The organism is Streptomyces sp. NPDC046712, from assembly GCF_040645695.1.
GTDB lineage: Bacteria > Actinomycetota > Actinomycetes > Streptomycetales > Streptomycetaceae > Streptomyces.
The window spans coordinates 1-49,412 of sequence record NZ_JBEYYW010000045.1 but is presented as its reverse complement, the minus strand read 5'-3'; the positions used below and the strand labels follow the sequence as shown (position 1 = coordinate 49,412).

The following is a 49,412-nucleotide window of genomic DNA, read 5'->3' as shown; positions in this document are numbered from 1 at the left end:
CCGCCCTCATCGGCTTCAGCCTCCTCCTGGTCTTCGTCCTCGACCGCCCCTTCGCCGGTGAGCTGAGCGTCAGCCCGGCCCCGTACCGGGAGGGACCGGCCGCCCCGCCGTCCGTGGTTACACTCCACCAGCCATCAGCACCATGACATCGCAAGGACGAAAGAAATGCCCGGACAGGGACTGGCCCACGACATTCAGGTCTACTCCGAGTGGATCGCCACGGCGCTCAGCAGCTCCGGCTACCAGGTGGACTTCACTCCGGCCAGTGCCCGTGAGATCGAGCGGTTCCTGACGGAGTCGGCGGTGTCCGGCACCCCCGTCCCGGGCGGTCTGCTCGCCGAGGACACCGGCGCCCGGTTGTTCGCCACCGGCGCGTACGTGGGCGAGCTGATCCGCCGCACCGCGGGCGGTGCGTGGGTCGTCGACGACGCCGACCCGCAGGGCGAGATCAACGTGGAGCTCCACCTGCCCGACGGTTCGGTCGTCTGGCCCGTGCAGCGGGTGCTCAAGCGGTTCCACGGCGACGCCTCGGAGAGCATCGCCGTGTACGTCGCCGCTCTGACCGCCTAGAGCGGGTAGTCCTCGCCGTCGTCGCCCTGCACCTTCGCACCGAGCAGGGCGGCGACGGCTTTCATCTTGGCCAGCAGCGCGTCGTCCGGGTTCTTGGCGGTGACCACGCCGTCCCGCAGGTCCAGCCAGGCGCCCTCGGAGCCGGCGTCGGGATGCGTCGCCATCCGCGCCAGCAGCGGATTCTCGTACCGCAGCCCCGCGCCGTCCCCGGTCGTGGCCTCGGCCGCCCCGGCCATCTCCAGATCGGGATCGGCCTCGACCAGCGCGGTCCACTCGTCCGCCCCGATCGCCTCGCCCTCCTCGTCCCAGAAGAACTCGCGCCGCGTGATGTGTACGTCGTAACCCATGGTCGTATCGTACGAGCGACTCAGCGGACCCGGTCACGCGGCTTGACCGGGCCCGGCGGAGTGTGGTCGAGCCGCGTGATGGGGGTCGGCGAGGCGGCCCGTCCCGCTCCCCGCAGTGGGGCGGCCCGCGTGCGAAGTTCTGGGGCGCCGACCTCTAAGGTCGCTTTGTTGTGATGGGCTGAAGCGCGGGCCAGCGGGCGAGCATACGTTGGCGCATGGCGGCGCTGAGGCTGCTCACGCCGCTGAGAGAGGTGTGGTCGGCCGTCATACGGCTGACGACCCCGAGCCGGTGGACGAGCCGTTGTCGGGCGGTCGCTGTGCCCCATGTCCAGTCCCGGTGCGGAATCCGGGCAAGGTGATCAGTACTTTCACGGCGAGCCCGCTCGACCAGCGCGTCGCCGCGGAGCAGCCAGCCGGTGCACGCGTCAGCGAGCCCGTCCTGGGCTTCGGAGCCGGTCAGTGTGCGCCACTCGTTGCGGTATGCGCTCTCCGCCCGTTCCAGCAGTTGCTCCGACGCTGCGGTGACACACCAGCAGGTGGGAAATCCGATGCGCAGGTAGGCGAGCTCCATCAAGCCGCTGCCCAGCGACGCTTGCTCGAAGTCGATGAATCTGATCCCCGCGGCGGTGTGGAGGTCGTTACCGGGACAGGGATCCCCGTGGAGAAGGGCATGCCCGGATGCCTGGCCGAGCCGATTCACCAGGTCCTCGAGTTCGCCGGACACACCCGAGGCGACAGGCGCCTCCAGGGCCTCGGCCAGTCGCAGGAACGACTCGACATCGGCCCGGTTCGGGCCCTGCCACCGGGGCAGTACCCCAACGTCCTCCGGGCGGGCGGTGGCATGCAGCCGTGCCAACGCGATTGCGTAGTCGACGATCCAGTCGCCGGCCGGGCGTCGGTGATCCAGATGCTCAAGGACCAGGACCCGTTTGCCGGGATCGGTGGCCAGCAACGCGGGCACCACGGGATTTTCAGCTCGGGCGGCGAGCCGCAGGGCGGCCACCTCACGGGCGTATCGCTCGTCGGCATCAGGACCGTCGACGATCTCTTTCACCACCGCCGTCGCCTCTGGCAACTCGACGCGCCACACGCGCGATCGAGGACTGCTGCCCAGTCTGCGAGAGCGCCTTGGTGATCCCAGCTCGGCCCTCAACCCGTCCCCGAACGGCAGTCGTAACCACATGCGCTCATCCTTCCACGCGGCCGACGCAACTGACCTGAGACGTAGACCTCTCGCTCCTGATTGGCATCCGCGTTGGGTGTACCCCCCCTTGGTAACAGCTGTTACCATGCGTCCATGGCGAAGACACAGCTTGGCGCACGAGTGGATCAGGACGTCGCGGAACTCGCGAAGAAGCGCGCTGCCGACCTGGGCCTGAGCATCGGGGACTACCTCGCTCGCCTGGTGCAGGACGACGCGAGCGGTCTGCGCGCCCGCGCAGTGGATGCGGCTGCCCGTTTCCTCGCCGAGCACCAGGACGTCTTCGACGAGGCCGAGACCGCGCAGCAGGCGCCCTCTGGGTCGCGCGCCGCCTGATGGAACTGCACATCGACGTTCCCTGGATCCTGCAAGTCGCCGAGGTGGCAGGAGCGGACGATCCCGCGCCCGACGACTACGGCGTCCCCGTCGCCGCAGTCGCGCGCCACCGGGCCGAGCTCTTCGAGCAGTCTGTCTACGACGGCCCCTATGCCAAGGCCGCAGCACTCGTCCACACCCTGGGCCGGTGCCGCTGGCTGGAGCGCTCCAACATGGCCGTTGCCGCCGCCACCGGCGTCATGTACCTGGAAGCCTCAGGCATCGCGGTCAAGCCCTCCCGCAACGACGCCATAGCCCTCAAAGACCTGCTCCTCGACCCCAACTGCACCGCCGACAAGATCACCGCGCTGCTGCGCTCCTGGCCGCACGCCAGCTGACAACCCGGACGGCAACCCGAAGGCATCGCCACACGGACGAAAACCCTTCGCGCGGGGGCGCGTCGGCGTTCTACGGTGGAGGTCGCCGGGTGGAGCAGGTCGGTAGCTCGCTGGGCTCATAACCCAGAGGTCGCGGGTTCGAATCCCGCCTCGGCCACGAAGGAGTCGGGCCCGTCGCGTGCATCGCGGCGGGCCCGACCGCGCACCGAGGGCAGGCGCGGCAACTCGAGCTGAAGTGTCTCTCACTCGGTGCCGGTGGCATCGTTCCGCGCGGCGGTCAGCTGTGCCTCCGCCCTGTTCAGGAGAGTGTCCAGCACGACCGGATAGGCGCTGTGATTCATCCGGTCCGCCAGCAAGTGCGACGTGGCGGCGATGTGCGGATGGGTCTCGGAGGGCAGCCGGGCATAGGTGGAGGTCCACATGTCCTCGTCCGCCTCCCTGACCTCGTCCTTGATGGCCAGCGCGCCCGCGTCCAGGGAGGCGAAGGCCAGAGCCAGGTCGATGAAGGCGTGGTACACGCCGACAGACTCCGCGTCGCCGAAGCCCGCGCCGCGCAGGATGCCGAGGATCGTCTCGTCCACCTCGATCTCCCGGGGGCGGCCGGTGACGCGGCTGGCGGTCAGCAGGGCGGCCTGGGGGTGGGCGAGGTAGGAGGCATGGATGGCCAGGCCCAGGGAACGCAGGTCGGCGCGCCAATGCCCAGTGGCTGTCCAGCTGTCCAGGGCCCGCCCCATCAGCTCCTCGCCGATGGCCCGGGTCAGGCCGTCCAGGCCGGCGAAGTACCGGTACAGGGTGCTCGGGTCGGCGCCGAGAGCGGCGCCAAGCCGGCGTGCGGTCAGTCCGGCACTCCCGTGCTCGCGCAGCATCCGCAACGCCGTCTGCACGATCAGCTTCTCCGACAGCACGGTGCCCTGCCGGGTCGGCCGTCGCCTGCGCCGTTCCGCCTCCGCAACCACCTTCTTCGGCATCGCTCCACCACCTCGTCGCCTCGTCGCCCCTTATGCCAACGGCGTAGACCTTAACTGTCGGGATCGTGTTGCATCCAGGTGTTCCCGGGTGTTCGCCGGGACCGTCTCGACGAAATGGTGTGTGACATGCGTGTACTTCTCGTGGGTGCGGGCGGCGTCGGAACCGCCGTCACCCGTATCGCGGCCCGCCGTGACTTTCTGACCCACATGGTCGTCGCCGACTACGACCCGGCCCGTGCGGAGGCTGCCGTGGCCGCGCTGGACGACCAAGGGGGCCGGTTCAGCGCGCACCGCCTGGACGCCTCCGACGAGGCGGCGGTCCGTCGTCTCCTCGTCGAGGAAAGCTGCGACGTGCTGCTGAACGCCACCGACCCCAGGTTCGTGATGCCGCTGTTCAACGCGGCGCTGGCCGCGGGCGCGCACTACGTCGACATGGCGATGTCGCTGTCCGTGCCGCACCCGACCGCCCCCTACGAGCAGTGCGGGGTCAAGCTCGGCGACGAGCAGTTCGCCCTGGCCGAGGCCTGGGAGAACGTCGACCGCCTTGCCCTGGTCGGCATGGGTGTGGAGCCGGGCCTGTCGGACGTGTTCGCCCGGTACGCGGCCGATGAACTCTTCGACGAGATCGAGGAGATCGGCGTCCGCGACGGCGCGAACCTCACCGTGGAGGGCTACGACTTCGCGCCCTCCTTCAACATCTGGACCACCATCGAGGAGTGCCTCAACCCGCCCGTCGTCTACGAGAAGGGCCGCGGCTGGTTCACCACGGCTCCCTTCAGTGAGCCGGAGGTCTTCGACTTCCCCGAGGGCATCGGCCCGGTGGAGTGCGTGAACGTCGAGCACGAAGAGGTCCTGCTCATGCCCCGCTGGCTGGACGCGCATCGGGTGACGTTCAAGTACGGCCTCGGCGACGACTTCATCGCCAAACTGAAGACCCTCCGCGACCTGGGGCTCGACTCCACGGCCAAGGTCAGCGTCCCCGGCGCGGACGGGCCGGTCCAGGTCTCCCCGCGCGACGTGGTCGCCGCCTGTCTGCCTGACCCGGCAACGCTGGGCGACCGCATGAAGGGCAAGACCTGCGCGGGTACCTGGGTCAAGGGAACCAAGGACGGCACGGCGCGGGAGGTCTACCTGTACCACGTCGTCGACAACGAGTGGACGATGCGCGAGTACGGTTCCCAGGCAGTGGTCTGGCAGACCGCCATCAACCCGGTGATCGCCTTGGAGCTGATCGCGGACCGTACGTGGAAGGCAAGCGGCGTCCTCGGCCCCGAGGCGCTGCCGCCCCAGCCGTTCCTTGACCTGCTCGGCGCGTACGGGGCTCCGTGGGGGCTGCGCGACGGGCTCAGATGAGGACGACGGCCCGGTTGTACGCCAGGAGGCTGATCCCCGTGAACAGGCAGGCCAGCACGATCAGCCAGAACAGGTACGACACGGCCACCTCGGCGAGCAGTGGGGCGAGTACCACCGCGGGTACCACGCTCAGGATGATGTTGAACGGCCAGCCGGAGGAGCGTTCGAACCAGCCGATTCCCTGGTAATAGGGTTCGAACGGTGCGTTCAGCAGGATGCTCCAGTGGCTGTGCCGGGAGTAAAGACGCTCCGCAGCGCCCTCGGCGAAGTACACCAGGGTCCAGATCAGCGCGATGCAGCCGAGGACGAAGGTGGGGAAGCCCGGCAACGACACCTCCAGGTCGGTGGTGGCTTCGACGGGGATCCGGGCCCCGAAGGCGAGGAGACCGACGCCGGCCGCGCTGAGCACGGCGTAACCGGCGAGTGCCGACAGGGCCCGGCGCCAGGACGGGGTCTGGGGGCCGTAGGGCTGGCCGAGGGCCCGCCCGGCTTCCAGCCGCACTTTCCAGTGGTCTCCGTGTTTCCTCAGGTCCTCCAGCAGGTTGCGCGCGTCGCTGGACATGGCCTCCTGCTTCAGGACCGTCGACTGGAGCAGAACCTCGCCCAGTTCTCGGACGACGTCGCGACGTCCCTCCACGTCGGCCGTGTCCCATCGCTCGCTCGCGGTGGCCAGCGACGCCCTGGCGGTCTGGACCGGTGCGGCCAGCCGTGCGAGGTCCCGCTCCGCCTGGGACCGCCGCCGCTCCCGCCACTTGCGCAGGATCGGACCGAGCAGGTCGTGGAAGAGTTCGTACCGGGGCACCGTGCCGTACGCGACGCGTCGCAGGATGAGCACGCTGCTCCGGCAGAGCCCTTCGAGCACGTCGGACAACAGACCGTGCAGCCGCTCCCCCTCGAACGGCCACTGCTGCTCGTCGTCCGCCAGTCCGAAGTTCCTGCGCGCCTGCGGGGTGAAGTCCTGGGCGGTCACCATTCCCGTGAGGTCGTCGACGCCGAGCGGGATCTTCGATCCGGTGGGGGTGACCAGGTAGCGGGCGATCGCGTAGAGCACCTCCAGGTGGTCGGCCGGCAGTGAGTCATCAAGTTTGCCCCGTACGTACGACCGCAGGACCTCGGGAGCCCGGCCCTCGCGTTCGTACGTGGCGAAGCTGAGCGTACGGTCGGGGCGGTCCCGGTCGAGCTGCCACAGGTGCTGGCAGACCACCTGGAAATAGCCGGGTTCGACATGGCCTTTCGTCCCGCCCTGCGGCTCCGGATCCAGGTCGGACACCAGCTGGGGGAACAGCTCGGGATCGGCTTGGAAGGGAGGATCCAGGACGTTCAACGGGCCGTGGAACGCACGTTGCATGCTCTTCCCGCTCAGCGGTCCCAGCCTCATGCCATGCTCGATCAGCAGGGGGACCCGCCGCAGGAGTTCGTCGAGTTCTGCCAAGTGGTCCTCCCGGATCCCGAGCACCACTCGTGCACCGCTGCGCGGGTGGGTGCCGATGACGGCGAGCTCTTCCCACACCGCGTCGAGCCCTGAGCGCAGACGCAGCGCTTCCTCGAACTGATCGAGGATCAGCACCGGGCAACGGCCGGTCTCGACGGCATGGGCTCTCAGGCCCTCGCACCACGACGTTCCGTGCTCCGGTGCCGGGAAGTGCTCGGCGATCACCTCGGCCAGTTGCTCGGCGACCGGAGGCCGCCAGGTGTCGACATAGGCGATGTCGAAGTCGTCCGCCTGGTCGAGCAGGGGGATCAGACCGGCCTGCAGCAACGAGGACTTGCCTACGCCGCTCGGCGCGAACACCAGGGTGAGGGGCGTCGAGTAGACGAGGTTGAACAGCATCTCGGCCTCGCGTTCGCGGCCGAAGAACAGGTGCTGGTCCTGTCCGGTGAAGGGCCGCAGACCCACGTAGGGATTGCTGTCGAAGGCCGCGTGGTCGGTGACCATGGTGGTGGTGGTCATACCGCCGCTCCGATCGCCTCGTGCAGGTGGGCCACGAATTCGGCGAGGTCCATGTCGTACAGTTCGACGTCGCGCTTGTCCCAGAACCTCCGCTCGATGACGGAGACGTTCCGGCGCACACCCCAGGACCGCGGCACGCCCTTCTGGTTGGGGCGGCGCTGGGCGAGCTGGTAGAGGATCACCCGCATGTTCCAGTCGGCCATGGAGTAGCCGAGGAAGAGCATCCGCCGGTCGTTGAGGATGTGCGTGGCGATGGCGCTCGGCGGCACGCTCAGGGAGGCGAGCGAGGCGACGAACCGGATGTAGTCGCCCTCGGTCACCACCAGGGTGTCGACGTCGTCGTCCAGTCCTTCGCCGAAGCCGCCGTGCAGCTTGTAGATCAGCGTGGTCCCGGCGTAGTCCTCGAGCATCAGATCCTGGCTCTGCACTCCCTCGAAGCGCTCGCTGCCGCTCTCGCGGACCCTGAGGTTGTGAGGACTCCAGGGCATCGAGTCCTGGATGACCACCGCGTACGCACGATCGGCCTGGTCGAGTGCCTTCTCCACCTGGCAGTCGTAATTGGTGGTGATGACCACGAAGGGTCGGTCGGTGGGCGGCCGGATGGCGGCCAGCAGCCTGGCGGTCGGCGGCGGGGGTTGTTCGCGCTGCTCCTCGTAGAACACCTGACGGAAGCAGCGGCACAGGTCGGTGTGGCTCGCCACGCATTCCTCGTAGTACTGGGTGACCTGGGTGAGCGGGTCGCTGGGGGTGCCGGGGTAACCCTTCCAGAGGTCGATCAGGCGCGCCGCGAGTCCCTGGCCGCCGGGCAGCCGACAGGGTTCGTCGTCGGGCACCCCGGCGTAGGACGCGGCTGCGCCGAGGAAGGGCACGGCGCGACCCTCGACGAGTTCATTGGCAATGAACCCGTACGGGGGCGGTTCGCTGCCGTTGGAGTTCATCGTGTCGCCTCCCGCTGTCCTTGCCGGCCCGGGGCCTCAGCCGCCGTCGGCGCCGTCCGGTTCGGCGACCACGAACACCTCGGACAGGGACGCGGTGTCCGGGGTCGCGCCGACGAGCAGGTCGTACGTGCCGGCGGGCAGCGGATCCAAACTGAACCTCCGGCGCTGCCGAGCCACGGTGACGGCACGGTCGCAGACCTGCTGCCCGGTGAGCCGGTCGGTCACGGCCAGCCGCGCCCGCACCTCCGGCAGTTGGCCCTCGCCGAGGGCGCTGTGGGCGCCTATCTCACAGACCACGGGTTCGCCGGTCAGGTAGAGGTCGTCGCCGAGGTAGCTGAACCAGGAGGTCACCCCACGCCGCAGGTCGTCGATGCGCACATCGTGGAGCGACTGGAGGACGCCCTTGAGATGGTCGAGCATCGCGTCCCGGTTCTGCAGGCTCGCATGCAGCTGCGGGACGAAGGTACGGGCGTCCTCGGTGCCCGAGAGTGCGGCGGACAGCTTGGGCACGGTGCCGTCACCGCTCTCGTCGCGGTCCTCGCGCGTCAGCAGGGTCTCCACCTTCCCGTTCACCAACCGCGCCGACTGCCGGGTGGGCTGGTCCATGCCGACGATCGGGTGGTAGACCACCTGGTGGGACTCCCAGGCCGGGTCCTGCCGATTGGCGGCGGCCGCCGTCTCCATCTCGCCGAAGAAGTCGGTCAGATGGGAGGTCCACTGCGGCTGCCAGCCGGGCAGCCCGGCCTTGACCGGGGTGAGGGGCGCCGCACCGTCCGGCCCGTACACGCACTTGTACACGGGTACGAGCTGGTGCATGGCGGTGAGGGAGCGGAGCATCCGGGTGAGGTCGTGCTCGAAGGGGCCGATCCGTTTGGTGAAGCCGTTGGCCAGGAACTCGACGGCGTTGAGCGATCCGTAGTAGGGCGTGCCGAAGGTGACGACGGCCCTGGTGTCCTTCCAGCCGCCCAGTGCCTCGACGAAGTAGCGGGCGACGAGACCGCCCATGGAATGGCCGATCAGGACGAGCTGGGCGTCGTCGTTGCCGCTGGATCGGCGCCAGTCCTCCAGCCAGCGCCGGCTGAGGTCCCTCAGCCGGCGAGCGGAAGCCCGGTTGTCGCGCCGCCAGTCGTAGGGGAACGGGAAGTAGTTCTCGCCCTCCGTGATGTCGAACCGGTCCGTAAGAAAGCGTTCGATCTGGGTGTAGCCGTCGATCTTCCACAGGCCGGGCAGCGTGTGCAGGTCGGGCACCAGCCGTTCGGCGACGACGCCGTCACCGAGGTCGTCCGCATGCCAGTCGTCGTCCTCCAGCTCGATCGCGTCCAGGGAGCGGCCCAGCGTTCTGAGCGCTCCGAGTACGGCGGTCATCGAGGGGGCCCACACGTCCTTGCCGTCCTTGGTGAGCACGCTTCCGGTGATGCCAGGGAGGAGGACGACGATGTCGGTCATCGGGAGCCTGGTCATGAGCGGGCCTTCCTAGTCGCCCCCCGGCCTGGTGAACGGGTCGGTCGGGTCGCCGTAGTGCTGATACGCGGCCCAGGTGCTCTTCCGCTGATCCGGCACGGACTCCGTCGACTCACCCTCGAGCCCGCCGTACAGCGCTCTGCGCGCCTTGTGGACCGCGGCGCCGACGGTGTGCTCGGGCTCTCCCGGTCCGGTCCCGAGCAGGTGCGTGTAGAACGTCTCGGAGAACGAGGTCCCCTGGCCGTCGGGGATGCGCCAGCCCGCTCCGACGTAGTGCGCGACGCCCACGCGCAGGAATTCGTCGGCGAGACTCGGCACGAGCGCGGCCTGGGGACCGCCGCCTCCGAGGCGGGAGGTGTAGCAGGCGTTGGCGACGACGATCCGCGGGGGGCGTTCGAGCTGGACCAGCTCCTGGGCGGTGAGCAGGCCGTCCGCGAAGACCCACCCGGACCGCACTCCGGAGTCGGAGGCGTCGAGGGAGCTGTGGCCGCAGTAGTGGACGATGTGGTGGCCGCCCGCCAGCAGGACGCGCAGGACGTCCAGGCGGGTCGCGGGCGCGACGCCCGGCTGCCGGGTGGAGTTCGCCGCGCCGACGAACAGCGTGACGTCGACTCCCAGGCTGCTGAGCCGGGTGGCGACGGCCAGGGCCTCGCTGCGGGCCCCAGGCAGCTGGAAGCCCTTCTCCGGATCGCCCGGGTCCCCGATCACCAGGGCCTTCAGCGGACCCACCGCCGCCTCCTCGGTGATCACCCGGGAGTAGGGGGTGCGCAGCTGCCGGGAGAGCGGAGTGCGCACGGCCAGCGGGGCGCTCTCCTCGCCGCTGCGCTGTTTGACGTCGGCCAGGAACTCCCAGGGAACGAGGGCCGTTTCCTGGTCCAACTCCATCAGGACGGTCACCTCGTCCGTGAGGAGCCGCTGGAAGTCCGGCGGCACCACGAACCGGGACAACAGGTCCGGCAGGTCCCTCGCGTCCTCGGCGTTCGGTTCGGTCAACCGGTCCACGAGCTGCCGCAGCAGGTCGACGTCCACCGGGACCAGCCGTTCCGGTACGGTGGCCCGCTCGGTCAGCGCCGCCCAGCGCAGTCCGCCGACGCCCGACAGAACCGACACCCTCACGGGCACGGCGGCGTCCAGGGAGTCCATGGTCCGGCGCACCCTCAAGGACAGGTCGGTACGGTCGACATCGGCGAACCGGGTCAGCTGTTCCAGGACCAGGCTTCGGACGGCGGGTTCGAGGCCGGACAGTACCTCGCGGAGAAGGCCACCCGCCGCCTGTGGTGCCGGTCCTTCCGGGGGCCCGGCCCCCTCGGCAGCCGTGCGCGACCGGCCTGCGAGCTCGGTCAGCGCCGTGAGCGCGTACACCCCCGCGGACTGCGGCGACAGGCCGCCGCTGCTCTCCTCACGCAGCTGCGGACCGATCCGCAGCGACGTCTGTTTCCCGGCCACCTCGTTCAGCGCCCGTACGAGCTGCTCGGCCCGCAGGCGGTCGACCTCCACGACGAGAACCTCGGTGAGCCGGGACGCCGCCGCCGACGGCCCCGGCGAGCGCAGCGCGCTGCCGAAGCCGTGTACGAGGGCCCGCGCCGCCTGGGTGATGGGCAGATTGCCCGTACCCGAGCCGATGAGCACCGTCGCGAAGGTCTGCACGTGGCCGAGCCCGATGACCTCGCCGAGCAGGGAGGTGTACATCTGGACGGCGCGGCGTTCCGTCAGGGTGCCCATCGGGCCCATGCCGACGACGGCGGCGGAGCGGACCGTGCCGCCCTTGCAGGGGAAATACGTGACCTCTCCCAACTGGCCGTCGATCCAGCCGAGTCTGGTGTGCTCGGTGATCAGCCGGCGCTGCCCGCCCGAGATGGCGCGGTCCAGGGCGAGTTCCGCGGCCGAGGGCGCCACCGCCTGGTAGTGCCCGGTGACATGCAGATCGGCGGGAACGTCCGCGAGGCCGCCCCAGACCACGGTCACGGTGAGCGCGGGACGGTCGGCCGGCGGTGCGGCGTCGGAGGCCGGTGAGGGGAGCGGCGGGGGAGTACCGGAGGCCGTGGGCGCATCCTCCAGCAGGTCGGCGATGCGAACGACGGTGGTGCTCACCGTGGTCCTCCTTGTCGCAGCTCACTCCATGTGGATGTCGACGGCCATCTCGTCGTCGCCGGGGTTGCCCTCGACTTCGATGGTGACGCCGGACCATGTCCCGTCGGGCAGGTTGAGCGCCGGGTTCGTCGCCTCGCCGAGGATCCTGTTCCCCAGGGAGGGGTACAGGTCGGTGGAGTCTCCCCGGTTGCCGAGGCCGAAGATCGCGCCCAGATCGCGTCTGCCGTCGGCCTGCAGCAGCTCGATCGCAAGACGGTCCTCGTCGTTCACATCGGGGATCGCCTCGTCGACCGTGTAGACCGCGATGCCCTCGTCCGGCAGGAAGGCGTCCTGCCCCCGGCGCCGCCGGTACTCGACGAGGATGTACTGCATCTCCGTCATCCTGTCCTCGTTCTGGATGAAGAGCAGTTCGCCGCCGTTCGCGGCCGGCGTCAGCACCACGTCCTTCGTGGTCCTCCTGATGCGCTTCGGAGCGGCCCAGCCGTGGAACATCCGCAGCATGCCGTTGGGGAACACCGGTGTGAGCCCGGAGTTGCCCCAGGAACCCGACGCCATCAGGCAGTAGTTGCCGAGGCCGTTGGACCTGGTCGCGTCCAGTTCGCCCGTGTCGTAGTAGTCGGCGTAACGCGCCGCCAGGTGTCCCCACTCGTGTGCGCAGACGCCCATGGCGCAGTCCTCCGGCACGGTGAGGAACGTCTCCACCTTCAGGCCCGGGCCGACCGGGATGCCTCCCGGCACGCCCCACTTGAGGCTCCAGATGTCGTCGGCGCTCTTCGTCTTCTCGGCTCCGGGCCCCGCGTGGACGATGAACAGGGCCGTGACCATGTTCTCCTCCAGCACGTCGAAGGGCGTGAAGTCCACGCCTTCCTCCTTGGCCAGCTTCACCGCGTCCCGGGCCATGCCCTGCGCGTTGCGAGGGAAAAAGCCCATACCGGAGTTGCCGTCGGCGTAGAACGAGAGCGGTCGCGGAAGCCGGAACCAGCCGTGGACCTGGCCCTGGACGTCGATGCCGCCTTCGCCCAGCGACTGGAAGCCGCTCACCGTGCGGTAGTACTCGCGCATGCTGCCGGTCGGCAGGGAGTTCGTACTGAACAACAGCTGCTCGTAGTGACCCGGGCGGTGGCTCGGATCATGCGGCTTGTCGGGGAAGTCGACCAGAAGCACGAGGGTGCGGATGACCCCCTTGAGCTTCTTGTCGGGCCGGGTGATCAGGCGCCGTCCGGCGACCGACTCGGCTCGTGCGGCGCCGTCGTCGAGGCCGACGAGCCTTTCTCCTCGCCGGGAGGCGCGCCAGCTGAAGTAGTACTGCTCGAACGTGGTGCCGGCCGGCAGTCGATGCGCGGCCGTCAGGTCCAGGTACTCGGCATAGATCTGGGCCAGCGCTTCGGGCGCCAGCGGGACCGGGCAGGGGCCGGTCGGAGGCAGAACGTGTGTCCGGGGGTGTGTACTCGTGTGTCGCATCGCGACCACTCACTTACTCGGATGATCACGGGGCATGGCGCCGAGACGGCGCCATGGGGAGGGCGTCCACGTACGGCGTCCGTTTATGCTGTATATGTACAGGCTCCACCTGTCCTATGCCGCCGTCAAGCGCGGGTCGGCCCGGGCCGGAACCCAGGGAGGTGCGGCCATGGCAGCGCGTAGTCGGCTCAGCCGGGAGCGCGTGCTCGAAGCGGCGCTCCACGTGGTGGATCACGAGGGGCTGCCCGCCCTGAACATGCGCCGGGTGGCCGACGAGCTCGGCGTGGAGACCATGGCCATCTACCGGTACACGCCCAGCAAGGACGATCTTCTCGACGGCCTGGTCGAGAGCCTGTTCATCGAGGTGGAGCAGGCGCTGGAGGGCGCCCCGTCCGTCGGCCCGTCCTCGTCACCGGACGTCCGGCCGGGCGCGACCGCGCTTCCTTGGCGCGAGGCGCTCCTCTGCATAGCGCGGGCGATGTACAAGGTGGCCCTCGCCCACCCCCACGTCATTCCGCTGGTGGCCACGCGTCCGTTCATCGTGCCCCTGACCCGCAGGCCTCCGGCATTGCTGCGCGCCCACGAACGTCTGCTCGACCTCCTGGGCGCGGCGGGGCTGGACGAGGAGACGACGCTGAAGGTGTACCGAGCATTCATCTCCTGGGTTCTCGGCTACATCGTCATCGAACTGCGCGAGGTCGTGGACAACCCCGACGAATCCGATCCGGCCTTCCGGTTCGGCCTGCACCGGCTTCCGGTCAAGGACTTCCCCCGGCTGCGCTCGCTCGGCCCTGCCCTGACGGTCCGCGGCGGCGAGGAACAATTGACCCTGGGCCTCGACGCGCTCCTCAGCCGCTACATGCCGACACCCTGACCGCCCGTCCCGACGCGCCACGGATGGCGCAAGGCCCGGGCGCGCGCGGGCTCCGGGGCGTACGGGTGGTGGTCCGACACCCCGAACGAGTCGGTAATGGAGCAGTCACATGATCAGATGGACAGCAACAACCTTGCCGGCCTCCACCACTGGGGCCCGCGTGGTCATCGGTCTGAACGTCTGGCAGCACTCGGTGCGCGGCCCGCGAGCCAGACGGCGATCCGCTCCTGCAACGCGCGGTCGGTGTAGGGCCTGTCCCTCGACGACGCGAACCATTCCAGCTCCCGCAGGATGTTCTCCGAGCGGTCCGGGTGGCGCACCGCGATCACGTCGACGCCCCTCTCACCCGTCGAGCAACCGATGAACACACTGCTGTCGAGCGCCATCATGCCGAAGCCCGGGTGGCCCGCGTGGATGCCGAGGAACGCCGAAGCCGCGCCCCGCCCCATGATGTCCCAGCGGTCCAGGAGCCGGACCCGGGTCCAGGCCGCCGGTGCGGCACGACGGCTGCTGTGCATGAAGGCCCGGTGCGTGCGGATGCCCTGCGGAAGCAGGACGAGGAACTCGCGCCGGTTGTCGAGAAGACCCGATGAGACCGCGAGGTCGTACCAGTCCTCGTTGAGACGCTCGACGAGCCGTGGGGTCTCGTACGGATGGGAGAAGCCGCCGACGATGTCCTCGGCACGGTATCCGTAGACGAACGGCATCGTGCTGTCCGGCACGGCGTCCGGGATCACCTCGAGTCCGGCCCGCCGCAGCGGCCGGTACACCTTACGTTCGCGCTCCTGGGTACCCACCAGTCACTGTCTACCAGGGCCGGCGCGCCAAGAATCCCCCGGCCCGGCACTTCGCAGCTTCCCGACCTCCTCGATCGGACCTTGGTTGATGTGTGTCGTTGACTGACGCCCAGTGGGCGAGGATCTCGGCACTCCGTGACGCTTCGCCGGCGGCTGGTACACCGGGACACGCTGGTACACCGGACACATGGACTCGGCACACAGGCCGCGACTCCGCCGCTGCCGGCGCGTGCCGGTCCCGCTCTGCCATGCCGTTACCCGGCTGCCTGATGGAACCTGAAGGAGTCCCTTGCGCCGGCGCGGACGGGCCCCCAGGCGGCCCTATCGATCCCTCGCCGACGTGTTCCGAGATCCGCCTGAACCTCAACAGGTCAGCCTCGCTGGGAGCGTGGGGTCATAGCGGGCCCAGCACCTCTCGGGGTACGGCTGCGAGCTCAAGGGTTTCGAGCACGGTGAGCAGTTGCCGCTCTTCGTAGCGGAAGTGGCTCTCCATGATCGCGGCGATGCCTTCGAGGTGGTGGTCAAGTTCCTCAGGCGGCGCGGCCCGGTCGACCGCGGCACGGAGGCTGCCGAGCAGGTGGGCAATCATCGAGTGATCCTGCTCGAGCAAGCGGAGCACGGGTCGCAGCTCCGGATGCGCAGCTGCGATGGCCGGAAACAGGGTGCGGTCCTCGCCCTGATGGTGGCCGTCGAGAGCTGTGCAGAAGCCATGGCAATACAGCAGCAGTTCACGGGTGGCCGCCTCACCGGGGGTGCCGTCGGCAAGGGAGGCGCGGGTCACGGACAGCGCTTCCCTTAGCTGGCCGTGCACTCGACGGAGTTCTAGGCTCCAGGCGACGAGCCTGGTCGTCTCGCGCTCAGTCACGCGAGAGCGAAGGGTGCGACGAATGCATCGTCGGCCTCCTTCGATCCGGCGCCTCCATGCCTGACACGGTCTGCCACCGGCACGCGACGCTTCCCACACACTACCGCGCTTGTTGTTCCGTCGACACCGCCGTCGCCCCCACACGCTCTAGCCCCTTGTCGCCGTGCAGTTGGGCCGGGCAACGCCGACTCGGCCCCGACGCGAGCGGACGGTCTGTCGGATGCCGCGAACCCCGGCTCCGCCCCGTCGCGCCGGCGCTCGCCGCGACGACCGCGAGGTCCTTTCGCTGCCGCTGCAACTCGACGCCAGGTCCGGGACGATGGACTGGAGGCTGGCGTCGTTCCTGGCCCGTGGGCTACGTTGTGCGGCGATGACTACCGGGACGGCATTGCGCCACACACGGATTGGTGACCCGGCGCTCCTCTGAGCGCCGTACGGGCGGGTGTTGGCCCGCTGTCGAATCGAGGATCTGGCGCTGCTGCGCGGGCTCCGCCTCCTGTCGTGTTGATCACAGCTCGACACGTCAACCACGACAGGAGAACTCATGCTCACCAAGATGTTGCACATTCCCACCACGGACGGCCAGGCCGACGCTTTCGCCGCCTTCCCCGATCGTGGCGAGCGGCACCCAGGCGTGCTGATGTACGCGGACGGCTTCGGCATCCGGCCCGTGCTGCGAGAGATGGCCCGCGAGCTGGCCGGGCACGGGTACTACGTGCTCGTCCCCAACCTCTTCTACCGGCACGGCCCGGCACCGGTGATCGAACTTCCCGAGCACATCGGAGAAGAGGTCCGGCCCGCGGTCTTCGCCCAGCTGATGCCCATGATCGAGGCGCACACCGCCGAACGAGCACTCAGCGACGCCGACGCCTATCTCAGGTTCCTCACCACCCAGCCCGAGGTCAGTACCGGACCGGTCGCGGTGACCGGCTACTGCATAGGCGGCCTCCTGGCGATGCGCACCGCTGTGGCTCACCCCGGCCAGGTGGCCGCCGTCGCTGCATTCCACGGTCCCGTGGGCGCCGACGGCCCCGACAGCCTCTCCAAGCTCACGGCCCAGGTCCACCTCGGCCATGCCGAAGGCGACATGACGCCCCAGGCCCTCGGCGAGCTCAACCAGGACCTGGACGCCGCGGGTGTGGGCTATACCTCCGAGATCTACCCCGGCACCGTCCACGGCTTCACCATGTCCGACACCGACGCCTTCAACCCCGCCGCGCTGCAGCGCCATTGGGACCGCCTGCTGCCCCTCCTCGACCGCACGCTGGCCCACAGCTGAGGCTCAGGCTAGGGATCCAGACCTGAGGCATGGCTCCGGAGTCCTAGCGGTCTTCCGAAGCCGGTGTGAGGGCGGGCGAAACCCGCCTCACACCGGCTGGTGGCGGCGCATGCCGACTTCGCCGCTCTGCAGACGGTCGGATGCCTTCCGGGCCGTAAGGCGGGGAGTCTGGGCGCAAAATCTGCGGAATCCACCGTGCCAAAGGCGCTCCCATGCCGGGTGCCCTCCGGCACCTCGGCTTGTCGAGGCAAGCTGCTGGCTGGGCACGCTGCCGTCCAGTACGACGAACTCGCCTCCGTCGAGAAGCGCCGCTCGTTCGCAGGCCCTGGTCTGGCCTCCCGGCATCCCGGCGCGTTCTACCCGGTCCATCTGTCGCCCCTTCGCCTGCTGTCCGCTCAGTTGTCAAAGTGGAGCTCAGGTCGGGTCCAGAGGGTGAGGTCGCTGCTGGTGGCGACCGCCAGGGTCAGGCCGGAGGGAGAGAACCCGGCTGCGCGGAGTTCTGAGTACTCGGAGTGGAAGATGTGCCACCACGTCCCTCCCGCCGGGCCTCTGTGGGACCCGCCGTCGGCGGAGAGGATGACGCGGTCGTGGGGCCACTCGTGGCTGACGACGTCCAGGGTCCAGCCGTCCGGTGTGGTGCTGTGCAGGCCGCCGCCGAAGAGCCCGGCGATACGCACCGGCGTGCCCTCGATCGGGCCGAGCCCGGGGCAGGTGAGCTCCGGCGACGCGTCCGGAGTGCTGGTGTCGGGGTCTGGGTCCCGGTCGCGGGCGATCTTCTCGCCGGTGACCGCGTCGAAGAGTCCATGGCCGTCGCTGGACACGACCATGACGAATAGCCGTCACGATCGGCCCGCTTGTTCAGTTCCGTCGAAGCCCTCCTCGCCAGAGCCGGGGCCGCCGCGGCTGTCGGCGTAGGCCCGCTCCTCCGTACCGCCGCGCCGCTGGACGACGTTGCGCCGCACGCCGGGGGAGTGAGCAGTCCGGCCGGTGTCGTGCGTGAACGCGCCCCGGCGTGCCCATACGGCGAAGGCGATCTTCCCGCCGTACTTCGCGGCGTCCTCGACGACCGGACGTAGCTTCTTTGGCGATCTTCTTCCGTCTAGGTACGAGGGGTCCGCTCGCGCCAAGTCAGGGCGCTTCTCAGCGCCTGGCAGGCTGATTCGCCCTTACGGCCCTCATTCAGCCCGGGTGAGCTGCACGTCCGAGCCAGGTTCCGTACCGTCAGAAATGGCTTCCGGCAGGACGGAGAGCCTGCGGGCCCGCGACCACGGCCCCGGTCGCGGGCCTCGCCCTCGGCTCCGGCCCGTCCGCGGGAACGAGGCTAGGGCAAGGCCGGCAGCCGGCTGCGTCCGCTTCGGCCGTGGCACGGCGGGCTCTGACCGGTGGCGCGGAGGTTCGCGGTGCAGACGGCCTCAGCCTTCGTCACGCTTGCAGTGCCACCACGGGTGGAGCCAAGTGATCAGGCTGCGGTGGTGAGCAGATTACTCAGGGGCTGGGCGGAATCCGTTCCGGAGTGGCCGAGTGGCGCGTCGAAGCTCCAGACGAGGAAGAGGAGGAAGACCACCAGGGCGCTGAAGGTGGTGGCCAGCAGCAGTTCGCGCGCGGAGCGGCGGATCTGCAGTGTGTAGAGCAGGCCGAGGGTCACCAGGGCGCCGGCGACGAGGCCGAACCAGAGTGCGGCGGGCAGGGTGGTGCCGGAGGTGTCCAGGCGCTGGTGACGGGCGTCGTCCGCTGCCGCCACTTGGTCCAGGAGCGGTTGGTAGGCCTGGGCCTGGAGTTCGTCGGCGGGGGTGCGGTGAGCGATGTCGCTCCGGATGCGGCCCAGCAGTTCGGCGCCCTTGCCGTCGACGGGCGTGCCGTCCTTCAGAGCGGGCCATTCGGTGGTGACGGCGTGTCGGGCGTAGGCGTCGATGTGTTCCTTGATCTGCGTCCGGAAGGCGGCCGGGTAGACGTCCAGACGTTGGTCGATCTCGTACAGGGCCTGAGCCTCGCGTTGGACGGTGTCCTCGGCCGCACTACGGGCTTCCCACACGCCGGCGATCGCCAGACCGAGCACGATGGCGTAGACGACGCCGACCATCATGACCATGTACTCCAGCACGTCCGGGGTCTCGGAGGTGTCCTCGTCGACAGCTACGCGGCGGTGCCGCACGACGGTCGCCGTGACGACGAGAACGCAGACGAGGACCGAGGCCAGGGTGTAGACGAGCCATTCCGGCATTGCACAACTCCAGGACAAGCGAAGCGATGTGAACGAAGGACGGGGCAGACGCGGTGGCCGGTCACGGACCCGCCGGCCCGCCGGGGGAGATGACGGTCAACCACGGGCGCGGCGACGTGACCCCGGACGCAGGGCGGCCGCGGCCAGAACAGCCGGCAGGGTGATCACGACCGTGGACATGGTCATCGAGATCCTGGCCGGAGCCGGCCGTGACGGACCGCCGGTGTAGTGCGAGCGCGGCACCCACCGGAAGGCTTGAGACGCTTGCGCCGGGCGCGACGACGCCGGGGGCGGGGTGGTGCTCGGCGCCGGGTCTGCTGGTGGTGTCGGCTCCGGGCCGGGAGCGGGGGGCGCCGGTGTGGCGGGCGCCGGGGCAGCTTCCGGTGGAGCCGAGAGTGTGCGTCCGGGCGCCCCGCGCGGCGCCGGCTCGGCGACCGACGGGGACGGGGACGGGGACGGTGGAGACGGCCGCGACGTCGGGGGTGGAGACGTCGGCGAGGGCGGCGATGTGCAAGTGGGGCGCGGGGTTTCGGGTGCCTCATCGCCGTAGCCCATGTCGACCCACACGTCCGGGGCACACACCACCAGGCGACTACTGGTGGGGGTGTGGTCCATGACGACGGCCATGTCGCCGTGCGGCAGCGGGCACAGGGCTGCCGCAGCCCCTAGACCGACACTGATCCAGCCACCCACTCGTCATTCCTCCCCGTGACGACCTGACGTCGTACGCGCCCTGGACTGAAGGGGGCGGGGATGCCGCCCTCAGACGCCGTCACTGCGGGCAACGATCATGGACGGGGCCGGTCACGCTCACCGGACACGCCGCCTGCCATCGGGGTGAACGAATCCCACCCAGTGGCCCCACAGACCACAACCGAGAGCGGCGGGGTCGGAGCGACGGGGAGCGACTGCTGCGACCTGATCTGCACGGTTCGCACCGAGGCCGGTACGGGGCGGGGCACCCTGCTCCGTAGCGGCGGCGGCGCCGGCTTCGGCGCGTACGCGCTGCTCTACATCACCCGGCCGGTGCCCGGTGGGGGAGTGGAGGAATTGCCCTCTCTGCAGCGCCTACACGCCCGACCCCGCGCACGAGCCCACCCCGGGCCACCACCCCGACAGCCCCTGGGACAGCGCGGTCGGTGGCAACAGTGACGAAACCCCTCACCTGACAGAGCCCTCGCGCTGTCGGCGATCGCTGGGCCGCCCAACAACCGGCCGGTCCGGCCCATGCGGAGAGAAGCCGACGACCCTGCTGCCCCGCGCCGCCTACGTCGTGGGCTGCGGCACCGCGGTGCCGCGACGATCGCCGAGGCCGAGCTGCGCACCCGACGTGCCCGCCCATACCTGCAGCAGGTCGCCGAGGCTCTGAACGAGGCTGGCGTCGCGGAGTCCGTCCAGGTCGAGGTGCGCCAGCTGGACGGCGACCACCTCATGATCGCGATCCCGCTCACCGCCAACCAGACCTCACCGGCGCTGGTGGGGGACGAGCGAGCCGACTTGCGCTGACCTGTCCGTCCGGCGCATGCATGCGCCGCGCCCGAGAGTCAGCAACCACCGGCTGGTCCGTCTCCCACCTCGACATCTACCTCATAGCCGCGCTCGGCCTCCCCCACCGTCCGCCGCCTCGCCCTGACGACCATGGCGTGTGCCGGCGGCACCCAGGGCCTCAGTTCGAGTCCAGCAGTTCCGCGGCCCGTCCCTCCATGACCACGGCGCGGGCGTCCGCCGTGCCCGTCTCCCGGAGTTCGCGCTTAAGGATCTTGCCGGTGGCGTTGGTGGGCAGGGCATCGAAGAACTCCGCCAGACGGGGGTACTTGTAGCCCGCCATCCGCTCCTTGCACCAGAGGATCAGTTCCTCCTCGGAGAGCGTCGCTCCCGGGGTGAGTACCACGCAGGCCTTGATCTCCTCACCGTGGCGCTCGTCCGGCAGGCCGATCACGGCCACCATGCTCACAGCGGGGTGGGTGAGCAGTACCTCCTCGATCTCGCGCGGGTACACGTTGAAGCCGCCACGGATGATCATGTCCTTGGCGCGGTCGACGATGTAGAACCAGCCGTCGGCGTCGCGACGGGCCAGGTCGCCGGTGCGGAACCAGCCGTCGCGCATCACCTCGGCAGTCGCGTCGGGCCGGTTGAAGTAGCCCTTCATGACGTTGTGCCCGCGGATGGCGATCTCCCCGACCGCGTCGGCCCCCTGGACCGGTGTCCAGTCCTCGCCCACCAGATCCACCTCCACGCCCCAGACCGGGCGACCGATGGAGCCGGGGCGCACCGGCTCCCCCCGCGGCGCGAAGGTGGCCGCCGGGCTGGTCTCCGAGAGGCCGTACCCCTCCAGGATCTCGACGCCGAACCGCTCGGCGAAGCGGCGGTGGATCTCCACCGGGAGGGCGGAGCCTCCCGACCCCGCCATGCGCAGGTTCCCGGCGATCTGGGGCAGGTCCACGTCGGAGGAGTCCGCTTCGAGCAGGGCCCAGAACATGGTGGGGACGCCCGCGAAGAAGGTGACAGCATGGCGTTGCATGAGAGCGAGGGCCGCTTGGGCGTCGAAACGCGGCAACAGCACCAGAGTCGCCCCCGCCGCGAGACCGGCGTTCATCTGCACGACCTGGCCGAAGGAGTGAAACAGGGGCAGCGCGATCAGGTGCACGTCGTGCTCGACCTCGCCGAACAGCTTGTGGCAGGTCAGTACGTTCAACATCACGTTGGAGTGAGAGAGTTCGGCGCCCTTCGGCCGGCCGGTGGTGCCGGACGTGTACAGGATGACAGCGGTGTCGCCGGGCTCCGTGGTCACCGTCTCGAAGTCCGCGCTCCGACCGGCCAGCGCCGCCGACAGGGTCTCGGCACCCTCGATCGGGGAGTTCCCGGAGGTGGCCGTCATCAGGAAGAAGTGCTCGCACCCCGGCGTCTCGCCGAAGCCGGACCAGCCCTCCTGCCCGAGCGGGAGCTCGGCGCTGCCTTCGAAGCAGAAGTACGCCTTGGCCTGGGAATCGGCAAGGTGGTAGGCGATCTCACGGCCCTTGAGCAGCACGTTGAGCGGGACGACCACCGCGCCGGCCTTGAGGATGCCGTAGTAGACGATCGGGAACCACGGGACGTTCGGGCACGACAGCGCGACCTTGTCGCCGGGGCCTATGCCCCGCGAACGCAGCAGGTTGGCCACGCGGCGGGCAGCCGCGTCCAACTCCGCGTAGGTCATTCGCTGCACGCCCAGCACGACCGCCGTGCGGTCGGGCACGGCACGGGCGCTGTTCTCCAGCAGGGCTGCAAGATTGAGCATGAGGTCTCCTTTGGAGATGCGGCGGATAAAGGGTGGGTACTGACGGTCGGGGGCAGCCGTCAGCCGCGCAGCGCGGCAGCGAACAGAGCGGGCAGCTTCGTCAGGCTCGGCGCCGCCGTGAAGCGGGTGAGGCGCTCTACCGTGGACAGGGCCGTGCGGTGGGTGACGAAGTACGGGGGGCGCGGGGAGAGCGACGGGTCGCCCTTGACCAGGCCGCGGGGGGCCGGCGTGAACGGTGCGCGCAGCACGGTCTTCTCGATGTCTTCGAGCATGAACGCGTTGTGCACGAAGCCGATGCCACTGCCGATGTCCTGGCGCGTGTGGCCCGGGAAGGCGCCCCAGGGGGTGTATCCGAGCAGGAAACCGACCCCGGACCAGCAGTTGACCCCCAGAGTGCCGTACCGCAGGTCGGCAAGGGCGTTGCGTACAGCCTCCCTGTGAGCCTTCTCGGTTCTCGGGTGGACGATCAGGGTCGCGCCGAGAGTGCCGGGCAGTTTGTCGTTGGCGAAGTCGACGGCGTGCCGCAGGAATTCGGCCGGAGTCCGGCCGGGAAGTCGTACGACGCCCAGGGCGCTTCCGAAGACTTCGTCGGTGATGAGGACGTCGTCGTGGTCGGTGATGTCGGGCACGAGCAATCGGCAGTCGTCGCCGTGGGCCTCCGCCGTCGGATGGGCTGCTCGTACGGAGGCGAGGCGGTCGGCGGCGCCGGGGTAGTAGTCGGCGCGCGCGGGCAGCTTGCGCAGCACCTTCCGGATCTCCTCGAGCAGTCGCTCGCAGCCGTCCCAGTCCCGTGGCAGGACCAGGATCTGGCTGGCTATGCAGTTGTGGCCGGAGTTGTTCATCTTGCTGGTGACGATGTGCTCGGCCTGGAAACGGAAGTCGGCGTCGCTCCACGGCCCCGGCGCCACGATGCATGGGCTGACGCCGCCCAGCTCGCTGCTCAAGGGCTTGCCGAGCAGGGGGAGGTCTTCACGGCGGCGTCGCCCGGCGTGCTCGTCGGTGCCCCAGACGATGGCGTCGTGGGTGCGGTCGCTGCCGGTGACATGAATGGCGTCGACGCCGCCATGGCGGCAGAGATAGGCGCCTTCGGCCGCGCCACCGTCGACGAAGCGCAGCCAGCCCCGCTCGACGAACTCCGCGAAGACGTACTCGAAATGGGGGCGCAGGTAGGCGTTGACCGGGTTCATCTTGGCGACGACGACCTGGCCCTCGGCGTAGAGCTTGTGCAGGATGTCGAGCGCGGTGATGGCGGCGACGTTGCCGGCGCCGAGTACCAGCGCCACGGCCGGGTCTCCCTGCCTGCCCCGGTACTCGCCCGCGGCGCGAGCCCGCGTCTGCTCCGCGGTGACGCCTGGGCGCATCCACACCTGTGCCGTGAACCCGTTGAGCAGCAGGGTGTCCCAGCGAGTCGCGGGGAAGACGTCCACCCTGGTGCGACCGTTCTCCTCGTGAACGCTTCTGGCGTCCAGCGGGTCCCTGCCTGCGGCAATGCGCCGAAGGACGTGCAGCAACGCCGCCGCGTTCTGGACCAGGGCCCAGGGACCGCCCATCCAGTCCTCGGCCGCCCAGGGGGAGTCCGGTCCGTACCCCTTGGCCCGGCTGCCCGCGCCGGCCATCTCGGCCGCACGCGAGACGGCGCGCGACTGCAACCGCTCCAGGAGGCCGATGCGTTCGGAGAGCGGAGTGGCGGACCAGGACGCGGCTTCGGCGCGTACGTCGGCCACGGCTCGGTCGAGGAGGGAGGTGTCGAGGGCGCTGGTGTTCAATGTCGATCCTTGCGGAAGGTCGGGGAGGGAAGGGCGGGCCGACGGCCTCGTCGGGGCCCGCCAGGACGGCGTTGCCGGTGGCCACGGCGTCAGGGGCTTGCGGGGCTCCTTGGCGGCGGCCGGATTTCCGTCTGCTCCATGAGCTGCCGCGGGGCAGGCCCACGCGTGGTCAGGCGGACAGCCTGCGGGCGTCCCGGTCCGGGTCGATCAAGGTGAGGGCGGCGGCTCCGCTCAGCAGGAGCACGGCGCCGGTGATGAGGACCGCGTACCGATAGCCCTCCGTGCCATGGATGTCCACGAGGCGCCCGATGAGCGTCGGTGCGATCAGACCGGCGGTGGTCACCACCGCGTTCATGATGCCCAGGGCGCCGCCGCGGCGATCGGCCGGAGCCAGTTCCGTGACAGTGGTGACGGCCACACTGCTCATCGCTCCTGCCAGCCCGAATCCCGCTACCAGGAGCACAGCGGTCACGGCACCGGTCGGAGCCACCGGCAGGGCGAGGCATGCCGCGGCGCCGATGAGCAGCAGAACACCGCCGACTCCGCCGCGTGCCCACCGGCTCGGCGCCCCGCGGCGCAGCAACCATCCGGTCAGACCCGCCTGTCCGAGCACCGCCACGCCGCCCAGACCCCAGACCAGCATCACCACCTGGGTGGACCCGGCCGAGGAGTAGCCCAGCGAGTCCTGGAGGTACGAGGGGAGCCAGACCAGAGCGAAGGCGATGACCCAGTAGGTGCCGAAGTAGGCGGCCGTGGCACCGATCCAGGTTCGGGTCGCGAGGATCCGCCGATACGGCGTCCTCCGCGGGGCCGAGCCCGTGTCGGCGCCCACGCCCGCCGCCGCCCCTTCCCGCCGCCCTTCGCCGGACCCGGCCGAGGCCGTGGCGTCCGACTCGGCCGCGTACGGCCCCTCCCCGCCGAGAGGGATCCACAGCAGTACCCACGCGACACCGACGAGCGCCACCGCTGCGACGGCCGAGCGCCAGCCGTGATTCTGGATCACCCAGGTCAGTACGGGGGCGGCGACCAGGACTCCCAGCGTGATGCCCAGGACGATCACGGCCCCGGGCAGGTTGCGCCGGTGGTTGGGGAACCAGGACAGGGTGGCCTGTTGGGCGACGGGGAAGGCGGGGCCCTCGGCGGCGCCGAGCAGAACGCGTGAGGTGATGAGCACCGCGAGCCCTCCGCCCACCGCCAGCGGCGCCTGGGAGACGGACCAGAGGACGGCCATGGCGAGGAGGAGCCACTTGGGCCGTATGCGGTCCGCAAGCAGCCCGACTGCGGCACCGGAGATCGAGAAGAGCAGGAAGAAGGCGCTGCTGGCGACTCCGAAGGCCGATGCGGACAGGCCGAGGTCCTTCCGGATCTCCTCCGCGGCCAGACCGAGCACGGACTTGTCGGCGAAATTGATCATCATGAAGACGACGAGCAGCGCGGTGACGGTCCAGGCACGGCGTCGCGTGCTGCTCGACGCCTTCAGCGTGCCGGCGGGCACAGCGGGTGCGACATCGGTGTCGGTCACGAGGACTCCGCGGAGACTGGGTGGGGGAAGGGGGAGGGGACTGAAGCTCGTTCAGGAGAGCGGGACGCCGGCGATGGCGATGCGCTCCATGACACGGCGCTGCGGGAAGTAGTCGTTGATCGCGTAGTGCTGCGTGGCGATGTTGTCCCAAACGGCGACGGAGCCGGGCTGCCAGCGGAACCGGACCTGGTACTCGGGGATACGGGCCTGGAGGACGAGCTCGTCGAGCAGTTCGCGGCTCTCCGGATCCGTCAGGCCGACGATCCGGGTGGTGAAGGGCTCGTTGACGTACAGCAGCTTGCGGCCGGTGTGGGGGTGGCGTACGACCACGGGGTGCTCAACGGCCGGCAGGTTCTCGCGGTGCGCCGCGATCTGACTCTCGGTCATCCGTGCACCCCAGCTCGGCACCCAGTCGTGCACGGCGGTGAGCCCCGCGATCCGCTCCTTCATGGAGTCGGTGAGGTTGTCGTAGGCGGCCGCCATGTCCGCCCACATGGTGTCGCCGCCCGCGGACGGGACCTCGACGGCGCGCAGTACGGAGCCGAGTGCCGGCGCGGCCATGAACGAGTGGTCGCTGTGCCAGATGTTCTCCGTGCCGATGGCCATGGCGTCCTTGGCCAGTCGGGAGACTCCGACGGTGTCGCCCTTGGGGAAGAAGGGGTTCGGCTCCGGCTGCCCCCACAGAGCGGAGAACGCGAGCTGGGACTGCGGGTCGAAGGCGTGCTGGTCGCGGAAGAAGATCACCTTCCACTCCAGCAGGGCCTGCCTGATCTCCTCCGCGAGCTCCTCGCCGATCGGGAGTGAGAGGTCGACACCTTCGATCTCGGCGCCGATGTGGGGGGTGAGGGGGCAGACGTCCAGGAGCCGGTAGTCGGGCTGGGCCGCGCCCGGGGCGATGCGGTCGAGTGTGCGCTTCCCGTAGTGCATCAGCGGCTTGTCGAGTGCGGGGGCGGGGGTCGTGACGGCGCTGTCCATGAGTCCTCCGTGACGAGGTGAAAATCGGTACTCGGAGTATCGTTATTAGGGTGGAGTGAGGCAAGAGGCCTGACAGCACGAAAAGGTGAAGCTGGAGACCGCCGCTGCGGAACGCTTCAGCCGACGGGGCCGACGGCTCGGGCGACGAGGTCGACCAGGTTGTCCACGAAGCGGGCGTCGGGCATGTCCTGCTCCCCGATCAGCCGGAAGATGAGCGGTGCGGCGACCAGCGTGGTGGCGGCCCGGACATCGGTGTCCGGGCTCACGTCACCGCGGGCGATCCCACGTTCGAGAATGCGTCTCGTCTCACTCGTGATCCGCTCGGTGTACTCCGCGTACTGGCCACGCCCCGCGCCCGTCTCGGCAGCAGCCCCGATGAGGCCCGCGATCAGCCGGTCCGTACCCGGCAGCCGGTAGGCCTCCAGTCGGGCGGTGAGTACGAAGCGGAGCTCGGCCCGGAAGTCGCCCAGGTCGGGCACGGACAGAATGCCGATGCGGGTTTCCGCGGCGGCGATGATCAGATCCTGCTTGGTGGGCCACCGTCGGTAGATGGCGGGCTTGCTCACTCCGGCCCGTGCCGCGACGGCGTCCATCGTGACCGCCCCGATCCCCTGCTCGTGGACCATCTCCACGACCGCGCTGAGAACGGCTGCCGTGACCCGTTCCTCTCGCGGGCGCCCCGGCCCTCGCGTGGCCCCGTCCGACTGCGTACCCACCATGCCCCGAGCTTACGGCCGGGGCCCCTGTCGCACGGAGGCCGGGCCCGGTCAGGGGTGACGACGGGAAACTGCTCGTCCGGCGGCTCGGCGACCTCGCCTCCCACGCCGGAGCGCGGTGCGAGGGCGGCGGTCAGGTAGCTCTCCGCCGTTCTGATGCCGCCCCCCTCGTCGTTGCCACCCTGATCGCTGCCGGGGTGCCGCACAAACGCGCGAGTGACGTGGTCGTCGAGGTGTCTGCCACGATCGATGCCCAGCCCGGCTTCGGCGATGCCACCTGCTTCATGCGCCCCACCGGTTCAGGGGGCGTCAGTGCTCAGCGGCGCCGGCAGGACCACGGCGTCCACGTAGCGGGTGAGGAACTCGACGTCTGCTTCGGCGCGTTCGACGACCGGTCGGGCGAGGATCGCCCCGGCGATGAGGTGCGGCAGAAAGCCGAGCGCCGGATTCTTCGGCGTCAACTCGCCACGGTCGAGGGCGCGTTCGACCACCGTGCGCATCGTCTCCAGCTCGGGCTTGACCCTGCTCTGGTACATGGCGTCCGCCAGTTCAGGATGGGCCTGCTTCGCGCCGCTGAGTGCCCGCAGCAGCACGAGATCATCCTGGAGGTCGGCTCCGACCGCCCTCCTGGCGATCTCGTGCAGATCGCCCGCCAGGGACCCCGTGTCCGGGGAGTCGCCCTCATCGGGGGTTCGATGCCGCACTGCCGCCGCCACCAACCGCGGCTTGCCCTGTCATCGACGGTAGAACGTCGCCTTGCTCGCCCTGGCTCGGGCGGCGACGTTGTCCATGGTCAGCGCGTCGTAGTCGACCTCCCGCAGCAGGGTCAGGACAGCCTCGTAGATGTCTCGCTCCCTTTCCACGGTCAACCGGCTGAGCCGTGATCTCTCCGCGTGCTCCGATGCCTCACCTGGAGACATCCTTACTCCCTCGCCGAAACCAGCCTTGCCCTTGGTTGTGCACCCGCCGTCGTTGGCAGCTCGGGCGCGGCTCTGCCCCGCCATCGGTGGGCTCGTCGCCACCACTCGCCGGAGGCACCTCGACGGCTTGAGACTGGTGCGGCTGGCCGCGGCCGGCCGTCTCGACCTGGCCCCGTCCATCACCGACCACATCCCGCTGGCCGACGCGGCCGATGCGGTCGACCGGCTTCAGAGCAAGATCGGCGACCCGATCCGTCTCATCCTGGTCCCCTGACGGCTGCCAGGGAGTCGTCCCTGCCTCAGGGCAGGGATGAGTAGGAGCCGGTGCTGGAGGAGCGCCGGCTCCAACGGGGTTCCGGGGCTCAGGTGAGCTCGGGCAGGGGGCGCCGCGTGACCTCGTGGGCGTCGTCGGCAGGGACGCCGAGCATGCGCAGGACCATCTCGGCCAACTCGGAGGCGGCCACGTCGCCATCGAGGTCGGGGCGGGCCAGCCGCAGCGCGACGAGGGACATCAGGGTCCCGCCCACGGCGGACAGAGCGGTGGTCGCGCCGGCGCAGGTGAAGCGGCCCGAGGCGATGCCGATCTCGAGGTCGCGCAACGCTCGTGGGGCGAGGCCCCGGTCGGAGTGAATGTGGGCCAGACCACGATCGCGCAGGATCCGCAGGAGTTCCGGATGGGAGTCGGCCATCCGAGCAGTCAGCCGGAAGCCCGCCGCGACGAGTTCGGCCGGGTCATCGATCCCTTGGACGCGCTCGTCGATGACCTGTCCGAACTCCTCCAGGGCGTCCGAAACCGCGGCGTCGAACAGCTCCGTCTTCGACTCGAAGTGGTTGTAGAAGGAGCCGAAACCCACGTCGGCGCGCTCGGCGATCGTCTGGATGCTGGCACTGGTGTCCCCGGTCTCGGCGAGGATCTGCCGAGCCGAACGGACGAGCGCCTGACGGGTCTCGGCGCGGCGCCGCTCGAAGCGGTTCTTGGGTGGGGCTGACGTCGGCATACGGCGAGTCTAGCAACCGTGACGATGAGTCCTCCATGACTGATGGATTTATCAATTCTTTCGTCTTGGTCTATTGACGATGAGAAGCGCCAACATTGATGATTTCCTCATTACAGCAGTGTTGCTTGGAGGACACCATGTCCCACACCCCTGTTAACAGGGCCGACCACCAGACGCCCCACCAAGACCTTCACAGCGAGCAGGGCGCCCTCCGGGGCGAACGCCCAGGGCGCGCCCGGAATCCCGTGATCAAGGTGGCCGACCTGGCCTGGCTCGAGTTCGAGAAGCCTGATCTGGACCGGGCCGAGGTGTTCGCGCGTGACTTCGGTTTCGCGATCGCAGCCCGCACCGAACGGGAGCTGTGGCTGCGTGGCACGTTCGCGGGCTCACCCTGCATGGTCATCCGGCGCGGGAACGCCTCCCGCTTCATCGGGCCCGCGTTCCGCGCCGCCGAGCGGAGCGACCTGGACCGACTGGCCCGCGCCACCGGCAGTGCCGTGAGAAACATCGGCGTACCCGGAGGCGGACACGCGGTCACCCTGCTCGATCCCTCGGGCTTCCCGGTCCAGGTCGTCCACTGCGCCGAACAACTGCCCGCGCTGGGCGAGCAGCAGCCCCTGCTGCTCAACTTCGGTACCGAGCACCGGCGCACGAACGCCACCCAGCGACCGCCCCGTGAACCGTCCCGCATCCAGCGGCTGGGCCACGTGGTGCTGGAGACACGGGTGTTCGCCCGCGCCCTGGACTGGTACCTGGACACCCTCGGGATGATCGTCAGCGATTTCCTGTTCCTGGACGGGCAGCGCGACCGCGGTCCGACCATGGCGTTCATCCGCTGCGACCAGGGCAGCCTGGCCGTGGACCACCACACGCTGGCCATGCACCTGGGGCCGGGCAACGGCTACGTCCACTCCGCCTACCAGGTCACCGACCTCGACGCGATCGCCGGAGGCGGCGAATACCTCGCCGAGCGCGGCTACCGGCGCAGCTGGGGCATCGGCCGGCACATCCAGGGCAGCCAGCTCTTCGACTACTGGCGCGACCCCGACCACTTCATGCTGGAGCACTTCGCCGACGGCGACCTGTTCTCCTGCGACCTCGAGCCCGGCTGGGCGCCGATGTCGGCGAGCGGCCTGGCTCAGTGGGGCCCGCCGGTCACCCGCGACTTCCTGGGCACGAACCCGTCCCCCGCCAAGCTCCGCGAGGTCATGACAGCCCTTCGCGGCGACAACGAACTCGACCCCGCACGCCTGCTGGGCCTGATGAAAGCGATGAGCTCATGAGCACCAACGTTCTGCGCACCACCGACGGCTGGTGGGTCGTCAGGGAGGGCGGCGCCGTCCCCGTCGAGACCAAGGCGGTCACCACCGCCGAACTGCTCGCCGACCGCGAGGCGGTCCGCGAGGCCGCCGCCTCCGCCGAGAGCGGCACGCCCGCCGCCGACCTGGTGGCGCTGCCGCCGGTCACCACCCCGTGCCGGGTGGTCGCCCAGATGGTCAACTACCGCAGTCACGCCAAGGATTCGGGCTTCACCGGCGAGATCCCGCCCACCTTCTTCCGCAAGGCCTCCGGCTCGGTCAGCGGTCCGCACGAGGCGATCGTCCGCCCCACACACGTGAAGTTCCTCGACTACGAAATCGAACTCGGCCTGGTCATGGGCGCGACCCTGTCCGTGGGCACCGTCGTCGAGGATCAGGACCTGCCGCGCTACGTCGCCGGACTCGTCCTGACCAACGACGTCAGCGCCCGCGACGTCCAGCTGACCAAGACCCAGTTCTACGAGAGCAAGTCCTATCCGACCTTCACACCGACAGGCCCCTACCTGGCTCTGCTGGAGCCCGAGGACTTCGCTCATCTGCTCAACCTGCGAATGAGGCTGTCGGTCAACGGCGAACCGCGCCAGGACCGCACCCTCGCCGACATGATCGTACGGCCCGCACAGGCGCTCACCCTGCTCGCCCGCTTCCAGACCCTCGATCCGGGCGATCTGCTGCTGACCGGTACCCCCGGCGGCACGGCCCTCAAGGCCCCGCCCAAACCGATCGAGAAGATCGGGGCTCTGCTGCCGCCCGCAATGAAGTGGAAGGCGTTCTTCAACAGCCAGGCCAAGAACCCCCATTATCTGCGCGAAGGCGACCTCATCACCGCCACGATCGCCACGCCGGACGGACGGATCGACCTCGGGGAGCAGCAGACCCCTGTGAGGGACGCGACGTGAGCGCCGCCTCCCGGATACCGGTGCTGATCATCGGGGCGGGGCCTGTCGGAGTCACGGCCGCCCTCCTGCTCGCCCGCCACGGGGTGCGCAGCATCGTCCTGGAACGTCACCGGGACGTCTACCCCCTGCCGCGTGCCGTCGTCGTGGACGACGAGATCCGTCGGATCCTGCAGAGTGTCGGTGTCCACGAGGAGTTCGCCGCCATCGCGCGCCCGGCGCGCGGGCTGCGGCTGCTGGACGCCCGGCGCCGCGTGATCGCCGAGTTCCCTCGCTCCGCGCACGGACGTCACGGCTTTCCGCAGACCAGCATGTTCGACCAGCCCGAGCTGGAACGCCTGCTCCGCCAGGCTCTGGCGCGCCGCCCGGAGTGCGAGCTGCGAGGCGGCGTGGAGGCAGTGTCCGTCACCCAGGACATCGAAGGACCGAACGGTTCGGCGGGCCCGGTCCGGGTCGCCTTCCGCCGCGACGGCAGCGACGAGGTGGAGCACATATGGGCCGATGCCGTTCTCGGCTGCGACGGCGCGGGCAGTCTCACCCGCGACGCCATCGGGGCCGTATGGGAGGACCTGCACTTCGAGGAGAGCTGGAGAGTCATCGACGTGCGCACCAGCCGCCGGGTGCGCACCTGGGAAGGCGCGGAGCAGATCTGCTGCCCCACCCGGCCGGCCACCTTCATGCGCGTCGGTGAGGACCGCTACCGCTGGGAGTTCCGGCTGCCCGGCCACGAGCCCCTGGACGGCCCGGAGGGGCTGGATCGCCTGCGCGAGCTGGTCGCTCCCTGGGTGGACCTGCCGGCTGATGCCTCGTCGTGCGACGACTTCGAGGTGATCCGGCAGGCGCAGTACACGTTCCGGGCCCGCCTGGCCGACCGGTGGCACCAGAGCCGCGTCTTCCTGCTGGGTGACGCCGCTCACCTGACCCCTCCGTTCATCGGGCAGGGGCTGTGCGCGGGCCTGCGCGATGCCCACAACCTCACCTGGAAGCTCGCCCGCGTTCTCCAACAGGGTGCGGACGACGCACTGCTGGACACCTACCAGAGCGAACGCAAGCCGCACGCCCGCCACCTGATCCGCGTCGCGGTCACCGTCGGCTGGGCCATGACCGGCGGCCAGGATCGCGCCGCGGCGATCCGCCGGGCCGTCGTGGGAACGGCCTGCCGCATCCCCGGTGTGGCAGCGGCGGTCGGCCGCGATCTCAGCCCGGCCCTGACCGCCGGTCCACTGGTACGGCGCCGCCCCCGGCTGGTAGGCCGCGTACTCGCCGGCACCTCGTGCCCGCAGCCGTGGGTGATCACCGACGGCAGGCGAATGCGCCTGGACGACGTCCTCGGGGAGGACTTCGCCGTCCTGACCACCGTGGCCCCCACCCCGCACGTGACGGCCGTGGCCACCGCATTGGGCGCACGCGTGATCCGCGTGGACGAACTCGACGACGACGGCACCCTGGCCGCCTGGCTCTCGCGCGGCCGGTCGGATGCCGTCCTGCTGCGTCCCGACCGCGTCGTGATGGACACCGTCCCGGCCGGCACCGGCGACTTCACCGACACCGCCGCCTGGGCACCACTGATGCACACAGCCCGTCGCTCCGCCGAGGGCCGGCCCGCAACGCTGCCAAGGAGCACCACACGATGAGCACCCCGCACCCCCCGCCGAATCCGGAACCCTTCTTCACCCCCGACCCGGATGCGGCCGCCGGCAGCCGCATCGCCGACTTCGCCCGATGGGCGGCCCGGCACCAGGGCGCCGAAGGCATCCAGGACCCCACCGACTACCCGGCCCTGTACCGCTGGTCGGTCACCGACCTGGAAGGCTTCTGGGCTGCCCTGTGGGAGTACTTCGCCATCGACGCGGCAACGCCGTACGAGCAGGTGCTGGCCGAGGAGACCATGCCGGGCGCCCGCTGGTTTCCCGGCGCCACCCTGAACTACGCCCACCACGCGCTGCGTAACCTGCAACCGGACGCCCCCGCGATCACCGCGTTGGACGAGACGGGATCCGGCTACGAAATCACCGGCCGGCAGCTGCGCGAACGAGTCGCCTCCGTCGCGGCCACCCTGCGCGAGCTGGGCGTCGGACACGGCGACCGGGTGGTGGGCTACCTGCCCAACACCCCGCACGCGATCATCGCCTTCCTCGCCACCGTCAGCCTGGGCGCGGTGTGGTCAGTGTGCGGCCAGGACTACGCCCCCAAGGCCGCCGCCGACCGCTTCGCCCAGATCCGACCCACCGTCCTCATCACCGCGGACGGCTACCTGTTCAACGCCACCACACACGACCGCCGTGCCGCTTCGCTCGAACTGGCCGACGCGCTGCCGACACTGAAGGCCACGATCCTCGTGGACCACGTGGGCCTTGGCTGGCCCGAGGCCCGGCACGCAAGGCCGACGGTTCCCTGGGAGGACGCGGCCGCCCGCACCGAGCACCTCGCCTTCGCTCCCGTACCGTTCGACCACCCCCTCTGGATCGTCTTCTCCTCCGGCACCACCGGGCCGCCCAAGGGCATCGTCCACGGCCACGGCGGCGTCCTGCTCGAACACCTCAAGATCCTCGGCCTGCACACCGATCTGGGCCACGGGGACCGCCTGCTGTGGTACACCACCACCCACTGGATGATGTGGAACCTGGTCGTCTCCACCCTGCTCACAGGGGCCACCACCTGCACCTACGACGGCAGCCCGGCACCGCTCGCGCGACCGGACATCTTGTGGGAGCTGGCAGCCCGCCACAAGGTCACCGTCTTCGGCACCAGCCCCCAGTACCTGCTGGCCATGGCCAAGCTGGGCATCGAACCCTCCCTGCACGACCTGTCGGCCATCCGCGTCATCGGCTCCACCGGCTCCGCTCTGCCCGCCTCCGCCCACCCCTGGGTCCGCGACCACGTGGGCGCCCGCATCCAGCTGGCCTCCACCAGTGGCGGCACGGACGTCGTCTCCGCCTTCGCCGGCAGCGCCCCCACGACCCCCGTCTGGGCGGGGGAGCTGTCCGCTCCCAACCTGGGCGTCGCGCTGGCCGCCTACGACGCGACGGGTACCCCCGTCCTCGACCAGGTCGGCGAACTCGTCGTCACCCGGCCCATGCCATCCATGCCGCTGTACTTCTGGAACGACCCCGACGGCAGCGGCTACCGCGACGCCTACTTCGGCGCCTACCCCGGTGTGTGGCGGCACGGCGACTGGATCACCCTCACCTCGCACGGCTCGATGATCGTCCACGGCCGCTCCGACGCCACCCTCAACCGCAACGGCGTCCGCCTGGGCAGTGCCGACATCCACGATGTCGTCGAACGCCTCCCCGAGATCACCGAGGCGCTCGTCATCGGCGCTGAGGAACCCGACGGCGGCTATTGGATGCCGCTCTTCGTGGTCCTCGCCGACGGGGTCGGCCTGGACGATTCCCTGCGCGACCGTATCCGCGACGCCATCCGCGTCGGCGCCTCACCCCGCCACGTCCCCGACGAGATCCTCGCCGTACCGGGTCTCCCGCACACGAAGACCGGCAAGAAGCTGGAGGTTCCGGTCAAGCGCCTGCTCCAGGGTGACCGCGCCGAGCAGGTCCTGAACCCCGCGGCGGTCGACAACCCCGATCTGATCGCCTACTTCGCCCGCCTGGGCGCGGAGCGGAACAGGCGGTCAGCACACCACACATGAGTCGGCCAGAGGACCACAGGCTCAGGTGACAGCACCTGGTCCTTCTGCCCCGCCCGGCTCCGCAAGCCCCGTCCCACGGGAGTGGTGCCGGGGCGGTCGACCCGCCCCGGCACCACACCATCCGCACAACCGAAGTAAGAGAGAAGAGCACGACCGACCGCGAACCGCCGACCCGCCTCGATGTCCTTGACGAGGCCGGACGAAAGACGCTGTTCACCGAGGCCCGCACCGCGAACACCTTCGCCGCAACGGCCGTTGCCGACGACGAACTCGCCGCGATCTGGGAACTGGCCCGCTGGTCGCCGAGCGCCGCAAACGGCCAGCCTCTGCGCGCGCTCTTCGTGCGCACCCGAGCGGGCAAGGAGCGACTCGTCCGGCATCTCGACGAGGGCAACAGGGCCAAGACGCTCAGTGCGCCGGCCGTGGCGATCCTGGCGTACGACGTCGACTTCCACGAGCAGATGCCGACAGTCTTCCCGGCCCGCGGCGACATGTTGCGAACGTCGTTCGCCGCCCAGATCGACGCGCGAGACCATCGCTGCATACAACTCGGCACTGCAGACCGGGGTCTTCCTCCTCGCCGTGCGCGCGGCGGGGCTGGCGGCCGGTCCTATGGCGGGCTTCGACGAGGCCGGCGTGGACGAGGAGTTCTTCGCCGGCACCAGCTGGCGTTCGCATCTGGTGGTCAACATCGGTCACCCCGGTCCCGACCCGTGGTTCCCGCGCCTGCCCCGCGTGCCCGTCGAGGACGCCGTTGCCTGGGCCTGACGGTACTGCTGCCGCTGGTGCACGGGACCCGGAATCCGAGCAGCCCGAGAGCACGAGCCGCCCCTACGGGCAGCCCGGGGGTCCGTGGCTGGGTTTCGTGGTGCCGTTCGCTCTCCTGTCAATTGCACCGATCGTGCGGACGGCGCTGGATCTCCCCTCCGGCCCTCTATCGGTTCGGGCTGCGGAAGAGGGCGAGCCTCTTCGTGAGGGCTTTCAGCGGTGAGGTGTCCTGCTCGGCCGCAGCCGGCGTGGGCGTCCGGGACGCGTCGTTGCCGCTGGTTGCCTCGGCGAGCGCGGCGAGCGCCGACTCGGCCGCCTCACGGTACAGGTCACAGGATGCCGTCATGGCCTCGAGCTCCTTGGCATACCTGGTGACCATGGCCCGTGCGTGGACAAGCTCCTCGTCCGGGGTGAGCAGGTGCCAGCCTTGGCGCAGTCGTGTCAGGACCTGTTCGGCGTCGGCCGGCAGCGGTCGCGGCAGTGAGGCGAACTCCGTGATTCTCTGGAGGAGTTCGGTCGGTTCCGTGCCGTCCAGGAAGACATCGCGTACGGTGAAGCGCTCCGCGTCGTAGCCCGGGACCTGCGGCGTCGGGGGCAGGACGACGGCCCCGCCGCGCGGTAGCCCCACGCCCAGCTCACGCTTCATCGCGAAGTCGGCGATCAGCGCCTGCTCCGGCGTGGCCCGGTGCTCGACCACCTGGTGCCGCAGGCTCGGTGGCAGGAACGCTGTGATCGGCCGCTGCCCCCGCGCGTCCGGCGTCATCGCCTCGTGCACCACGACATGGATGAACCAGCTCTGCCGGGTGCAGCCCCGCAGCAGGCGCCGCAACTCGCCGTCGTCCTTCGGCAGGCGGTTCGTCGTCCGCAGACGCACGCCCGGCACCGTCTCGTGATCCCAGGCGACCTGGTCGCTGTCGGGCCAGAACATGGTGGCGGGTGAGGGCCAGCTCGCTTCCCACGCCCGCTCCGCCTCGGCGGCGAGCGCCCATGTGACGCCCAAGCTCTCGACGCGTCGGGACTCCGACCCGTACGTGGTCAGTTGAGCGCGCACCGTGACACCGTCGGCCACGCGCCAGCGGGCCTCGAAGAGCCGGCGGGCAGACGGGCCGGCGTCGGCGGACTCATCCCGAGGGAACAGATCGGTCGAGCGGGCCGCCTCGATCGGGTCGAGGTCCAGGAAGTCGTCGATCACCCCGGCCGCCTTGAGGGCGATCAGGTTGCGCCGGACGTCCCGCTCGGCCTCGGGCCCGATGTGGCGCCCCCGCCCGAGCCACACGGTGTCGGGGAAAGTGGTCGATGAAGAGCTGCTCATGGCCATGGAACCGTCCAGTGGGTGATCAGTGCTCGACCAGTATGGTCCGCGGTCCGAGCGGCGGAGTCCACCAGGCCGCACTGACCCGATCGGGGCACGCTTCCTGCGGCGGCGGACCACCCGCGTTCAGCTGGGTCTGCCCGGCCCCCGTGCCGGTAGGCCGACTCCACGCCGCTCACTAGCCCTGGCCGCGGCGAGCACACCGTCCTGCGCGCCGGCCCCGACCCGGGCGATTCCCTCAGTTCGAACCTGTCCTGAACAAGGTCGGTGCCCCGCGTCTTGGGTCGGGAAGGCCGCGCACCCGGCCGGATCGTGTTCGCGCCGACAGGGCGTACGCCTCCCGGAAGAACCGCGCTTACCTGCGGCGGCGCGGGATCCGCTGCACCATCCCGGACAAGGCCGATCAGTCACGCAGCTGCAAGAAACGTGGCTCGCGCGGCGGTCGGCCGCCAAAGCTCGACCCGCAGGACTACCAGGCTCGGCACGCGGTCGAGTGCGGCATCAACCGCCTCAAGAGACACCGCGCTGTGGCCACGAGGTACGCCAAACGCGCGGTCGCTACGAGGCGACCGTCCTCGTAGCGGCCATCAACGAATGGCTGTGACCGGCACACTCAATAGACACCTAGTCCTCGAAAGGGATAAACCTGGCAAGTGAAGCCCAGTCCAGGGGACGCACGATCGTGGCCAGGTGGGCGAAGGGATCCTGCGCAGCCGTTTGGAACCACATCACCGAGAGCTCCGTGTGCCCAAGCTCTGCACTGTTCTCAGGCTTCCACCATGACGTCAGTCGAGCATGAACCGCCTCTCGCGGCAGCCACTCCTCGACCCGCCCCTCCGCATCGGCTCGGAGCTTGTCGAGATCGTGCACATACAAATGCGGCGTCGCTGCCATCGCCTTCTCGATGCCCATCAGACGAAAGCGACGGTGTAGGTGCGGCGTCCCTTCGAGCATACCTTCACGATCGTCACTTACCGTGAGCGCGCGAAGCTCCGCCTGTACTGGCCCCACCTGATAGCTGCGCAACCCGTCATGCCTCATCTGGATCATGGGCCAGAGGGTAGGCGTGTCCGACAAGCGGACCAAACGACTATCGGTACACGCCCCTAAACGCAGCTCCGCCACAGCCGCGAGATCCAGGAGCGCATGGCCCGCGAGGGCGGGACGCAGCGCGCCGCCGACCTCATCGAGGGGGAGCTGCCTTGAGGCACGCCAGGCGGGAGGCCGCCGCAAGCTCGCACGGCGGGCCCGCCGGCGGCCCTGGAACCCGGGCCGTCTGCCCCCCTCGGGGGAGTACGGACGACTACTTCGCGTGCCACACGCCGAGGTTGTTCTCGCCCGCCGATGCCGCGCGCTGCAGAGCGTCCGTCGTCCCCAGGAGAGCCTGGGGCAGGTAGCCGGAGCGGACGTCCAGTTCCCAGCCGTGCGTCTGGACCGCGAGGGCGGCCAGGGCGAGGATGTCGAGGGGCAGCAGGGTCCTCGGGGCCGGGTCCGCGCCCACGCTCTCGCGGTACTCGACGAGACGGGCCGCGAGGGCCTGTTCGAAGGCGTGGCGGTCGTCGTCGAGGAGGACGCGCAGCAGTCGCTGGTCCGGCGTCAGGGCGCCGACGGTGTCCAGGCGTCCGGCCGCCTGGGCGCGCTCCTCCGCGTCCGGCTTGCGCAGGGGCACCGTCGGCCAGTCGCGGGGCAGGTGCCCGTTCGACTCGGTCAGATAGAGGCACAGCGCGTCCATCGCGGCCAGTTCTCCCGGCTCCGATGTCGGGGTGAACTCTGAGTACGGCGCTCCCTTGTGGATCTCGGAGGCGAAGTCGTCCCGCAGGAGCAGTCCGGTGACCCGCTGCCAGTCCCACACCAGCCCACTGACCAGGCACGTCGCGAACGTGTCCAGCCAGCCACGGACTGTGGGCGGCTCGTCGACGACGTCCCGGAAGGCGATCTCCTCGCTGGTGAGCTTCTGGTTGTGCGCCAGCGGGAAGACGAGTTCCTGGTCGCCGTTGGGCCAGCAGTCGATGCTCAGCACGCCCAGGTGGCATTCCGCTGCCGTCCGCAGGGCGGAACGCGCCGTGTCATCGAGCGTGGGATCCTTCAACGCACGCGCGGCGACGTGGTCGAGGAGCTCGTCGGCGAACTCCCGAATTCTCCTGGGGGAGACGGAGTCGTAGCGCATGCTGTGCCACCGGCCCCACGCCCGCCCTTCGATGTCGTCGAGCGCCTTCGCGATGCGCTCCTCGCCGACCTCGTGATGCGCCACTTCCTGCACGCTGTCGTCCCCTTGTGATCGTTCCAGCTCGGATGCGGCACGCTATCAGCGCGCTCCGACAACGCCGGGACGCGTCCCCGGGCCGCCGTGCACCACGGCCGGGACCCGGGAACCCAGGGGCCGGAGACACCCCCTGCGCGCGCAACTCCTACCGGGACATGTAGTCCTCACGCAGTGCGTCCAAGATCTGGGCGGCATCCGGAATCCCCGCCTTGCGACAGCGCGCCGCCGCCGTCGTCAGCCGCGCGACGGCCTCGTTGAAGTGCTCGAGGCCCTGCCCCTCGACCAATGCGCCGATGCGGACCGCCTCTTCGCGCGACACCTCGCCGTCCTCCCCGCCTTGCTCGTGCGCGACGGTGGCGGCCTGCGCCTCGTCCAGAGCCCCCTCGAACCGCTCCGCCTGCGCCGGCGCACGGGCGCGACGGTAGTGCACCGTGCCGCGCTCGAACCACGGCGCGAAGCCCTCCCTGCCGTCCGGAACGGAGGCCACGACGGCGTCCGCCTGCGCCAGATGGTCCAGCGCCGCCTCCAAGCCCTCGGCCTCCCGGGCCATCGTGACCAGATGCGCGAACTCGCACATCATGTGCGTGATCACGGACGGGTTCGGCGCCTCGGCGTGCGAGGCGGCGGCGCGCTCGTACGCGGCGCCCGCCGCGTTCCCAACAGTCCGCCATCGCCCGGGCGGTGGCCGCGTCGGCCGCCACCATCGTGTGGAGCGCGCGGTCCTCCCACGTGGCGACGAGGTCCGCCAGCCGCAGGAACTCCTCCGCCGCGGGCACGTACTCCTCCAGCTCCCGCAGCCCGCCCGCCAGCGACAGCCGGGTCTGGGGCGAGCATCTGCTCATCCACCCCGGCGTACGCTCCGTCGGCGAGGACGGACTCCAGCACCGCCACCGCGTCGGCCTGGTGCCTGGTGCGCGCCAGGACCTCCGCCAGCTGGAGCCGTACGTCGGTGGCCTCGTTGTGCTGACCGGCCTGGTCGAACCGTGTGGCGGCCTCCGAGAGATGGCGCACCGTGCCGGCGAAGTCAGCCATGTGGGAGCAGGCGTGGCCGAGCAGCGCGTACGTCGGCGCCGTCGGGAACTCCGCGTCGTCGTACCGGACCGCGTCCGCGAGCGCCCGGTGCAGCAGCTCCGCCGCCTCCGCCTGCTCCTCCTTCGCCCTCAGGATCTGGGCGAGCAGGCAGCGCGCACGCGAGCCCCGCCAGGGCCGATCGGAGGCGTCCACGTCCTTCAGCGCCGCGCGCGAAGCTCCGCCTCGGCGCGCACGATGTCCCCGCGGCGACCGGCCATGGCGGCGGCGAACTGCCGGGCGTTGGCCACCTGGTGAGGGAAGGACAGGCGCTCCGCCTCGGAGTGCAGCGCGAGATCGCCTGCTCGAACCGCTCGACGGCGGCGTCGGACCGCTCGGGGGGCTGCCGCAGCATCTGCTGGTAGCCCGAATCCGTGCGGAGCTCCTCGACGGGCGATGCGCGGCTCGCGGCGTCCCCTACCCCTCGCCAGCGCCCGGGGTGTCGGTCGGTCATACTGGTGCGCTGTATCACGTGGGGGAGTGGCCGTGCAGGATATGGGGCCTGAGTCGGGCCTGCCAGAGAGTATCGGCAGCTACGTCGTGGAGCGGGAGCTCGGCGCGGGCGGGATGGGAACGGTGTACTTGGCGCGGTCGCGGGGTGGCCGTCCGGTGGCCGTCAAGGTGGCCCGTCCCGAGCTGGCCGCCGATCCGCATTTTCGTGAGCGGTTCCGTGCGGAGGTCGCTGCAGCGCGCAAGGTCGGGGGGTTCCACACGGCTCCGGTCGTGGACGCCGACCCGGAAGCCCAGGCGCCCTGGCTCGCGACCGCGTACGTTCCCGGTCCCACTCTGAGCGGGCTGCTCGCGGAGCACGGGCCCATGGACGAGAGCCGACTGCGGCTGCTGGGGGCCGCCCTGACGGAAGCGTTGCAGGCCATTCACGCTTGCGGCCTCGTCCACCGCGATCTCAAGCCGGGCAACATCATCATGGCCGAGGATGGTCCCCGCGTCCTCGACTTCGGAATCGCGCGGGCCGTCGAGTCCACTCGGCTGACCTCCACCGGAGCCGCCTTCGGCACCCCAGGGTTCCTCGCGCCCGAGCAGGCCCAGGGCTCCGAGGTCGACGGTGGGGCCGATGTGTTCGCGCTCGGCGCCGTGCTGGTGGCGGCGGCGGGCGGTAGTGCGTTCGGCACCGGCACGCCGATGGCTCTGATGTACCGCTCGGTGCACGAGCCTGCGGACCTGTCTGCGGTGCCGCAGCGGCTGCGTCCCGTGGTGGCCGCCTGTCTGGCCAAGGAACCCGCCGATCGGCCCACGCCCGCAAGGCTCCTGGACCTGTTCGTACCAGGCTCGGCTCCGTACACGCCCACCGTGGCCGTCCCGACGGGGTCGAGCGGACCCGAGGACGACCGGCCCGGCCCGACCAGGCCGTCACGCAGACGCGGCCTCTCCACGGTGCTTGTGGCCGTGGCCGTGATCGGCGCACTCGCTGGCGGCACGTATCTCCTCACACAGAAGGACGACCACCGGGGCACCCCCTCGACCGCCGCGCCGGGTCCTGGCCAGGAGTCCTCGGCCACCGGCACGTCCTCCGTCTCGGCGTCGCCGTCCTTGCAGGTTCCCCCGGCCACTACCGGAATCAGCCCCCTGGCCAAGGTCACGGTCGTGGTCAGTGCCGAGAAGCGGGACGCCTGGCTCTCGGCCAAGGCTTCGGACGGGCGGTCGCTCTTCGACGGCCTTCTGGGGGCGGGCCGCACTCAGACCTTCACGGACGAGGAAAGGATCGACCTCGTCCTGGGGGACGCGGAAGCCTTCCGACTCGTCGTCAACGGCAAGCGGATCCAGCGGACGTTCGAACCCGGTCAGGTAGAGCGACTGACGTTCAGCCCAGCCGGATGATGCATCTGCCTTCGAGCGGGCAAGGGCCGCTCTGGTACTCCGGCTGTAGATCGAGATCTTCATGTATCTGGGTTGCTTGTCGTTGGTAGTGGCTGGCCTGGGATCGGGCCTGGTGGCGGCGTTGCCAGTGGGACCAGCCAAGCCTGTGGGCCGCGTCGTGGACGAGCCGGGCGACCAGCGCGATGAACACGGAGGACGTCGTGACGTTTCCACTGATGGTCAGGTCATCGGCTCTCAGCGCTTGGAGGGTCATGCCGGTGATGAAGGTCGGGTCTATCTGGCCGGGCGGGACCTGAACATCACCGAGCGCTGACGGGCTCGCGGTCAGTGGGGGCGTCGGATGCGGCGAGGGAGCCGTCGCGCTCAGCAGGTCCCATGGCGGTGCCTGGGTCGGATGGCGGGCCGTCTCGAGAGACTGATTCCGGGAGGCCGTCATCGCCGCTTGTGAACCTTGATGCCGTCGCGACGGTTGGTGGGCGAAACTTCGTGGCCCTCCGGGACCTGCATGTGGCGGAGGTCCATCACCCCTATGGGCCGACTGGCCCATGGCGGTTGCCGAACCTGTTCTGTCGGCCGACGAGGCGGCGGTGGAGGTCTTCGTGGGCCGGAGTGCCGAAGTGCGGGACGTCCTGGCGGTCCTCGACCCGGCTCACGGCGCCTTCCGGCGTAGCCCGAGCGCCACCGGCCAGTCGGTGACCGGCCGGCTTCCGACCTGCCCCGGCGCTCACCTGGCCGGTCAGCTGTTGATGCGCTGCTGGCCGGTGCCCCCGCAGTACGAGCAATCCATTCCGAGACCACATTCGATACAGCGCTGGCCGTCCATGAAGCCCAGGCCCTCGCATTCGACGCATGTGCCCCAACCGTCACACATGTGGCACAGCCGGTAGCCGGGCAGCATCGTCTGTGGCGTGGCCGCACGCGGCGGACGTGTCCAGTGGGCGTGGAACCATACGGTGGGCGCCTTGCCCCACACGCCCACTCCGCCGAACGGCTGGCTGAAGAGACCTGCCTCGAACCCGTCGCGCTGTGCCTTCAGGGTGGGTCCCCAGGCGCCCTCGCCGACCTCGATGCACCAGCCTGTCGCGACCAGAGCGTCGGAGGCGGCCGCACGTGCACGGGGAGCGCCGGGAAGAGTCTTATGCATCGTGAACTGGCTCCCCATGGCCCCGCGCGTGGTCCGCCGTTCCTGAATCCGCTCCTCGACCTCAGGTTCCACGCCCGGCGCGACGGCGGCTGCGACGGCCCTCAACTCGCTCCGCAGCCAGTTCGCCGAACGCTCGAACTCCTCCGCCGCCCCCTCGATTTCCTCGCTCAAGGCCACCTCCGCCCTTCTCTCGATGCGCACGCTCCACCGGATACCATGCCCGGCATGTCCCACACCATCTGCGCTCTCGTTGTGGCCGGACAGGTTGACACCAAGCGGGCCCGGTCGGTGGGGCTGCGTGCCGCGCTTACACACGAGGAAATCAGGGTGTTCCCGATCGACCACCACTTCTCAGCCTATTGGGCTGCAACGCGAGGCAACCGCGCACAGCTTGACGTGCCCGACGGGATCCTCTCGGAGCGTGTGACGTTCCCGGTCGAGGCGGTGCTGCACGACCTTGTCCGCGAGGTGACCGGCAGGCACAGGCCTCTGTTCGCAATCGTCCAGACCGAGTACTTCGCCGGTACAGGAGGCCAGTGGGCTGCCGCGTTCGACGGTGAGGAACGATTCCGTGCACGAGCTCGTTAGGGCTGGCCAGCGCCAGAGTGGTCGATGACGTTGCTGTTGGGGCAGTTGTTCGCGTGGTTCCCTGTCCAGTCGCTGAGCGCAGGCACCACGGCGAGCTCCTGGATGCACACGTCGGCGGCCGTGAAGTTCCAGTTGTTGGCGGCGTTGACGCCGCTGCCGAAGTTCGAGTCGTTGTCAGCGTGGGCGGGAGCAGCCATCGCGACTGAGCAGAGCGCCATGGCGGCTACGGTGATGATCTTCTTCATGCTGATGGGAACGAGGCCGGCGGTTCGCGGTCACGCTGGCGTCGGCCCACTGGCTGAAGTGCTGTGTGGCGAGCTGGGAAGGCTCGACGCGGCCCCGCCTGCTTGTTGGCAGGCGGTACCGTTGCTGACGGGGGCGGGCCGCGGCGAAGACCGTCAGAGTGAGCGCAGTACGGCGACGACCTTGCCGAGGATGGTGGCTTCGTCGCCGGGGATCGGCTCGTAGGCGGGGTTGTGGGGCATGAGCCAGACCCGTCCGTTCTCGCGGCGAAGTCGCTTCACTGTGGCTTCGCCGTCGAGCATGGCGGCGACGATGTCGCCGTGGTCGGCGGAGTCGGCCGTCCTGACAGTGACGTAGTCGCCGTCGCAGATGGTTGCGTCGATCATGCTGTCGCCGACCACCTACAGTGCGAATAGTCGGAGCTGCCGCGACAAGGTGAGGACGTCCTCGACTGTTTCCTCAGCGAGGATCGGGGTGCCGGCCGACCAGAGGGGCGTCGGCCGTGGCCTGCGCCGGCGACGCCGCAGCCTGGGGCGCGGGGGGAGTTCCTCGACGGCGCCATTGGCGGGGATCGGGAGCGAGACCGCGGTGATCGCGCTGCTCCTGCTCGCCTGGAAGGTGGCGCCTTCCACCCAGGCGGGGAAGACGATTCGCATCACGAACAACAACTGGTGGGGAGGCCGCTCCTTCACGCGTATGTGAGCGCCCTCCAGGTCACGCTGCCACGGCCAGAAGGCGGAAAGTCACTACAGGCACCCTCACTTCGTCGTCAGTTGCGTTTGAATCGGCGGAACGGGAGGGCCTGCGGTATGCGGAGTGAGGTCGGCCGCCATGGAGCCACGCGCACGTCCCCGATGTCTTCGCCACCCGTCTCCCTCCCCGCCTGATCGATCACACCTCGCGGTCCTCTGGTTCTGGAGCCTCAGGCAACCTGCCCCTTAATCGGTAGACGTCGTGGCGGGCGCCCCAGACCAGGCGATGCAGGAGAGCGGAGAAGTATCCGAGATGAGCAGCCCTCAGCCGAGTCCCAGAAGTTCGCAGGGGGAGGAACCTCCAACGCCTCGAGAATGCGCGGCCGGTCCCCTTCCTCGCTTCTTCCTTCATTTCGCTGACCCGCGTGGCGTGAGTGCGGGATACAGGTCCTGTGGGGAGAAGAGCGTTCCACTTCCGTCGGGTGGGACGAGCCAGGAGAGCCCGGAGACCCTGCGGCCAGGGTCGGGCATGGCCAGCCAGGTCCCGGTTGTCAGATACCGTGCGGCGCGCTCCAGCCTCGTTGCGGGGCTGCCGGGAGTCATCAGGAGTACGAGTTCCTGACGGCTGCTGTGGCGGAGCACCGGGCCGGTTGTTGGATGCCGGGAGCGGGCGACGGCGTTCAGCAGGCTGTGTCCCAGCGTTTCCGGGACTGCCAGGGCGTCCCAGAGCCGCCCCGCCGGCAGGAGCACTACGCCCCGTTCGCTCAGTCTCCATTCACGCAGACATGCGGTGGGGTCATCGCAGGCGGAAGCCAGCCACCGAGCTGGCCACAAGGAGGGATTCATCTGCTACCTCGTTCCCGGGATCAGCCGACGAAGTGGCCGACTATCCCGGATCAACAGCGGTATGGGCAGGGAGGCGGAGTGTGGCGGATTCGACCGGCTGATTCTTGTGATCTGTCAGACGTTGCCAGTCCTGCTGAGCCGCCTCCGGAGAGCGATGTGGGTGGTGTCGTCCAGGGTGCACAGGGCCTCGATGGCGGCGAGGTCGCCCGGCAGGGGGCGCGCCACCTGCCGTGGTGAGAGCGGCGTGCAGTTCCAATCGGCGGCGGTCGCTCGGCTCCAGCCGAATGGACAGGCGGCTCGAGGGCGCAGGCGCGGGCAGCGGGTAGTCGCTCATGGTCCCGCGGATCGTCGACGTCTGCTCGTGCCGGTCGTCGATGAACGCGGCAGGGAAGCGGTACGGGTCGAGATCCAACAGCGCGGTCGGAGCCGTTGCGAGCGCCTGAAACCCAGTCATGAGTGCCTCCTCAGTCGTCGTGCAACTACAGAGGCCGACGACACGGGGCCTGGGGACAGTTGCGAACACGGGGGACATCCACCCGGATGTCCCCTACGCCATCTCGTCACAAGAGAGATGAACCGACTGGCCGGGTATAAAAGCGCCTGTGAGCACGCCGCGTGACGAGTCGCGCGGCGTGCCGTGTGTCATCGGCGTTGTCGGACTTGACGCGGGGGGAGGTGTGCCTGGCTGTCGATGCCGTCGAAGGCGTTGACCTGTGCGGTGGGGATGTGGCTCTCGTTGGCTTCGCTGCCCCGTCCGAAGTGGTTAAGGAGCAGGTTGAGCAGGACGGCGACGAGGCATCCCGCTGTGATGCCCGATCCCAGCACCATGGTGACGGGCGCGGGGAGCCGGTCGTAGAAGTCGGCCGATGCGACAGGGAAGAGGCCGAAGGCGAGGGCGACGGATACGATGATGCCGTTGTGCCCGGTGGCCAGGGACGCCTTGGCGAGGGTCCGGATTCCGGCGACGGTGATCGAGCCGAAGAAGACGACTCCCGCCCCGCCGAGTACGGGCAGCGGCACGAGCGCGACCAGTGAGCCCAGGACGGGCACGAGGCCCATGAGGACCAGGATCGCTCCGCACAGGGTGACCGCGTACCGGCTGCGGATGCGACTGATCGCGACCAGGCCGACGTTCTGTGCGTAGGCGCAGCTCACGAAGGCTCCCAGGGTGCCGCCGAGTGCGGTGCCCAGTCCTTGGGCGCGCAGGCTGCCCGCGATGCCCCGGGCGTCGACCGGCCTGTCGACGACAGATCCCACCGCGATGAGGGACGCGGTGGACTCTGTCATGGAGACGAGCATGACGACGAGCATGGTGGCGATGACCGGCGCCTCGAACTGCGGGGCGCCGAAGGCGAACGGTTCCGGGAGCGCGAACAGCGGTGCCTGGGAGAGGTGGTGAAAGTCGACCTTGCCCATCGGCGCCGCGGCGGCCGTGCCGGCGATGAGGCCGAGCAGGATTGCCACCCGTTGCAGGAATCGTCCGCTGAGGAGTCGGTGGAGCAGGAGCGTGAATGCGAGGGTTCCGGCGGCGAGCGCGAGGTTGGACGGTGAGCCGTAGCCGGCGGACTCGGGGTCGCCGCCCCGGGCCCACTCCCCGGCCACCGGCAGCAGCGAGAGGCCGACCAGCGTGATGACGGAGCCGCTGACGACAGGCGGGAAGAAGCGGAGGAGGCGGCAGAAGGCCGGGGCCAGGAGGAAGCAGACGACCCCGGCGACGAGGGTGGCGCCGAACACCAGGGGCAGGGTGTCCTGCTCCCGTGACACGGAAGCGGCCAGGACAGGGGAAACCACGGCGAACGAGACGCCGTTGGTGACGGGCAACCCGGCCCCGACACCCCAGAAGCGCAGTGTCTGGGCGACGGTGGCCAGGCCTGCGACGACCAGGCTCGCGGCGAGCAGACCGGTGAGCTGTGCAGCGGTCAGGCCGATCGCGCCGCCGATGATCAGCGGGGGCGCCGCGAGGCCGGCGTACATGCTGGCCACGTGCTGCAGGGCGGCGGGGATCATCCGCCGCATGGGCAGCACTTCGTCCGCGGGATGGGCGGGGAGGGACGGGGTGGTGGGGTGGTGCGTGAAGAGCGTAGGGGAGCGCATGGGGACAGTCCCTCCGAGAGACCGCCCGGCTGGGACGGTCGGAGCGAAGCACGGCCGGACGAGCCGGACAGGTGGACGGACCTGCCCGGAGGGGTACGGAAGTCGTGCCGGATTCCAGGGTGCGGAGAACGGCGCGATTCCTTATTGCGGAATTAACTTTCCACTGTGGACGGCTGCGACCCTACGAACGGCCCCGGTCGTCGTCAACTCCTCCAGGCAGACCAATTGATTCCTGTGATTCCTTGGAGGTACGCACAATCGCCCCCGCTCGGGCTGTCAACGCGCGTCAATCGGCGTCCTGAGCGCCTTCGGAATCCGCAGGTCTTGGCCGGGGCAGCCTCGGCCCCTACGGTGTCCGGCTATGCCATCCCAAGACGATCTCCACAGCCCGCCCGAGGGCGAAAGCTCCGCCTATCCGCCGCTCGAGCCCCGCCGTGCCACCCGCGTTCGAGAGCAGCTCGGACTCACGCATGGCCAGGTCGCCTGGGCCGTCTCGGCCTTCCAGGGGCACCCCCTCCACCCCGACACGCTCCTGGCCTGGGAGCTCGGCACAGAGTCGCCGACGGCCCGTCAGATCAACGCACTGGCAGCCGCGTTGTGGTGCTCACCGCGTGATCTGCTCGGCGAACCGGCCACGCTCCTGCAGTGCAGGATGCTCCTCGGACTGACGGTGGAGCACGTGGCCCTGGAGGTCGGCATGACCCTCGGCCGCTACACCGAGGCGGAACGGCGCAACCGCTGGCGCGGCTCCGGACGGCAGACTCAGGCACTGTTCGAGGTACTTCGCCCGCCGCCCGCCTGCTTCGTCGGCGCATGCGGCAGAACGGGGCAACTGCGCGTGCTGCTGCGCGAGGCGGTCACCGGGTGGTGGCCGAACTACGTACAGCCCGTTGCGAAGATCGTCCCCGTGGCGCCGGCGGAGATCCGCCGCGCCCTGGAACAGCTCCACCTGGCGTACCAGAGGATCGACAACCACGGTCGGACCGGAGCTGCCGCAGAAGCGGTCGAGCGCGAGGCTATGGCCTTCCTCGACCGGGTCGACGAACAGCTATGGCGGCGGCTGCGGACCCAGAGAGCATGACCCCACCCGCCTCCCGGAGAGGAGGTCTTGACACACTCGCCTTCACGTGAGGCACTAGGGACACCCAGCCATATGGAAGCTGCTTTCCGCATCGTGGACGATCCGTTCATGCAGTCTTCGGCAGGGCCTGTCGGGGCTCGCTCACCCCGCGAAACCCCAACCCGGGCAACTCCCACGTTCCCGATCCTCAGGGCACCCCTATGCCCTCGGGCCCTCCTGCCGCCCGCTCGACTGCCTGATCGAAACAGTCCACACGGCCCCTCCGAGGCATCGGCCGCCCCTCAGCGCCCCTCCTCGGCGACCGCCGTGCCACAGCAGCCCCGGAGGTACCTCCCGTGTCGCCCACCGC

Annotated in this window: 44 protein-coding genes, 1 tRNA gene and 4 pseudogenes; 20 read left to right on the top strand and 29 right to left on the bottom strand. The window is 69.8% G+C overall.

The window, feature by feature from the left end:
• Positions 1-165: 165 nt before the first annotated feature.
• Positions 166-570 (top strand): hypothetical protein, encoded by a 405-nt coding sequence (locus ABZ939_RS35510; protein ID WP_361864491.1) that lies wholly within the window; start codon positions 166-168, stop codon positions 568-570.
• On the opposite strand, the gene ABZ939_RS35505 is transcribed toward ABZ939_RS35510, so the two are convergent.
• The gene (locus ABZ939_RS35505) at positions 567-917 is read right to left on the bottom strand and encodes a hypothetical protein (protein WP_361864489.1); all 351 of its coding nucleotides are present in this window, start codon (positions 915-917) and stop codon (positions 567-569) included. The genes ABZ939_RS35510 and ABZ939_RS35505 overlap by 4 nt on opposite strands.
• A 154-nt stretch (positions 918-1,071) precedes the next feature.
• On the bottom strand, positions 1,072-2,100 hold the full coding sequence (locus tag ABZ939_RS35500) for an aminoglycoside phosphotransferase family protein (RefSeq protein WP_361864487.1): 1,029 nt from the start codon (positions 2,098-2,100) through the stop codon (positions 1,072-1,074).
• Between the two features lie 114 nt (positions 2,101-2,214).
• Here ABZ939_RS35500 and ABZ939_RS35495 point away from each other — a divergent pair, with 114 nt between their 5' ends.
• The 3 genes from ABZ939_RS35495 (at position 2,215) to ABZ939_RS35485 (ending at position 2,988) form a co-directional block, all read left to right on the top strand.
• The gene (locus ABZ939_RS35495) at positions 2,215-2,454 is read left to right on the top strand and encodes a hypothetical protein (protein ID WP_361864485.1); all 240 of its coding nucleotides are present in this window, start codon (positions 2,215-2,217) and stop codon (positions 2,452-2,454) included.
• Positions 2,454-2,831 carry a fic family toxin-antitoxin system, toxin component gene (locus ABZ939_RS35490; protein WP_361864483.1) on the top strand — a complete coding sequence of 126 codons (378 nt, stop codon included), beginning with the start codon at positions 2,454-2,456 and terminating at the stop codon, positions 2,829-2,831. The genes ABZ939_RS35495 and ABZ939_RS35490 overlap by 1 nt, the downstream gene beginning before the upstream one ends.
• Positions 2,832-2,914: 83 nt before the next feature.
• Positions 2,915-2,988: transfer RNA gene (locus ABZ939_RS35485), tRNA-Met, on the top strand.
• Between the two features lie 85 nt (positions 2,989-3,073).
• On the opposite strand, the gene ABZ939_RS35480 is transcribed toward ABZ939_RS35485, so the two are convergent.
• Complete coding sequence (locus tag ABZ939_RS35480) at positions 3,074-3,799, bottom strand: TetR/AcrR family transcriptional regulator (protein ID WP_361864481.1); 726 nt, start codon at positions 3,797-3,799, stop codon at positions 3,074-3,076.
• Between the two features lie 126 nt (positions 3,800-3,925).
• Between ABZ939_RS35480 and ABZ939_RS35475 the strand changes: the two genes are divergently transcribed.
• Positions 3,926-5,152 carry a saccharopine dehydrogenase C-terminal domain-containing protein gene (locus tag ABZ939_RS35475; protein ID WP_361864479.1) on the top strand — a complete coding sequence of 409 codons (1,227 nt, stop codon included), beginning with the start codon at positions 3,926-3,928 and terminating at the stop codon, positions 5,150-5,152.
• Here the strand turns inward: ABZ939_RS35475 and ABZ939_RS35470 are convergent.
• The 5 genes from ABZ939_RS35470 to ABZ939_RS35450 are packed head-to-tail and all read right to left on the bottom strand — an operon-like array spanning position 5,145 to position 13,054.
• Complete coding sequence (locus ABZ939_RS35470) at positions 5,145-7,103, bottom strand: ATP-binding protein (RefSeq protein ID WP_361864477.1); 1,959 nt, start codon at positions 7,101-7,103, stop codon at positions 5,145-5,147. The genes ABZ939_RS35475 and ABZ939_RS35470 overlap by 8 nt on opposite strands.
• Positions 7,100-8,041 carry an SIR2 family protein gene (locus tag ABZ939_RS35465; RefSeq protein WP_361864475.1) on the bottom strand — a complete coding sequence of 314 codons (942 nt, stop codon included), beginning with the start codon at positions 8,039-8,041 and terminating at the stop codon, positions 7,100-7,102. The genes ABZ939_RS35470 and ABZ939_RS35465 overlap by 4 nt, the downstream gene beginning before the upstream one ends.
• Positions 8,042-8,077: 36 nt before the next feature.
• Positions 8,078-9,502, bottom strand: coding sequence for a hypothetical protein (locus ABZ939_RS35460; protein ID WP_361864473.1), 1,425 nt, complete (start codon positions 9,500-9,502; stop codon positions 8,078-8,080).
• 12 nt (positions 9,503-9,514) lie between these two features.
• Positions 9,515-11,593, bottom strand: a complete 2,079-nt coding sequence (locus tag ABZ939_RS35455; RefSeq protein WP_361864471.1) for a CHAT domain-containing protein — start codon at positions 11,591-11,593, stop codon at positions 9,515-9,517.
• A 21-nt stretch (positions 11,594-11,614) separates the two neighbouring features.
• Positions 11,615-13,054, bottom strand: a complete 1,440-nt coding sequence (locus tag ABZ939_RS35450; RefSeq protein WP_361864469.1) for a M6 family metalloprotease domain-containing protein — start codon at positions 13,052-13,054, stop codon at positions 11,615-11,617.
• A gap of 169 nt (positions 13,055-13,223) precedes the next feature.
• Here ABZ939_RS35450 and ABZ939_RS35445 point away from each other — a divergent pair, with 169 nt between their 5' ends.
• Positions 13,224-13,928 carry a TetR/AcrR family transcriptional regulator gene (locus tag ABZ939_RS35445; protein ID WP_361864468.1) on the top strand — a complete coding sequence of 235 codons (705 nt, stop codon included), beginning with the start codon at positions 13,224-13,226 and terminating at the stop codon, positions 13,926-13,928.
• 164 nt (positions 13,929-14,092) lie between these two features.
• On the opposite strand, the gene ABZ939_RS35440 is transcribed toward ABZ939_RS35445, so the two are convergent.
• Both ABZ939_RS35440 and ABZ939_RS35435 read right to left on the bottom strand, forming a co-directional pair.
• Positions 14,093-14,725, bottom strand: coding sequence for a hypothetical protein (locus ABZ939_RS35440; protein ID WP_361864466.1), 633 nt, complete (start codon positions 14,723-14,725; stop codon positions 14,093-14,095).
• A 394-nt stretch (positions 14,726-15,119) separates the two neighbouring features.
• Positions 15,120-15,590 carry a hemerythrin domain-containing protein gene (locus ABZ939_RS35435; protein WP_361864464.1) on the bottom strand — a complete coding sequence of 157 codons (471 nt, stop codon included), beginning with the start codon at positions 15,588-15,590 and terminating at the stop codon, positions 15,120-15,122.
• A 544-nt stretch (positions 15,591-16,134) separates the two neighbouring features.
• On the opposite strand from ABZ939_RS35435, the gene ABZ939_RS35430 reads away from it, so the two are divergent.
• Positions 16,135-16,869, top strand: a complete 735-nt coding sequence (locus ABZ939_RS35430; protein ID WP_361864462.1) for a dienelactone hydrolase family protein — start codon at positions 16,135-16,137, stop codon at positions 16,867-16,869.
• Between the two features lie 395 nt (positions 16,870-17,264).
• Here ABZ939_RS35430 and ABZ939_RS35425 read toward each other — a convergent pair.
• A pseudogene (locus ABZ939_RS35425) lies at positions 17,265-17,699 on the bottom strand (hypothetical protein); the annotation flags it as partial.
• Between the two features lie 629 nt (positions 17,700-18,328).
• Positions 18,329-19,090 (bottom strand): hypothetical protein, encoded by a 762-nt coding sequence (locus ABZ939_RS35420; protein WP_361864460.1) that lies wholly within the window; start codon positions 19,088-19,090, stop codon positions 18,329-18,331.
• A gap of 1,227 nt (positions 19,091-20,317) precedes the next feature.
• Between ABZ939_RS35420 and ABZ939_RS35415 the strand changes: the two genes are divergently transcribed.
• A complete protein-coding gene (locus ABZ939_RS35415; RefSeq protein WP_361864458.1) occupies positions 20,318-20,596 on the top strand; it encodes a hypothetical protein in 279 nt (92 codons plus the stop codon).
• Between the two features lie 160 nt (positions 20,597-20,756).
• On the opposite strand, the gene ABZ939_RS35410 is transcribed toward ABZ939_RS35415, so the two are convergent.
• The 7 genes from ABZ939_RS35410 to ABZ939_RS35380 all read right to left on the bottom strand — a co-directional run bounded on the left by ABZ939_RS35410 (position 20,757) and on the right by ABZ939_RS35380 (position 28,209).
• Positions 20,757-22,367, bottom strand: a complete 1,611-nt coding sequence (locus tag ABZ939_RS35410; RefSeq protein WP_361864456.1) for a long-chain fatty acid--CoA ligase — start codon at positions 22,365-22,367, stop codon at positions 20,757-20,759.
• A 59-nt stretch (positions 22,368-22,426) separates the two neighbouring features.
• Complete coding sequence (locus ABZ939_RS35405; RefSeq protein WP_361864454.1) at positions 22,427-24,133, bottom strand: aldehyde dehydrogenase family protein; 1,707 nt, start codon at positions 24,131-24,133, stop codon at positions 22,427-22,429.
• Between the two features lie 169 nt (positions 24,134-24,302).
• A complete protein-coding gene (locus tag ABZ939_RS35400) occupies positions 24,303-25,655 on the bottom strand; it encodes an MFS transporter (RefSeq protein ID WP_361864452.1) in 1,353 nt (450 codons plus the stop codon).
• 51 nt (positions 25,656-25,706) lie between these two features.
• Positions 25,707-26,630: a TauD/TfdA family dioxygenase gene (locus tag ABZ939_RS35395; RefSeq protein ID WP_361864450.1), complete on the bottom strand. Its 924-nt coding sequence runs from the start codon at positions 26,628-26,630 to the stop codon at positions 25,707-25,709.
• A gap of 116 nt (positions 26,631-26,746) precedes the next feature.
• Positions 26,747-27,349 carry a TetR/AcrR family transcriptional regulator gene (locus tag ABZ939_RS35390; RefSeq protein ID WP_361864448.1) on the bottom strand — a complete coding sequence of 201 codons (603 nt, stop codon included), beginning with the start codon at positions 27,347-27,349 and terminating at the stop codon, positions 26,747-26,749.
• A 296-nt stretch (positions 27,350-27,645) separates the two neighbouring features.
• Entirely contained in the window at positions 27,646-28,050 is a 405-nt protein-coding gene (locus ABZ939_RS35385; protein WP_361864446.1) for a TetR-like C-terminal domain-containing protein, read from the bottom strand.
• A gap of 30 nt (positions 28,051-28,080) precedes the next feature.
• A complete protein-coding gene (locus tag ABZ939_RS35380; RefSeq protein ID WP_361864444.1) occupies positions 28,081-28,209 on the bottom strand; it encodes a TetR family transcriptional regulator in 129 nt (42 codons plus the stop codon).
• Between the two features lie 190 nt (positions 28,210-28,399).
• Here ABZ939_RS35380 and ABZ939_RS35375 point away from each other — a divergent pair.
• Positions 28,400-28,540 (top strand): annotated as a pseudogene (locus tag ABZ939_RS35375) (zinc-binding dehydrogenase); the annotation flags it as partial.
• Positions 28,541-28,628: 88 nt separating this feature from the next.
• Here ABZ939_RS35375 and ABZ939_RS35370 read toward each other — a convergent pair.
• A complete protein-coding gene (locus ABZ939_RS35370; protein WP_361864442.1) occupies positions 28,629-29,264 on the bottom strand; it encodes a TetR/AcrR family transcriptional regulator in 636 nt (211 codons plus the stop codon).
• A gap of 137 nt (positions 29,265-29,401) precedes the next feature.
• Between ABZ939_RS35370 and ABZ939_RS35365 the strand changes: the two genes are divergently transcribed.
• The 6 genes and pseudogenes from ABZ939_RS35365 (at position 29,402) to ABZ939_RS35340 (ending at position 35,896) form a co-directional block, all read left to right on the top strand.
• The gene (locus ABZ939_RS35365) at positions 29,402-30,547 is read left to right on the top strand and encodes a VOC family protein (protein ID WP_361864440.1); all 1,146 of its coding nucleotides are present in this window, start codon (positions 29,402-29,404) and stop codon (positions 30,545-30,547) included.
• On the top strand, positions 30,544-31,482 hold the full coding sequence (locus ABZ939_RS35360) for a fumarylacetoacetate hydrolase family protein (protein ID WP_361864438.1): 939 nt from the start codon (positions 30,544-30,546) through the stop codon (positions 31,480-31,482). Before ABZ939_RS35365 ends, ABZ939_RS35360 begins: the two co-directional genes overlap by 4 nt.
• Positions 31,479-33,113 carry a bifunctional 3-(3-hydroxy-phenyl)propionate/3-hydroxycinnamic acid hydroxylase gene (locus ABZ939_RS35355; RefSeq protein ID WP_361864437.1) on the top strand — a complete coding sequence of 545 codons (1,635 nt, stop codon included), beginning with the start codon at positions 31,479-31,481 and terminating at the stop codon, positions 33,111-33,113. Before ABZ939_RS35360 ends, ABZ939_RS35355 begins: the two co-directional genes overlap by 4 nt.
• Positions 33,110-35,128, top strand: coding sequence for an acetoacetate--CoA ligase (locus ABZ939_RS35350; protein ID WP_361864435.1), 2,019 nt, complete (start codon positions 33,110-33,112; stop codon positions 35,126-35,128). Before ABZ939_RS35355 ends, ABZ939_RS35350 begins: the two co-directional genes overlap by 4 nt.
• 35 nt (positions 35,129-35,163) lie before the next feature.
• Positions 35,164-35,475, top strand: a pseudogene (locus tag ABZ939_RS35345) (nitroreductase family protein); the annotation flags it as partial.
• A gap of 265 nt (positions 35,476-35,740) precedes the next feature.
• The gene (locus ABZ939_RS35340) at positions 35,741-35,896 is read left to right on the top strand and encodes a hypothetical protein (protein ID WP_361864434.1); all 156 of its coding nucleotides are present in this window, start codon (positions 35,741-35,743) and stop codon (positions 35,894-35,896) included.
• 166 nt (positions 35,897-36,062) lie between these two features.
• Here ABZ939_RS35340 and ABZ939_RS35335 read toward each other — a convergent pair whose 3' ends face one another.
• Complete coding sequence (locus ABZ939_RS35335) at positions 36,063-37,208, bottom strand: hypothetical protein (protein ID WP_361864432.1); 1,146 nt, start codon at positions 37,206-37,208, stop codon at positions 36,063-36,065.
• 254 nt (positions 37,209-37,462) lie between these two features.
• On the opposite strand from ABZ939_RS35335, the gene ABZ939_RS35330 reads away from it, so the two are divergent.
• Entirely contained in the window at positions 37,463-37,789 is a 327-nt protein-coding gene (locus tag ABZ939_RS35330; RefSeq protein ID WP_361864495.1) for a transposase, read from the top strand.
• A gap of 43 nt (positions 37,790-37,832) precedes the next feature.
• On the opposite strand, the gene ABZ939_RS35325 is transcribed toward ABZ939_RS35330, so the two are convergent.
• The 3 genes from ABZ939_RS35325 to ABZ939_RS35315 form a co-directional block, all read right to left on the bottom strand.
• Positions 37,833-38,258 carry a hypothetical protein gene (locus ABZ939_RS35325; protein WP_361864431.1) on the bottom strand — a complete coding sequence of 142 codons (426 nt, stop codon included), beginning with the start codon at positions 38,256-38,258 and terminating at the stop codon, positions 37,833-37,835.
• Positions 38,259-38,511: 253 nt separating this feature from the next.
• Positions 38,512-39,468 (bottom strand): immunity 49 family protein, encoded by a 957-nt coding sequence (locus ABZ939_RS35320; RefSeq protein WP_361864429.1) that lies wholly within the window; start codon positions 39,466-39,468, stop codon positions 38,512-38,514.
• 148 nt (positions 39,469-39,616) lie between these two features.
• Positions 39,617-40,063: a hypothetical protein gene (locus tag ABZ939_RS35315; RefSeq protein ID WP_361864427.1), complete on the bottom strand. Its 447-nt coding sequence runs from the start codon at positions 40,061-40,063 to the stop codon at positions 39,617-39,619.
• Between the two features lie 137 nt (positions 40,064-40,200).
• Here ABZ939_RS35315 and ABZ939_RS35310 point away from each other — a divergent pair, with 137 nt between their 5' ends.
• Together ABZ939_RS35310 and ABZ939_RS35305 are read left to right on the top strand one after the other, a co-directional pair.
• Entirely contained in the window at positions 40,201-40,797 is a 597-nt protein-coding gene (locus ABZ939_RS35310; RefSeq protein WP_361864425.1) for a hypothetical protein, read from the top strand.
• Positions 40,798-41,034: 237 nt separating this feature from the next.
• The gene (locus ABZ939_RS35305; RefSeq protein ID WP_361864493.1) at positions 41,035-42,375 is read left to right on the top strand and encodes a RodZ domain-containing protein; all 1,341 of its coding nucleotides are present in this window, start codon (positions 41,035-41,037) and stop codon (positions 42,373-42,375) included.
• Here the strand turns inward: ABZ939_RS35305 and ABZ939_RS35300 are convergent.
• Both ABZ939_RS35300 and ABZ939_RS35295 read right to left on the bottom strand, forming a co-directional pair.
• Positions 42,359-42,811 (bottom strand): hypothetical protein, encoded by a 453-nt coding sequence (locus ABZ939_RS35300; RefSeq protein ID WP_361864497.1) that lies wholly within the window; start codon positions 42,809-42,811, stop codon positions 42,359-42,361. The genes ABZ939_RS35305 and ABZ939_RS35300 overlap by 17 nt on opposite strands.
• A 300-nt stretch (positions 42,812-43,111) precedes the next feature.
• The gene (locus ABZ939_RS35295; RefSeq protein WP_361864423.1) at positions 43,112-43,720 is read right to left on the bottom strand and encodes a hypothetical protein; all 609 of its coding nucleotides are present in this window, start codon (positions 43,718-43,720) and stop codon (positions 43,112-43,114) included.
• Positions 43,721-43,744: 24 nt separating this feature from the next.
• On the opposite strand from ABZ939_RS35295, the gene ABZ939_RS35290 reads away from it, so the two are divergent.
• A complete protein-coding gene (locus ABZ939_RS35290) occupies positions 43,745-44,107 on the top strand; it encodes a hypothetical protein (RefSeq protein WP_361864421.1) in 363 nt (120 codons plus the stop codon).
• Here ABZ939_RS35290 and ABZ939_RS35285 read toward each other — a convergent pair.
• From ABZ939_RS35285 to ABZ939_RS35275, 3 genes and pseudogenes are all read right to left on the bottom strand, one after another.
• On the bottom strand, positions 44,104-44,352 hold the full coding sequence (locus ABZ939_RS35285; RefSeq protein ID WP_361864419.1) for a hypothetical protein: 249 nt from the start codon (positions 44,350-44,352) through the stop codon (positions 44,104-44,106). The genes ABZ939_RS35290 and ABZ939_RS35285 overlap by 4 nt on opposite strands.
• Before the next feature lie 153 nt (positions 44,353-44,505).
• Positions 44,506-44,835 (bottom strand): annotated as a pseudogene (lexA, locus tag ABZ939_RS35280) (transcriptional repressor LexA); the annotation flags it as partial.
• A 1,695-nt stretch (positions 44,836-46,530) separates the two neighbouring features.
• Positions 46,531-47,982, bottom strand: coding sequence for a nucleobase:cation symporter-2 family protein (locus ABZ939_RS35275; protein ID WP_361864417.1), 1,452 nt, complete (start codon positions 47,980-47,982; stop codon positions 46,531-46,533).
• Positions 47,983-48,343: 361 nt separating this feature from the next.
• On the opposite strand from ABZ939_RS35275, the gene ABZ939_RS35270 reads away from it, so the two are divergent.
• Positions 48,344-49,063 (top strand): helix-turn-helix transcriptional regulator, encoded by a 720-nt coding sequence (locus ABZ939_RS35270; RefSeq protein WP_361864415.1) that lies wholly within the window; start codon positions 48,344-48,346, stop codon positions 49,061-49,063.
• Positions 49,064-49,412 lie beyond the last annotated feature (349 nt).

Coding starts and splice junctions, on each gene's coding strand:
- ABZ939_RS35420 (WP_361864460.1), bottom strand. CDS start 19,090: ATGCCGGAATGGCTCGTCTACACCCTGGCCTCGGTCCTCGTCTGCGTT.
- ABZ939_RS35300 (WP_361864497.1), bottom strand. CDS start 42,811: ATGACGGCCTCCCGGAATCAGTCTCTCGAGACGGCCCGCCATCCGACC.
- ABZ939_RS35495 (WP_361864485.1), top strand. CDS start 2,215: ATGGCGAAGACACAGCTTGGCGCACGAGTGGATCAGGACGTCGCGGAA.
- ABZ939_RS35290 (WP_361864421.1), top strand. CDS start 43,745: ATGTCCCACACCATCTGCGCTCTCGTTGTGGCCGGACAGGTTGACACC.
- ABZ939_RS35325 (WP_361864431.1), bottom strand. CDS start 38,258: ATGATCCAGATGAGGCATGACGGGTTGCGCAGCTATCAGGTGGGGCCA.
- ABZ939_RS35270 (WP_361864415.1), top strand. CDS start 48,344: ATGCCATCCCAAGACGATCTCCACAGCCCGCCCGAGGGCGAAAGCTCC.
- ABZ939_RS35335 (WP_361864432.1), bottom strand. CDS start 37,208: ATGAGCAGCTCTTCATCGACCACTTTCCCCGACACCGTGTGGCTCGGG.
- ABZ939_RS35390 (WP_361864448.1), bottom strand. CDS start 27,349: ATGGTGGGTACGCAGTCGGACGGGGCCACGCGAGGGCCGGGGCGCCCG.
- ABZ939_RS35430 (WP_361864462.1), top strand. CDS start 16,135: ATGCTCACCAAGATGTTGCACATTCCCACCACGGACGGCCAGGCCGAC.
- ABZ939_RS35340 (WP_361864434.1), top strand. CDS start 35,741: ATGGCGGGCTTCGACGAGGCCGGCGTGGACGAGGAGTTCTTCGCCGGC.
- ABZ939_RS35510 (WP_361864491.1), top strand. CDS start 166: ATGCCCGGACAGGGACTGGCCCACGACATTCAGGTCTACTCCGAGTGG.
- ABZ939_RS35465 (WP_361864475.1), bottom strand. CDS start 8,041: ATGAACTCCAACGGCAGCGAACCGCCCCCGTACGGGTTCATTGCCAAT.
- ABZ939_RS35370 (WP_361864442.1), bottom strand. CDS start 29,264: ATGCCGACGTCAGCCCCACCCAAGAACCGCTTCGAGCGGCGCCGCGCC.
- ABZ939_RS35460 (WP_361864473.1), bottom strand. CDS start 9,502: ATGACCAGGCTCCCGATGACCGACATCGTCGTCCTCCTCCCTGGCATC.
- ABZ939_RS35365 (WP_361864440.1), top strand. CDS start 29,402: ATGTCCCACACCCCTGTTAACAGGGCCGACCACCAGACGCCCCACCAA.
- ABZ939_RS35470 (WP_361864477.1), bottom strand. CDS start 7,103: ATGACCACCACCACCATGGTCACCGACCACGCGGCCTTCGACAGCAAT.
- ABZ939_RS35445 (WP_361864468.1), top strand. CDS start 13,224: ATGGCAGCGCGTAGTCGGCTCAGCCGGGAGCGCGTGCTCGAAGCGGCG.
- ABZ939_RS35480 (WP_361864481.1), bottom strand. CDS start 3,799: ATGCCGAAGAAGGTGGTTGCGGAGGCGGAACGGCGCAGGCGACGGCCG.
- ABZ939_RS35395 (WP_361864450.1), bottom strand. CDS start 26,630: ATGGACAGCGCCGTCACGACCCCCGCCCCCGCACTCGACAAGCCGCTG.
- ABZ939_RS35505 (WP_361864489.1), bottom strand. CDS start 917: ATGGGTTACGACGTACACATCACGCGGCGCGAGTTCTTCTGGGACGAG.
- ABZ939_RS35450 (WP_361864469.1), bottom strand. CDS start 13,054: ATGCGACACACGAGTACACACCCCCGGACACACGTTCTGCCTCCGACC.
- ABZ939_RS35285 (WP_361864419.1), bottom strand. CDS start 44,352: ATGAAGAAGATCATCACCGTAGCCGCCATGGCGCTCTGCTCAGTCGCG.
- ABZ939_RS35410 (WP_361864456.1), bottom strand. CDS start 22,367: ATGCTCAATCTTGCAGCCCTGCTGGAGAACAGCGCCCGTGCCGTGCCC.
- ABZ939_RS35490 (WP_361864483.1), top strand. CDS start 2,454: ATGGAACTGCACATCGACGTTCCCTGGATCCTGCAAGTCGCCGAGGTG.
- ABZ939_RS35305 (WP_361864493.1), top strand. CDS start 41,035: ATGGGGCCTGAGTCGGGCCTGCCAGAGAGTATCGGCAGCTACGTCGTG.
- ABZ939_RS35500 (WP_361864487.1), bottom strand. CDS start 2,100: ATGTGGTTACGACTGCCGTTCGGGGACGGGTTGAGGGCCGAGCTGGGA.
- ABZ939_RS35350 (WP_361864435.1), top strand. CDS start 33,110: ATGAGCACCCCGCACCCCCCGCCGAATCCGGAACCCTTCTTCACCCCC.
- ABZ939_RS35415 (WP_361864458.1), top strand. CDS start 20,318: ATGCGGAGAGAAGCCGACGACCCTGCTGCCCCGCGCCGCCTACGTCGT.
- ABZ939_RS35475 (WP_361864479.1), top strand. CDS start 3,926: ATGCGTGTACTTCTCGTGGGTGCGGGCGGCGTCGGAACCGCCGTCACC.
- ABZ939_RS35275 (WP_361864417.1), bottom strand. CDS start 47,982: ATGCGCTCCCCTACGCTCTTCACGCACCACCCCACCACCCCGTCCCTC.
- ABZ939_RS35360 (WP_361864438.1), top strand. CDS start 30,544: ATGAGCACCAACGTTCTGCGCACCACCGACGGCTGGTGGGTCGTCAGG.